44 protein-coding genes, 3 tRNA genes, 3 rRNA genes and 2 pseudogenes (1 of these 52 running past the window's edge) are annotated in these 57,671 nt (G+C 57.7%); 29 read left to right on the forward strand and 23 right to left on the reverse strand.

The annotated features are described in order from the left end of the window. A pseudogene (locus BLU07_RS17790) lies at window positions 1-214 on the forward strand (IS256 family transposase); the annotation flags it as partial. 453 nt (window positions 215-667) lie between these two features. Here the strand turns inward: BLU07_RS17790 and BLU07_RS00010 are convergent. The 5 genes from BLU07_RS00010 to dksA form a co-directional block, all read right to left on the reverse strand. Then, window positions 668-2,095 carry a sigma-54-dependent transcriptional regulator gene (locus BLU07_RS00010; protein ID WP_092382936.1) on the reverse strand — a complete coding sequence of 476 codons (1,428 nt, stop codon included), beginning with the start codon at window positions 2,093-2,095 and terminating at the stop codon, window positions 668-670. Window positions 2,096-2,118: 23 nt separating this feature from the next. Further along, on the reverse strand, window positions 2,119-5,067 hold the full coding sequence (locus BLU07_RS00015) for a sensor histidine kinase (RefSeq protein ID WP_092382938.1): 2,949 nt from the start codon (window positions 5,065-5,067) through the stop codon (window positions 2,119-2,121). Further along, entirely contained in the window at window positions 5,051-5,227 is a 177-nt protein-coding gene (locus BLU07_RS00020) for an Asp23/Gls24 family envelope stress response protein (RefSeq protein ID WP_092382940.1), read from the reverse strand. The genes BLU07_RS00015 and BLU07_RS00020 overlap by 17 nt, the downstream gene beginning before the upstream one ends. An 88-nt stretch (window positions 5,228-5,315) precedes the next feature. After that, window positions 5,316-6,218: a tRNA glutamyl-Q(34) synthetase GluQRS gene (gene gluQRS / locus BLU07_RS00025; RefSeq protein ID WP_092382942.1), complete on the reverse strand. Its 903-nt coding sequence runs from the start codon at window positions 6,216-6,218 to the stop codon at window positions 5,316-5,318. Window positions 6,219-6,290: 72 nt separating this feature from the next. Next, on the reverse strand, window positions 6,291-6,734 hold the full coding sequence (gene dksA, locus BLU07_RS00030) for an RNA polymerase-binding protein DksA (RefSeq protein WP_092382944.1): 444 nt from the start codon (window positions 6,732-6,734) through the stop codon (window positions 6,291-6,293). Window positions 6,735-6,934: 200 nt separating this feature from the next. On the opposite strand from dksA, the gene BLU07_RS00035 reads away from it, so the two are divergent. Both BLU07_RS00035 and sfsA read left to right on the forward strand, forming a co-directional pair. After that, window positions 6,935-8,107, forward strand: a complete 1,173-nt coding sequence (locus BLU07_RS00035; protein ID WP_092382946.1) for a pyridoxal phosphate-dependent aminotransferase — start codon at window positions 6,935-6,937, stop codon at window positions 8,105-8,107. Further along, on the forward strand, window positions 8,107-8,808 hold the full coding sequence (sfsA, locus tag BLU07_RS00040) for a DNA/RNA nuclease SfsA (protein ID WP_092389462.1): 702 nt from the start codon (window positions 8,107-8,109) through the stop codon (window positions 8,806-8,808). Before BLU07_RS00035 ends, sfsA begins: the two co-directional genes overlap by 1 nt. Here the strand turns inward: sfsA and BLU07_RS00045 are convergent, their stop codons facing one another. Further along, window positions 8,809-9,147, reverse strand: a complete 339-nt coding sequence (locus tag BLU07_RS00045; RefSeq protein WP_092382948.1) for a Rieske (2Fe-2S) protein — start codon at window positions 9,145-9,147, stop codon at window positions 8,809-8,811. A gap of 45 nt (window positions 9,148-9,192) precedes the next feature. Further along, window positions 9,193-11,397 (reverse strand): TonB-dependent hemoglobin/transferrin/lactoferrin family receptor, encoded by a 2,205-nt coding sequence (locus BLU07_RS00050; protein WP_231701660.1) that lies wholly within the window; start codon window positions 11,395-11,397, stop codon window positions 9,193-9,195. 108 nt (window positions 11,398-11,505) lie between these two features. Between BLU07_RS00050 and BLU07_RS00055 the strand changes: the two genes are divergently transcribed. The 8 genes from BLU07_RS00055 to BLU07_RS00090 are packed head-to-tail and all read left to right on the forward strand — an operon-like array spanning window position 11,506 to window position 17,936. Further along, a complete protein-coding gene (locus tag BLU07_RS00055; protein WP_092382953.1) occupies window positions 11,506-12,216 on the forward strand; it encodes an energy transducer TonB in 711 nt (236 codons plus the stop codon). Between the two features lie 46 nt (window positions 12,217-12,262). Continuing rightward, on the forward strand, window positions 12,263-13,324 hold the full coding sequence (locus tag BLU07_RS00060; RefSeq protein ID WP_092389464.1) for a hemin-degrading factor: 1,062 nt from the start codon (window positions 12,263-12,265) through the stop codon (window positions 13,322-13,324). After that, window positions 13,311-13,976 (forward strand): MotA/TolQ/ExbB proton channel family protein, encoded by a 666-nt coding sequence (locus tag BLU07_RS00065; protein WP_092382955.1) that lies wholly within the window; start codon window positions 13,311-13,313, stop codon window positions 13,974-13,976. The genes BLU07_RS00060 and BLU07_RS00065 overlap by 14 nt, the downstream gene beginning before the upstream one ends. Further along, entirely contained in the window at window positions 13,973-14,383 is a 411-nt protein-coding gene (locus BLU07_RS00070; RefSeq protein ID WP_092382957.1) for an ExbD/TolR family protein, read from the forward strand. The genes BLU07_RS00065 and BLU07_RS00070 overlap by 4 nt, the downstream gene beginning before the upstream one ends. Then, window positions 14,376-15,242 (forward strand): heme/hemin ABC transporter substrate-binding protein, encoded by an 867-nt coding sequence (locus tag BLU07_RS00075; protein WP_092382959.1) that lies wholly within the window; start codon window positions 14,376-14,378, stop codon window positions 15,240-15,242. Before BLU07_RS00070 ends, BLU07_RS00075 begins: the two co-directional genes overlap by 8 nt. Window positions 15,243-15,251: 9 nt before the next feature. Beyond that, on the forward strand, window positions 15,252-16,298 hold the full coding sequence (locus BLU07_RS00080; RefSeq protein ID WP_092382961.1) for a FecCD family ABC transporter permease: 1,047 nt from the start codon (window positions 15,252-15,254) through the stop codon (window positions 16,296-16,298). Next, window positions 16,298-17,059, forward strand: a complete 762-nt coding sequence (locus BLU07_RS00085) for a heme ABC transporter ATP-binding protein (protein ID WP_092382963.1) — start codon at window positions 16,298-16,300, stop codon at window positions 17,057-17,059. Before BLU07_RS00080 ends, BLU07_RS00085 begins: the two co-directional genes overlap by 1 nt. Before the next feature lie 22 nt (window positions 17,060-17,081). Next, the gene (locus BLU07_RS00090; RefSeq protein WP_092382965.1) at window positions 17,082-17,936 is read left to right on the forward strand and encodes a ChaN family lipoprotein; all 855 of its coding nucleotides are present in this window, start codon (window positions 17,082-17,084) and stop codon (window positions 17,934-17,936) included. Between the two features lie 236 nt (window positions 17,937-18,172). Here the strand turns inward: BLU07_RS00090 and BLU07_RS00095 are convergent, their stop codons facing one another. The 3 genes from BLU07_RS00095 to BLU07_RS00105 form a co-directional block, all read right to left on the reverse strand. Continuing rightward, window positions 18,173-18,967, reverse strand: a complete 795-nt coding sequence (locus BLU07_RS00095; RefSeq protein ID WP_092382967.1) for a Crp/Fnr family transcriptional regulator — start codon at window positions 18,965-18,967, stop codon at window positions 18,173-18,175. Between the two features lie 140 nt (window positions 18,968-19,107). Next, window positions 19,108-19,395 carry a TfoX/Sxy family protein gene (locus BLU07_RS00100; RefSeq protein WP_092382969.1) on the reverse strand — a complete coding sequence of 96 codons (288 nt, stop codon included), beginning with the start codon at window positions 19,393-19,395 and terminating at the stop codon, window positions 19,108-19,110. 141 nt (window positions 19,396-19,536) lie between these two features. After that, complete coding sequence (locus BLU07_RS00105; protein WP_092382971.1) at window positions 19,537-21,084, reverse strand: bifunctional aminoglycoside phosphotransferase/ATP-binding protein; 1,548 nt, start codon at window positions 21,082-21,084, stop codon at window positions 19,537-19,539. 134 nt (window positions 21,085-21,218) lie between these two features. On the opposite strand from BLU07_RS00105, the gene mrcB reads away from it, so the two are divergent. From mrcB to BLU07_RS00120, 3 genes are read left to right on the forward strand one after another with little or no spacing between them, the layout of a single operon-like run. Beyond that, window positions 21,219-23,549, forward strand: a complete 2,331-nt coding sequence (gene mrcB / locus BLU07_RS00110) for a penicillin-binding protein 1B (protein ID WP_092382973.1) — start codon at window positions 21,219-21,221, stop codon at window positions 23,547-23,549. A 38-nt stretch (window positions 23,550-23,587) separates the two neighbouring features. Further along, a complete protein-coding gene (locus tag BLU07_RS00115) occupies window positions 23,588-24,217 on the forward strand; it encodes a tetratricopeptide repeat protein (RefSeq protein WP_092382975.1) in 630 nt (209 codons plus the stop codon). A 1-nt stretch (window position 24,218) separates the two neighbouring features. Then, on the forward strand, window positions 24,219-24,548 hold the full coding sequence (locus BLU07_RS00120) for a YqcC family protein (protein ID WP_231701661.1): 330 nt from the start codon (window positions 24,219-24,221) through the stop codon (window positions 24,546-24,548). On the opposite strand, the gene BLU07_RS00125 is transcribed toward BLU07_RS00120, so the two are convergent. After that, the gene (locus BLU07_RS00125; RefSeq protein WP_157719023.1) at window positions 24,533-24,973 is read right to left on the reverse strand and encodes a DUF4124 domain-containing protein; all 441 of its coding nucleotides are present in this window, start codon (window positions 24,971-24,973) and stop codon (window positions 24,533-24,535) included. The genes BLU07_RS00120 and BLU07_RS00125 overlap by 16 nt on opposite strands. Window positions 24,974-25,375: 402 nt before the next feature. On the opposite strand from BLU07_RS00125, the gene BLU07_RS00130 reads away from it, so the two are divergent. The 9 genes from BLU07_RS00130 (at window position 25,376) to rrf (ending at window position 35,506) form a co-directional block, all read left to right on the forward strand. Continuing rightward, window positions 25,376-27,097 carry an acetolactate synthase 3 large subunit gene (locus tag BLU07_RS00130; RefSeq protein WP_092382981.1) on the forward strand — a complete coding sequence of 574 codons (1,722 nt, stop codon included), beginning with the start codon at window positions 25,376-25,378 and terminating at the stop codon, window positions 27,095-27,097. A 1-nt stretch (window position 27,098) separates the two neighbouring features. After that, a complete protein-coding gene (gene ilvN, locus BLU07_RS00135; RefSeq protein WP_092382983.1) occupies window positions 27,099-27,590 on the forward strand; it encodes an acetolactate synthase small subunit in 492 nt (163 codons plus the stop codon). A 22-nt stretch (window positions 27,591-27,612) separates the two neighbouring features. Next, entirely contained in the window at window positions 27,613-28,659 is a 1,047-nt protein-coding gene (gene ilvC / locus BLU07_RS00140; RefSeq protein WP_092382984.1) for a ketol-acid reductoisomerase, read from the forward strand. Window positions 28,660-28,774: 115 nt separating this feature from the next. Next, window positions 28,775-29,629 carry a CDP-diacylglycerol--serine O-phosphatidyltransferase gene (gene pssA, locus BLU07_RS00145; protein WP_092382986.1) on the forward strand — a complete coding sequence of 285 codons (855 nt, stop codon included), beginning with the start codon at window positions 28,775-28,777 and terminating at the stop codon, window positions 29,627-29,629. Window positions 29,630-30,229: 600 nt separating this feature from the next. Further along, window positions 30,230-31,766: ribosomal RNA gene (locus BLU07_RS00150) — 16S ribosomal RNA — on the forward strand. Window positions 31,767-31,896: 130 nt separating this feature from the next. Beyond that, window positions 31,897-31,973, forward strand: a tRNA-Ile gene (locus BLU07_RS00155). 24 nt (window positions 31,974-31,997) lie between these two features. Then, window positions 31,998-32,073: transfer RNA gene (locus BLU07_RS00160), tRNA-Ala, on the forward strand. Between the two features lie 295 nt (window positions 32,074-32,368). Beyond that, window positions 32,369-35,259 (forward strand): 23S ribosomal RNA (locus BLU07_RS00165). 131 nt (window positions 35,260-35,390) lie between these two features. Next, window positions 35,391-35,506, forward strand: a 5S ribosomal RNA gene (gene rrf / locus BLU07_RS00170). Together the 16S, 23S and 5S rRNA genes with 2 tRNA genes alongside form the textbook arrangement of a ribosomal RNA operon. Before the next feature lie 334 nt (window positions 35,507-35,840). Here the strand turns inward: rrf and BLU07_RS00175 are convergent. Then, complete coding sequence (locus BLU07_RS00175) at window positions 35,841-37,046, reverse strand: IS256 family transposase (protein WP_092382989.1); 1,206 nt, start codon at window positions 37,044-37,046, stop codon at window positions 35,841-35,843. 244 nt (window positions 37,047-37,290) lie between these two features. Here BLU07_RS00175 and BLU07_RS00180 point away from each other — a divergent pair, with 244 nt between their 5' ends. Together BLU07_RS00180 and BLU07_RS00185 are read left to right on the forward strand one after the other, a co-directional pair. Further along, window positions 37,291-38,445 (forward strand): efflux RND transporter periplasmic adaptor subunit, encoded by a 1,155-nt coding sequence (locus BLU07_RS00180; protein WP_197675037.1) that lies wholly within the window; start codon window positions 37,291-37,293, stop codon window positions 38,443-38,445. Continuing rightward, window positions 38,442-41,525, forward strand: coding sequence for an efflux RND transporter permease subunit (locus tag BLU07_RS00185; RefSeq protein ID WP_092382993.1), 3,084 nt, complete (start codon window positions 38,442-38,444; stop codon window positions 41,523-41,525). Before BLU07_RS00180 ends, BLU07_RS00185 begins: the two co-directional genes overlap by 4 nt. On the opposite strand, the gene pdxR is transcribed toward BLU07_RS00185, so the two are convergent. Then, window positions 41,513-42,943, reverse strand: coding sequence for a MocR-like pyridoxine biosynthesis transcription factor PdxR (pdxR, locus tag BLU07_RS00190; RefSeq protein WP_092382995.1), 1,431 nt, complete (start codon window positions 42,941-42,943; stop codon window positions 41,513-41,515). The genes BLU07_RS00185 and pdxR overlap by 13 nt on opposite strands. 39 nt (window positions 42,944-42,982) lie before the next feature. On the opposite strand from pdxR, the gene BLU07_RS00195 reads away from it, so the two are divergent. Further along, complete coding sequence (locus BLU07_RS00195; RefSeq protein WP_092382997.1) at window positions 42,983-43,642, forward strand: pyridoxamine 5'-phosphate oxidase family protein; 660 nt, start codon at window positions 42,983-42,985, stop codon at window positions 43,640-43,642. Window positions 43,643-43,661: 19 nt separating this feature from the next. Here BLU07_RS00195 and BLU07_RS00200 read toward each other — a convergent pair whose 3' ends face one another. From BLU07_RS00200 to rpsU, 9 genes and pseudogenes are all read right to left on the reverse strand, one after another. After that, window positions 43,662-44,879, reverse strand: coding sequence for a mechanosensitive ion channel domain-containing protein (locus BLU07_RS00200; RefSeq protein WP_197675038.1), 1,218 nt, complete (start codon window positions 44,877-44,879; stop codon window positions 43,662-43,664). Between the two features lie 288 nt (window positions 44,880-45,167). Beyond that, window positions 45,168-45,767 (reverse strand): DUF1287 domain-containing protein, encoded by a 600-nt coding sequence (locus BLU07_RS00205; protein WP_092383001.1) that lies wholly within the window; start codon window positions 45,765-45,767, stop codon window positions 45,168-45,170. Window positions 45,768-46,652: 885 nt separating this feature from the next. Then, window positions 46,653-47,090 carry a T6SS effector amidase Tae4 family protein gene (locus BLU07_RS18020; protein ID WP_092383003.1) on the reverse strand — a complete coding sequence of 146 codons (438 nt, stop codon included), beginning with the start codon at window positions 47,088-47,090 and terminating at the stop codon, window positions 46,653-46,655. Window positions 47,091-47,359: 269 nt separating this feature from the next. Beyond that, window positions 47,360-47,436 (reverse strand) — tRNA-Ile (locus tag BLU07_RS00215). 122 nt (window positions 47,437-47,558) lie between these two features. Continuing rightward, window positions 47,559-49,945 (reverse strand): annotated as a pseudogene (locus BLU07_RS00220) (penicillin acylase family protein). A 104-nt stretch (window positions 49,946-50,049) separates the two neighbouring features. Continuing rightward, window positions 50,050-50,817 (reverse strand): helix-turn-helix transcriptional regulator, encoded by a 768-nt coding sequence (locus BLU07_RS00225; RefSeq protein ID WP_092383005.1) that lies wholly within the window; start codon window positions 50,815-50,817, stop codon window positions 50,050-50,052. Between the two features lie 122 nt (window positions 50,818-50,939). Next, entirely contained in the window at window positions 50,940-52,796 is a 1,857-nt protein-coding gene (gene rpoD / locus BLU07_RS00230) for an RNA polymerase sigma factor RpoD (protein WP_092383007.1), read from the reverse strand. Window positions 52,797-52,884: 88 nt separating this feature from the next. Beyond that, window positions 52,885-54,744 carry a DNA primase gene (dnaG, locus tag BLU07_RS00235; RefSeq protein ID WP_092383009.1) on the reverse strand — a complete coding sequence of 620 codons (1,860 nt, stop codon included), beginning with the start codon at window positions 54,742-54,744 and terminating at the stop codon, window positions 52,885-52,887. Window positions 54,745-54,884: 140 nt separating this feature from the next. Further along, window positions 54,885-55,100, reverse strand: coding sequence for a 30S ribosomal protein S21 (gene rpsU / locus BLU07_RS00240; protein ID WP_080049340.1), 216 nt, complete (start codon window positions 55,098-55,100; stop codon window positions 54,885-54,887). 245 nt (window positions 55,101-55,345) lie between these two features. On the opposite strand from rpsU, the gene tsaD reads away from it, so the two are divergent. Continuing rightward, window positions 55,346-56,374, forward strand: coding sequence for a tRNA (adenosine(37)-N6)-threonylcarbamoyltransferase complex transferase subunit TsaD (gene tsaD, locus BLU07_RS00245; protein ID WP_092383011.1), 1,029 nt, complete (start codon window positions 55,346-55,348; stop codon window positions 56,372-56,374). Here tsaD and plsY read toward each other — a convergent pair. Continuing rightward, the gene (plsY, locus tag BLU07_RS00250; RefSeq protein WP_092383013.1) at window positions 56,371-56,955 is read right to left on the reverse strand and encodes a glycerol-3-phosphate 1-O-acyltransferase PlsY; all 585 of its coding nucleotides are present in this window, start codon (window positions 56,953-56,955) and stop codon (window positions 56,371-56,373) included. The genes tsaD and plsY overlap by 4 nt on opposite strands. 51 nt (window positions 56,956-57,006) lie before the next feature. Between plsY and folB the strand changes: the two genes are divergently transcribed. Together folB and folK are read left to right on the forward strand one after the other, a co-directional pair. Beyond that, on the forward strand, window positions 57,007-57,369 hold the full coding sequence (gene folB, locus BLU07_RS00255; protein ID WP_092383015.1) for a dihydroneopterin aldolase: 363 nt from the start codon (window positions 57,007-57,009) through the stop codon (window positions 57,367-57,369). After that, window positions 57,366-57,671: the 5' portion of a 2-amino-4-hydroxy-6-hydroxymethyldihydropteridine diphosphokinase gene (folK, locus tag BLU07_RS00260; protein ID WP_092383017.1), read on the forward strand. 255 nt of this gene lie beyond the right edge of the window; 306 of the gene's 561 nt are visible here — the first part of the coding sequence; the start codon lies at window positions 57,366-57,368; its stop codon lies off the right edge, out of view. Before folB ends, folK begins: the two co-directional genes overlap by 4 nt.

Here is a 57,671-nt window from a genome sequence, read left to right on the forward strand (position 1 = left end):
CACCAATGCGGTGGAGGCTGTGCATCGCCAGTTCCGCAAGCTGACCAAGACCAAGGGCGGCTTTGCCAGTGAGAACGCCTTACTGAAGCTGCTCTATGCCGGTATACTCAAGGCATCCGAGCGCTGGACCCACCCCGTTCAGAACTGGAACCTGACGCTGTCACAGATGGCCATCCACTTCCCCGAGCGCCTGGACGAATACATCAGTCTGTGACGCTGCTGTCGGTGACACAGAGTTTTGAACACCCTCTCTTGGCGCCGGATTGGTCAGTTGCTCAAGCAACTCTTGTTGTTCTCATTCCGGTCAAACATCCTGTCTGCGGAGGAAATACCATTCTCCAAAAAAATCAGTTTGCCTGGCTACGCACATCTTGTTGTTATTGTCTGTGGAGCAGATATTGTTTTTATTATGGTTTTTGATTTTTATTGTTGTTGTGCCAGATATAAAGCAGATGCCGTGCCAACTTTTACGTTTTCTTTTAAAACAATGGGTTAGGTGTTTTTGGAGGGGGAGGGGCAGCGAGTGGGCTGGGTAACGTTACCGATCAACCCGGTAAAGTGTTACCCGAAGGCGGTGGGCAGGTAACACATTCAGGGGTGGCAGGCGGGTAACAGGTAACAATCATGGATATGTGGGAGCACGTCGCGTTGTCTCTAAGCGGAATAGTCAGGACTGACTGGCCTTTTTCCGAGGAATGCCCAGCCGCTGGCGCCGTTCCCACAAACATTTCCGGCTGATGCCGAGCTTGTGTGCCAGCTCGGTTTCGGTCATGTGCTCCTGGTGTTCGAGCACGAAGTGCTGAAAGTAGTCTTCCAGCGACAGGTCCTCGGTGGGTTCCTGGCTGGGTGTCGGCTCATTGCGGCTCATGGTCTCCAGCGCGCTGGTAGCCTGTGAGGTACGTTCAAAATCCAGATCCAGTTCAATGCCCAGCAGGTCAGTGGAAATATCGCTGTCATCACAGAGTATGGCTGCGCGCTCGATAGCATTCTCCAGTTCCCGTACATTGCCAGGCCAGGTGTAGTGGCGGATCGCCTCGGCTGCTTCGGCAGTAAAATGCAAAGGTTCGCTGTGCATGTTGCGCGCTGCCCGGGCCAGGAGGGCCTGGGCAATCAGCATCACATCTTCACCACGTTCGCGGAGTGGGGGCAGACGCAGTTCGATAACATTCAGTCGATAGAACAGATCTTCACGGAACAGCCCCTGGCGGGCCATGGCTTTCAGGTTGCGGTGGGTGGCAGCCACCAGGCGCACGTCCACCTTGTTGGATTGCACAGACCCGACCCGGCGAATTTCGCCCTCCTGCAGGACGCGCAATAGTCGCGCCTGAGCTTCCAGTGGCAGCTCCCCGATTTCGTCCAGGAACAGGGTGCCGCCATGCGCGGCTTCCACCAGGCCGGTCCGTCCGGCTGTCGCGCCGGTAAATGCCCCTTTCTCATGGCCGAAGAGTTCCGACTCAATCAGGGTTTCCGGAATGGCTGCACAGTTGACCGAGATCATCGGTGCGCTGGCGCGCCGCGATTGTTCATGCAAGGCGCGCGCGACCAATTCCTTGCCAGTGCCGGATTCGCCCTGGATCAGGACGGTGGAGTCGGTCGGGGCCACCTTGCGAATACGCTTGAACAGCGTTTGCATCGGCGGGCAAGAGCCGATAATGCCCATGTCGTTGGCGCTGTCATCGGTTTTGCTCGCAGCGGCGGGTGCGGGGCTGACAGTATCGGGTTGACCTTGTCGGGCCAGGCGCTCGGCTCGCTGTTGCAGGATGCGCGCCACGGTATCAAGCATCTCTTCATGATCGAAGGGCTTGGCTATGTAGTCCACTGCGCCCAGCTTCATGGAATCCACTGCCGAACGCAGGCTGGCATAGCTGGTCATGATCAGTACCGGGGTGTTGCTGGCTTTGCGGATCAGTTCGGTACCGGGTTCGCCGGGCAGGCGCAAGTCACTGATGATCAGGTCAAAGTCATCCAGGTTGAAGGCTGCTTCGGCCTCATGCACGGCGCCCGCTTCGCTGACCTGATACTGGTTGCGTTCGAGCAGGCGGCGCAGGGCAGAGCGAATGATGACTTCATCTTCAACGACCAGAATGTGTGACATAGTTGACCTCTGTTGGGTGCCGGTCATGCCGGGGCACCGGGCATACTGGTGTAACGCGGCAGGGTAATAACGAATCGACTGCCGCGCCCGCTGGCTGGATCCGCCGGGCTCTCCACGGTGATCTGGCCATAGTGTTCTTCAATGATGGAGTAAACCAGGGCCAGGCCGAGACCGGTGCCACTACCCGGTTCCTTGGTGGTGAAGAAGGGCTCGAACAGGCGGTCGCGGATGCTCTTGTCGATACCGCTACCCTGGTCTTCCACCTTGAGTACAACCTGATGTTCGTTCTGCTCGCTGCTGATACGAATGTGGTCGCCATTCTGACTGGCATCACGGGCATTGCCCAGCAGGTTGATCAGTACCTGCACCAGGCGCTGGCTGTCACCAGCGGCCAGGTGCTCAGGATCACAGAGGTTATCATATTTGACCTCGGCGCCGCGTCGGTTGAGTGACAGCAGGTGAATCGCTTCGCTGGTGCTGGCCTGCAGGTTGACTGCTTCGTTGCTGCTGTGGTGACGGCTGCCGACATGGGCGAAGTTCACCAGTGATTGCACGATGCGGGTCACGCGCTTGGTCTGCTCGACAATCTGTTCGGCGCTTTCCAGTACTTCCGGTTGTTCGGATTCCTCGCGCAGGTTCTGCGCCAGACAGGCTATGCCGGTTATCGGGTTGCCGATTTCATGGGCAACGCCCGCTGCGAGTCGACCGATAGAGGCCAGGCGTTCCGAGTGCATCAATTCTTCTTCGAGCATCTGGTTTTCAGTCTGATCCTCGATCATCAAAACCAGTCCGCTGCTGCCCGCCTGGCCTGGTTCGTCAATGGCTGCTTTATGCAGGCTGAGCCAATGGGTCTGACTGTTGATCAACAGTTTCTGTTTATGCAGGTGAGCTGATTGATCTTCGACAAACTCCGTCAGCAAGTCATTCCAGGGCGGTGGCAGGTCGCCCAGGCGAGAGCCGATCACTTCATCGCCATCAATCCCGGTCAGCCGTTGCAGGGCCCTGTTCCACATGAGGATTTCATTGTCCTTGGCCAGCGAGCAGACGCCCATCGGCAGATCCTGCAGGGTTTGTCGGTGGTAGCGGCGCAGGGCATCGAGTTCTGCGGCAAGGCCGGTCAGGCGTGAGTGATAATCTTCCAGCCGGCTTTCGATGAAGTGGATGTCTTCGGTGACATAGCCGTGACGATCGAGTTTGAAGGGCAGAAAGGTTTCGATGATGTCCTGGGCAACAGCGGGGCCCATCAGGCCGGACAGGTTGGCTTCCAGACGATCACGCAGGCGGCGCAGGGCATATGGCCGGCGCTCGTTGAATGGCAGGCCCAGGTCGCGCAGGGCCTGTTCGACTTCCTTCTGCGCGGTCACATTGCCCAAGGGTTTGGCCAGTTGCTGGGCAAATTCCTGTGGTGAGTGCGCGAGCAGTTCCATGCGTTGCGGGCGGCTGACGTTATCCACTGAACAGGCTTCGGCGGCGCTGATTTCCTCGGCACTGCGCTGGGTAAATACCGAGACCAGTGCGAACACCAGAATGTTGACCGCCAGTGAAGCGATGGCTGCCAGATGCCAGGTATCCGGGTTGAAACGCATTTCCAGGCCGAACAGGTTGATCCCGGAGAGTTCGCTGATCAGCGGTAACAGCAGGGTCAAGGTCCAGACCAGCATACCGGCGCAAATGCCGCCGATGAAGCCGCGGCGGTTGGCTTGCGGCCAATACAGGACGGAGAGGGCGCCGGGCAGAAACTGAACCGTTGCGGTAAAGGCAGCCATGCCCAGATTGGTCAGCCCGTGTTCAGTACCGAGCAACTGATAGAAGCCGTAGCTGGCCATGATGATGGCGGCAATCAGGCTCCTTCGTGTCCATAGCAGCCAGCGATAAATATTGTTGTCGGCGCTCGGCTGGTAGATCGGTAGCACCAGATGATTGAGTGCCATGCCGGAAAGCGCCAGGGTGATCACAATGATCAGGCCGCTTGCAGCTGACAGGCCGCCGACAAAGGCCAGCAGGCTCAGCCAATCGGCACCTCCGGTCATCCCCAGACCCAGGGTGTAATACTCGGGATCCGTTGCCACGTTCAGGTGCAGGCCGGCCCAGAGAATGGGCGGGATGGCCAGGCTCATCAGCAGCAGAAACAGCGGTAGTCCCCAACTGGCGGTGCCGAGCGCGCGCTTGTTGAGGTTTTCGGTAAAGGCCATGTGGTACATGTGCGGCATGACAATGGCGGCGGCAAAAAATACCAGCAGCAGGGTACGCCAGGGACCTTCCTGCAGCGGAGAATGCAGGGTTTGCAGCGCTTCCTGGTTGTTGTTCAGCCAGTTCTCCAGGCCACTGGGTCCATCGAATACCACGAAAATCGCGTAGAGTCCGACCGCCCCGATGGCAATCAGCTTGACGATGGACTCGAAGGCGATGGCCACCACGAGACCTTCATGCTTTTCCCGATTGGAGATATGCCGGGCACCAAAAAGGATGGCGAACAGGGTGATCAGTACGCAGAAACCAAAGGCAACCTGCTGCTCATTGTTGCTGTGGGTAAGGATCTGCACCGTATCCGCGACGGCCTGAATCTGCAGGGCCAACAAGGGCAAGACGCCGATCAGCATGAACAGGGTGGTCAGGGTGCCGGCCAGCGTGCTGCGGAAGCGAAAGGCAAACAAGTCGGCCAGCGAGGATAGCTGGTAGGTACGGGTGATGCGCAAAATAGGTTGCAACAGCACCGGCGCGAGCAGGAAAGCACCGCTGATGCCCAGGTAGTAACTGAGAAAGCCATAGCCGTATTCATAGGCCAGTCCGACGGTACCGTAGAAGGCCCAGGCGCTGGCATAAACACCCAGAGACAGGGTGTAGACCAGCGGGTGGCGGAGCAGCGCCTGTGGCAGCAGCCCGCGCTCGGTTATCCAGGCCACCCCGAACAGGGTCAGCAGGTAGGCGATGCTGATCAGCAGCAGCTGACTGAGATCAAAGCTCGTCGGCATCTTTCGGACTCTGCAGCAACATGCCGGCAATCACCAGGATCAGCCACAATACATAGGGGCGATACCAGGCGTCATTGGGTTGAATCCACCAGTCCATGATGGCAGGAGAAAACAGGTAAATGCCGATCACCAGCAGCAGTACCAGGCGGTATATATACATGCGGTTCTCGTTTGACTGCGAACAGTTTCCACAGCAGGGTCATTGGGGTAAACGACGATGGTAAACAGGCCAGCCTCCGTTGCCAAGCTCAGCGACGGGTCGTGTACATTTCGTTGAACTGCGGGGCGGCCGGTAAGTGTTGTGGTTGCCAATTGGCAATGGCCCAGTCAAGCAGTTCACTGATCGGGGCTCGGGCCAACTCGGCGGGTGGTTGCTGAGCCAGTGTGTGCAAGGCACGAAATAGCGTGGCTGGTGCCTGGTCAGCTGCAATCGGAGTCGCCCCCAGGCGCTTGCTCAGCTTGTCACCATCGGCTTGCAGCAGCAGGGGAATGTGCAGGTAGCGCGGCACGGGCGCCTTCAGCAGGTGGTAAAGCCAGATTTGTCTGGGAGTCGAGTCAAGCAAATCGGCGCCGCGCACAATATCGGTAATACCCTGCGCAACATCATCGATGACAACGGCCAGTTGGTAGGCAATGATGCCGTCGCGTCGGCGCACGACAAAATCACCCGGGTCAGTGCTGAGGCGTACCTGCAGCGTTTGCTGCAGGCGGTCGGTTGCGCTGATCAGACGGTCGTCCACCCGGACGCGGATGGCGTGACCGGGGTCCGGGGCCAGCTGACGTTGCCGGCAGGTGCCCGGATACACGCCAGCAAAGGCCTTGAGGTCCTGACGCGAGCAGTCACAGAAGAAGGCCAGGTCGCGTTGAAGCCAATCGTCCAGCACGGCCTGATACTGCTCCAGGCGTTGAGATTGCCAGATAACGGTGTTGTCCCAGTGCAGGCCAAAGGCATCCAGAGTCTGCAATATATGCTGATCTGCGCCAGGCTGGTTGCGCGGGGTGTCGAGGTCTTCGATGCGCAGCAGCCATTGGCCGTTGTTCTGACGTGCGTCCAGATAACTGGCCAGCGCGGCCAACAGGGAGCCGAAATGCAGGTGACCACTGGGGGTCGGGGCGAAACGACCGATGTAGCCGTTGACGGATGCAGGCATGGGAGACCGGGGGAGAGGCAAACCGGGCAGGCCGTCTGGCAAGAGAGGGCTGCCCGGTAATGCCGGCAGCGATCAGCTGCCGGTCTGGCGTTCCTTGATTTCGGCCAGCGTCTTGCAATCGATGCACAGGGTCGCGGTTGGCCGGGCTTCGAGACGACGAATACCGATCTCGATGCCACAAGAGTCACAGAAACCGTAGTCCTCGTCCTCGATGCGTTGCAGCGTCTGGTCAATTTTCTTGATCAGTTTGCGCTCGCGATCACGGGTACGCAGCTCCAGGCTGAATTCTTCTTCCTGGCTGGCACGGTCCGCCGGATCGGGGAAGTTGGCGGCATCGTCTTTCATGTGGTGTACGGTGCGGTCAACTTCTTCCATCAATTCCCGCTTCCAGCCGTTGAGGATCTCGGTGAAATGCATGAGCTGACGCTCATTCATGTACTCCTCACCCTTGGCTTCCTTGTAGGGCACGAAACCACGGATCAACATGGAGTTTTTTTCTTTGGCATTGCTGGGCATGAGAACCCCTCACTATTCGCTAAAGTCCTGTGTCAGGCCGAATTTTCGGGCCTGAGAGCTGCTGCCATGGGCTGCAAGCGGGCAAAACTACCAGAACCTTTGCCCCGATGCTACTTTTTGCTGCCAGCCGGTCGAGTATCCTGACTGGATTCTGCAGTATAGCCCGGTATCATCGGGATTTTTGCCACGGGAGTCTTTGCATGAGTCAGTGGGCCCGGCGCATGACGGATATACAGCCGTTTCACGTGATGGCGGTTCTGGCACGGGCGCGTGCACTTGAGGCGGGTGGTGCAGACGTGATTCATATGGAAATCGGCGAGCCCGATTTTGCCACCCCCGCGCCGATAGTCGCGGCCGGGCAGCGCGCTCTGGCGGATGGCCTGACCGGCTATACCCCGGCTCTTGGGCTGCCGGCCTTGCGCGAAGCAGTGGCCGACCTCTATGCCCGCCGGCATGGCTTGCAGATTGACCCGTCGCGCATTGTGATTACGCCGGGTGGGTCAGCAGCCTTGCTGTTGATCAGTGCGCTGTTGATCAATCCGGGGGAGAAAGTGCTGATGGCCGATCCTGCTTATCCCTGCAATCGCCATTTTCTGCGCCTGGTCGAAGGTCACGCCGGGCTGATTCCAACCAGCGCCGCCAGTGCTTATCAGTTGACGCCGGAGCTGGTGCGCGCGCACTGGGACAGCGATTGCCGCGCCGTGATGGCTGCATCGCCGAGTAACCCGACCGGCACCTTGCTGTCGCGCGATGCATTGAAGCAATTGGCCGATACTACCCGGCGACTGGGTGGTCAACTGATTGTGGATGAGATCTATCATGGCCTGACCTATGCCGAGCCGGCCGCCTCGGTACTGGAAGTGGCCGACGATGCCTTCGTGCTCAATAGCTTTTCCAAGTATTTTGGCATGACCGGCTGGCGGCTGGGCTGGCTGGTGGCACCCGAAGCGGCGGTGCCGGAGCTGGAAAAGCTGGCGCAGAACTTGTACATCTGTGCGCCGAGCATGGCCCAGGTCGCCGGCCTGGCAGCGCTGCAGACAGAAACTCTGGCGATCTGCGAGCAGCGTCGCGAGGCCTTCCAGTTGCGCCGTGATCTGCTTTTGCCCGGCCTGCGTGACCTGGGCTTTGAGGTGCCGGTAACCCCTCAGGGTGCTTTCTACATCTATGCCAGCATCAATCGGCTGGGGGGTGACAGCCAAGCGCTCTGCCAGCACCTGATCGAGACACAGCATGTGGCGCTGACACCGGGACTGGATTTTGGTCAGCATCAGGCTGATCAGCATGTGCGATTTGCCTACACCACCAACCGCCAGCGTCTGGAACAGGCGCTGGAACGTTTGCGGCAGGGTTTGCGCAGTTGGTCAGCATGTTGATTCCTTTTGACCCGCCGTTACAGGCTGGCATCCTGCTGCGCCGTTACAAACGTTTCCTTGCCGATATCCGTCTCGAGGATGGCCGGGAAGTGACTCTGCATTGCCCTAATACCGGCTCCATGCGCAACTGCGGTGAGCCGGGCAGTCGGGTCTGGGTCAGCCTGCAGCACAAGCCGGGGCGTAAATTGCCAGGCACCTGGGAGTTGGTTGAAGTGTCACGGGGAGAGCTGGCCTGTATTCACAGTGCACGGGCCAACAAGGTGGTCGCTGCTGCTTTGCAGGCCGGGCTGATAACGCCTCTGGCCGCTTACCGGGAGCAACGTGCTGAAGTAAAGCTGCCTGGCGGTAGCAGCCGCTTTGATTTTCTGCTCAGCGATCCGGGGCAGTGCGTGGTCGAAGTGAAAAGCGTCACTCTGGCACTGGATGATGGCGTCGGTGCCTTTCCGGACGCAGTCAGCCTGCGTGGTCAGAAACATCTGCGGGAGCTCATGGATGTGGTCGCCGGTGGCCAACGCGCGTGCTTGCTGTTTTGTGTCATGCATAGCGGGATTGATCGGGTGCGCCCGGCTGATGAGATTGATCCGGTGTATGGGCAGTGCCTGCGTGACGCTGTAGCGGCCGGTGTCGAAGTGCTGGCCTGGTCGGTTCGTCCAGAGCCTGAAGGATTGCGCGTGAGGGGGCAGTTGCCGGTAGAGCTGTAATCAGTCCAGCCAGACCTGGCCATCGCGAATATTGCAGGCGACCTGTTGCAGATACTCGCCGCTGCAGGGCCCGGAGACACACTCACCGCTATCCGGCAAAAACAGTGCACCGTGGGTGGCGCACTGGATCAGCCGTCCGGAATTGTCGAGGAAACTATCCGGGGTCCATTCCAGAGGAATACCCCGATGTGGGCAGCGGTTTTCATAGACAAAAATCTGCTGCCCCTGACGGATGGCAAACAGTGATCGGCCCTGAAACAGGAAGCCCTTGCTGCCGGGATCACCGAGATCATCAAGGCGACAGAGGGCGATGGGTGGGGTGGGGGATTCAGCAGTCATCTGCTGATTATCCCCGCCCCCGAGCCCCTTTACCAGACGTCGAGCTCAGAACTCCCAGGCAAGGTTGACCGCAGCATGCCGCCCTGGTTGGCTGAATCGTGCCAGACCAGGGGTGCCTGCCGGCTGGCCACTGACATCGCTCCAGTGCCAGTATTGTCTGTCGGTCAGGTTGAATACGCCGGCATTGATGACCATGGAATCAGTCATTTGCCAGTAGCCGGTCAGGTCGAGGATTCCATACCCATGTGTCCTGAACGAGTCGCCTCCGGCCTGGCTGGCGTCAATGCGTGACTTGGCGGCTACTGCGGTAAGGATAAGCTCAGTACCATAACGACCGTTGGGCTGGTCATAACCGAGAGCAATCACTGCTTTCAGCGGGTCGATGCTGTTGAGTGGCTGGCCACTGGTATCGTCTTTGCCGCGGGCCCAGGCGAGACTGGCACGCGAACGACTACCCAAAGGCAGGCCAATATGATCGAGATAGAGTTCGCCACGTGCTTCGGCCCCGTAAATGGTGACCTTGTCCAGATTGATATTCTGAAACTCGCCGAACGGGAAGCCCGGCGCGCTTGAGGGCCGATTTTGCTGCTCGATAAAGTCATCGTAGCGATTATGGTATGCGGCCAGGCCAAAACTGCCCTGAGCGTATTCACCACGCAGTCCCAATTCATAGCTGTCACTGGTTTCGGCCTTCAGATCGGGGTTGGCAATAGAACGGTATCTTCCCGGATTCTCGAACTCTCCGAAAATGCTGACCGGCTGCGGTGCACGGAAACCGGCGGCATATTGTGCGTATAGCTGGTGGGCATCATCGAGTGCGAAAACGATGCCGAGTTTGGGCGACAACGCCGAATCCCGGTAAGTGGGTGGGTTCGGGTTGGTTGCAGCGCTGTTGAGATATTCCTGGGTAGCCTTGGGGTGCATCTCGTAGCGGTCATAGCGCAGCCCCGGGATTATCGTCCAGCGACCCAGGCTGATGGTGTCTTGTGCAAACAGCGCGTATTCCTTCACGGTCGGGTCAGGGAAATCGCTGGTGGGGGCTATCGGGGTGCTGATGCCCGTCGCCAGAATGGTTTCCTGCCCCTGACGCAGATCAGCGCTTTGCAGGCGTTTGATGTCGGCACCGTAAACCAGTCGATGGTTGCTTTTACCCCAGTCAAAATCACGCTCCAGCTGGATGTTGAAGGCCCAGAGCTTCTCTTCGTAGATCGAGTCGCGGCTGCGGTAGGTTGGCTGACCGCCAACTACCCGGTTCTGGAAGGTTTGCTGGCGGCTCTGGCTGTCCTGATGACTGAGCTGCCAGCTCAGGCGATCGGCAAACCCCCGGTCCAGTGTCAGGTTGTGCTGCAGGCTGATACGTTCGCGTTCAACCAGGTCCCGGGCGTCCGAACGGCGAATGGTGGCAGTGTCGCTGTAGTCACTGAGCACCCGAGTGTCAGTGTCATCATGGAATGTTTCCCAGGTCAGTTGCAGGCGGCCCCGCTCGCTGTAATCCCAACCCAGTTTGCTCAGCAGGTTGTCCGTGGTGAAGTTGATCGGGTTGGCTTTTTCCCGCTGGCTGCCGGTGCCACCATTTCCCCCGAAACTTGCGGTCTCGTCACCGCTGCGCCGACCCAGGTGCAACAGGGCATCCCACTGGCCATGGCGACCAGCCAGGGTGGCGCTGCGCAGCCAGCTGCGGTCAGCGCTGGCATAGCCTGTTTTCAGTCGACCGTAGCTGTCATCACCCGTACCCAGGTAATCGCCGGCATCTTTGGTCAGAAAGCTGACTGCTCCGCCAATGGCGTCGCTGCCATAGAGTGAAGATGCCGGCCCGCGAATGATCTCGACCCGCTTGACCGTATCCAGGTCGACATAGTTGCGCCGCGCGCTGAGAAAACCGCCGAAGTCAAAGGCATCCGGCACGCCGATACCGTCGACCTGAGTGAGTATCCGGTTGCCCCCGATACCCCGAATGCTGAAACCGGACAAACCAAAACGGCTGCCGGTGCCGCTGACCGAAACACCGGGCTCGAAACGCACCAGGTCCTGAATATTGTTGATGTTCTCACGGTCGATTTGCTGTTCATCGGTCACGCTGACGCTGCCGGCTACATCCCCGACACGCTCTTCCTGTCGAGTGGCGGTAACGGTCAGGGTGTCGAATTGGCGTGCAGCTCCTTTCGCCGGCAGTTCGGCCAGGGCAGGCAGAGAGAGCGGCAGCGCCAGCAGAGGCCATAGCCGGGATTGGTTGAAGACGATGCGCATCATGAGCTCCTTGCGTGATTTATGAGGTTCAGGGGTTGGCAAAGCGAGGAGATTGAATAATAATCTAAGTCTAAATGCAAATGATTATTGTTTGAGCTTAAAGGATGGCCCATGATGGGGCGAATATCTTCGGGATTGGGGTGCTGGTTGGGCCTCTCGCTGGCCATGCACCTGCTGTGGGTGCTGCAGCCATCGGCCGCGCCTGAGCCAGACGTCAGCGCAACAGACAGCGGCAAGCAGTTGTTCTTGGCCTTTGCTGCTCCGGCTGCGGTGACACCTGAAGCCTTGCCTCAGGCTCCGGCACAGGAAATACCTGTGCCGGAGGCGCCCGCAGCAACGCCCAGGCAGTCGCCACCTGCCAACTCGATGACAACCGCACAGAAGCTGACACCAGAACCTGCTGCAGCGCCTGCGCCAACGAGGCCAGAGACTGCTGCGACAGAGACTGCGCAGGCACCGCAGGTGAACCGCGATCAGCCTAAAGCAACCCGGGCGATGCCCTCGCCAACGGTCGCTGCCATTGAGGCGACGCTTGTTGAGCCAGTGATAACCCGGTCGCCGAGTTATGCGCAACCACCCAGTCATCCGGCCTATCCACCTTTGGCCCGTCGCAGAGGTTGGGAAGGTGAGGTCTGGCTGGAAATAGCGGTATCCGCCAATGGCGAGAGTGACGAACCTGTCCTGCTGCGTTCATCCGGGTATCAGCTTCTGGATCAGTCGGCGTTGGCGGTAGCTCGCCAATGGCGATTTGTTCCGGAGCAACGCAATGGTCGACCGGTGCCGACCCGGGTGCAGGTTCCGGTGCACTTTGCATTGCGCTAGCCATACGGCTGGCGCGCCAATCAAGGGGAATGACATGGAAATGATGATGCAGGATACGGGCTCGCTGTTCGCGGGTCAGGACTTACTGGATGCCTGGCAGCGGCTGCGTGAGCGCCAGCCCAGGCTACGCATACGTGACGCAGCTGCACGCCTGAATGTCAGCGAAGCTGAGTTGCTGTTCGCCTCGCAGGGCGAGCGGGTGGTGCGTTTGCAGCCAAACTGGCGGTTAATGTTTGAAACCTTGCCGGCCATGGGGGAGGTCATGGCGTTGACGCGCAATGAACATTGCGTGCATGAACGGCATGGCTGCTATGACAACATCAGCTTCAGCCGTAATGGCCAGATAGGTCTGGTGGTCAACGGAGCGATAGACTTGCGACTGTTCATGCAGGGCTGGAGCAGCCTGTTTGCGGTCAGCGAGCCGCTGACTGAAGGCAAGTGGCGACGCAGTTTGCAGGTTTTTGATCGGCAGGGTAAAGCAATCCACAAGATCTTTCTGACGGACGCTTCCGATGTGTTTGTCTGGGCCCGGTTGTGTGAACAGCTCAAGGATGAAGGCTTGCCGGCACTGACGATCGAGCCGGAACCCGAGGGGGCGGTTGAGTATATGGACGCGCAGATCGACCAGGCGGCCTTGCAGGCTGACTGGGCGGCACTCAAGGATACTCACCATTTCTTCGCCATGCTTGGTCGTCATCACGTCACTCGCACCCAGGCATTACGCCTGGCTGGGCGCCGCTGGGCCGAACCGCTGGCCACCAGTGCCCTGGTGGATACCCTGCAAGGGTGCGCAGGGAGTGGCCTGGAAATCATGGTTTTCGTCGGCAACCGTGGCTGCATTCAGATTCATACCGGCGCCATTGAACGCGTAGTGCGTACTGGTGACTGGTTCAATGTGCTCGACCCGGCGTTCAATCTGCATCTGCGCGATGGAGCCATTGCCGGGTTGTGGCGCGTTCGCAAGCCGACGGCAGACGGCATTGTAACTTCGCTGGAAGCTTATGATCAGGACGGCGAGTTGATTGTGCAGCTGTTTGGGGCGCGCAAGCCGGGTATGGCGGAGCTGATCGATTGGCGGACGCTGGTAGAAAGCCATGCTGCCGCTTGAACTGCCGGACTGGTTTCTCGCCCAGGGAGCCATCGCCTGGCCGCTGCTCGCCTGCTCGGTGCTGACTATTGCTCTCTTGCTTGAGCGCAGCCTGATCCTGCTTGGCCTGCCCCGTCTGCGAGAACAGGATTGTCGCCGCGCCGCGTATCAATGCCAGCCAATGGCTGATGTACCGAACAACGGCAGTCATGCCGGCTGGCGTCATGCGGTCCGCCTGTTGCAGGCCCACGCGCAGTTGAGCAGAGCGCAGCGTGAAGAACTGCTGGGTGTCTGGTTGGCCCACCTGCAGCAACAATTGCAAAGGCGCTTGCGTCTGCTGCAGCTGATCGGGGTGTTGAGTCCGATGCTGGGCTTGCTGGGCACGGTGCTGGGTATGCTGGCCATGTTTCAGACCATTGCCGCTGATGGTGGTCCGGTAACCCCCGGGGTGCTGGCTGACGGTTTGTTCCAGGCGCTTTACAGCACTGCCTGGGGGCTCATGATTGCCTTGCCGGCGCTTGGGGGTGGCCAGGCGCTGGGGCTTTGGTGCGGCAGTTATGTCGAGCGTATGCAGCAACTGCTCAATCGCTGCCTGCTGGCGATGGATGGTTTGCAACCGGACCTGGTGACAGGGGCGGCCTCGCCCCCGGACGGGTGGGTAGCCTCGACATGATTCAGTTGCCTGAGCGGGCACCCGCCAGCAGCTTGTTGGCGGACCTGACACCATTGCTGGATGTGATTTTCATTGTGTTGGTGTTCTTCTTGCTCACCGCCCAGACCCCGCTGTTGCAGGTGCCGTTGCAGCTGCCTTCCAGCGAGGATAGCGCCTCCGCCGCGCCAGACAATACGATCCCCCGTGAGCAGTTAATGCTCTATGCCGACGGCCGCTGGCAACTGGGTGAACGCGAGTTTGCCCATTGGCGGCAACTGCGCAGCGCTGCGCCATTCAGTTCTGCGACGGCTCTTGATATTGCCGTCGAACAGGGCGCTCAGGCAGATGATCTGTTGCGTTTGTTGGCCTGGCTGAGTGCCAGGGAAATTACCGATACCCGATTGCTGATGGAGTTTGCTGATGATTAAGCCTTTGCTTGTCGCCTGTTGCTGTCTGTTGCCTGCCAGCGGGCTTCTGGCCGATAGTTCACCGCGCCTTATAAGTGCAGGCGCCAGTCTGACTGCTGTATTGCAACAATTGGAACTGGCCGATTATCTGGTGGGGGTAGACAGTACCAGTGAACCGTTATTTGCTGCCGAGGCACCAGCGGTTGTTGGTTACCAGCGACAACTGGGTAGCGAGGGTGTGTTATCACTACGCCCTCAGGTGTTGATTGGTACCGAGGAGATGGGGCCTCCAGCAGTACTGACTCAGCTGCGCCAGGCGGGTGTGGAAATTATGTTATTGTCCGCCGAGCCAAGCATGGAGGCACTGTATGACAATATTACCCGACTGGCAGAGCGCTTCGATCGGGTACCTCAGGGACAACAGTTGCGTGCTGACTTGCAGCAGCAATTGGCTGCGTTGCCGCCACGCCCGGAGACGCCGCCACAAGCGTTGTTTCTGTTAAGCCATAGCGCGGGCAGCTTGTTGGTGGCGGGGAGGCATACTGCCGGTGGCAGCCTGCTGGAATTGGGAGGAATGCATAATCCCATGGCCAGCCGCTTCAGCCAGTACCGTGCGCTATCTGCCGAGGCTTTTATTGGTATGGCTCCGCACTGGCTGGTGACCACAACGCAAAGTATCGAGTTTGCCGGTGGGTCGCAGCGCTTGTTGGCATTGCATCCAGCCTTGGCGGCGACGCCGGCTGGACGTCGGCAGCAGGTAATGGGTGTGGATGGCAAGCTGATGGTCGGTGGTTTCAGTCCGGCCATTACTGATACCTTGGGACAACTTCGCCTGGCGGCGCTGGATGGTGAGTCCCCATCGATGACTCACGCGGATTAAGGATGCATGATGGTTCTTGCCTATCGGCTATGGCCGATCATTATGGGGCTGCTCGGGCTCTTGCTGATGCTGGCCATTGTGCTGTCGCTGGCGCTGGGTGCCGTAGCCATTCACCCACTGGATACTTTGCGTGCTCTCGCCAGTCTGCTGGGGCTGGGTGATGTGGCGGCGGACACCCGACTGATCATTGAGCATATTCGCCTGCCACGCACGTTGATGGGTGTGCTGGTTGGCGCGACCCTGGCACTGACCGGAGCGGTCATGCAAGGGCTGTTTCGTAATCCGCTGGCCGACCCCGGGTTGATCGGGGTTTCCAGTGGTGCTGCTCTGGGTGCGGCGTTGGTGATCGTACTGGGCGGCTGGCTGTTCAGCGGCCTGCCGTCTGGCTGGCAACCCTATACCACAGTGCTGGGCGCATTCATTGGTGGTGTGGCGACGACCTTGCTGGTTTATCGGCTGGGACGGAACGCGCAGGGCACTTCAGTGGCCAGCATGCTGCTGGCGGGTATCGCTATTGCTGCGATCAGCGGTGCCTTTATCGGTTTGCTCAGCTACATTGCCGATGATGCCATGCTGCGGACCCTGACTTTCTGGAACATGGGCAGCCTGGGCGGTGCTACCTATGAGCGTCTGGGTATGCTGGCTTTATGTTGCGGTCTGGTCTGGTGGCGCCTGCCGCGTCAGGCGCGGGCCCTGAATGCCTTGCTGCTGGGCGAGTCGGAAGCGCGTCATCTGGGTATCAATGTCGAAAGGGTTAAGCGTGAACTGGTGCTGTTGACGGCTTTGGGTGTGGGCGCCTGCGTCGCAGCTACCGGGCTGATCGGGTTTATTGGTCTGGTCGTGCCGCACCTGGTACGCCTGATGTTGGGTGCTGACCATCGTCGAGTGATTCCGGCGGCGATGTTGTTGGGCGGAGCTCTGTTGCTGCTAGCCGATGTGGTTGCCCGCTTGGTGATTGCTCCGGCGGAGTTGCCCATCGGTATTCTCACCGCCTTGCTGGGGGCGCCCTTCTTCCTGTTGTTGTTGATGAACGCCCAGCGGCGAGGAGGCCTGTAATGTTGCGTGCCGATAATCTGGCCTGCGCTCGCGGTGGTTGCACCATTTTGCGGGATATTGATTTTACCCTGGAAGCGGGTGAGGTCGTGGCGGTACTGGGTAACAATGGTGCGGGCAAAAGCACCCTGTTGGCGACTCTGACCGGTGAGCTGAGTTCTGGTGCGGGTCAGGTCTGGCTGGGTGACCGGCCTTTGGCGTCCTGGGCTGATAACGAGCGCGCGCGTCTACTGGCTGTGTTGCCGCAGCATTCAACCCTGGCCTTTCCCTTCGTCAGTGAAGAGGTCGTTGCCATGGGCCGGCTGCCACATGGCAGTGGCTGGCAGCGTGACCACGAGATAATTGACGAGGCCATGCAGGCAGCGGATATCAGTCATCTGCGTGGTCGCAACTACCTGACGCTGTCGGGTGGTGAGCGCCAGCGGGTTCATCTGGCGCGAGTACTGGCGCAGGTCTGGCAGCAGCCGGGCGCCTGTCTGCTGCTGGACGAACCGACCGCCTCACTGGATCTGGCCCACCAACAACTGACCCTGGGACAGGCGCGTGCCTTTGCTGCCAGGGGCGGCTCGGTGCTGGTGATTCTGCATGACCTCAATCTGGCTGCCCGTTATGCTGATCGCATACTCTTGCTGCACCGTGGGACAATGGCAGCACTGGGTGAGCCCTGGTCGGTGTTGCAGGCTGAACGCATTGCCGAGGTGTTCGGTGTTCGGGTACAGGTCGAACCCCATCCGCAGCAGGATTGCCCGCTGATCATTAGCTGATGACTTGGCTTCTGGAGGTTGTATGCGCGTTATTGGGGGTTGGCTGCTATTGCTTTTCACCGTGTCCTGTCAGGCCGAATTTACTTCGTGGCAGAGCCCTCGCGGCCTTGATGCGGCGCATCTTGGGCAAGCCCTGAATACCCGCAGCGGCGAGTGGGTCAGCGCCACGACACTGGTTGCCGCGCTGGCCGATCAGCCGCATATCCTGCTGGGTGAGAAACACGACAACCCCGACCATCAGGCACTCCAGCTATGGCTGTTGCAGGCCTTGCAGCGTGAACGCGCACAAGCCAGCCTGGTGCTGGAAATGCTGCGCAGTGAACAACAGCCGCAGTTGGATCAATGGCAAGGGCAATCCCTGCCCGGGGAGAGTTTGCCGAACAAACTGGGCTGGCAGGGCTGGGACTGGGCGGCCTACGGTGAGCTGGTGCGTTGGGGGCTGACCTATCCAGAGCAGTTGCTGGCCAGCAACCTGAGTCGCAATGAGATGCATGCGGTTTACCAGGAACCGAAGCCGCTGGATGAGCAGCGTTATAACCCTGCAGCCCGAGAACAGCTGGCTCAGATCATGCAGCGCTCACACTGTGACAAGCTGCCGGCAGAGCGGATGCCAGCTATGCTTGCCATTCAGCAAGCACGCGACCAGCGTATGGCTGTTGTGCTGAGTACTGCCGAATCCCCCGGTTTGTTGGTTGCCGGGGTCTTTCATGTGCGCAAGGATATTGGTGTGCCGTTGCATTGGCCGGACGACATGGCGAAGCCGGTGGTCGTCATGCAGGTTGAAGTGGGTAGTGACTTGCCGGGTGCCGAACAAGCGGATTGGGTGTGGTTGACGCCAGCGCAGCCGGAACAGGATTATTGCGCCCAATTGCGTTGAGCTGCTGCAATGCATGGTGCGCGAGGGGGGATGGATTCCTCAGGCAAAAAAGAGCCCGCTGCAAGCAGCGGGCTTAATCCGTGATTAGCCTGATGAGGAGATAACGACTGTCGATGACAGGGCGTTATCAGAAAATACTGAAGGAGACGCTTCAGGTATTTCCAGACCGACTTGCGTCGGCCTTGTATGTAATAATAATCATTCTCATTTTTATGTCAAGCATTCGGCCGGTTTTTTTAACTTGCCTTCTGCTTCAGTTGCGTCAGCTCCTTGTTCATCAGGTCGATACGTCGGGCCATGCTCTCGATCAGACTATGTGCAATCCGGGGATTGCTCTGCATCAGTGCAAGAAACTGTTCTTTCGGAATCATCATTACTGTGGTGGGGGCGCTGGCAATGACCGTGGCTGAGCGTTTCTCGCGGGTGAATAGCGCCATGGCACCGAAAATCTCGTCTTTCTGTACGTCGCCCACCTTGATATTTTCAACAAAAGCTTCAGCGTGCCCTTCGGTGATGATGAATACATGATCGGCTTCGTCACCCTGCCGAATCAGTTCGGCACCGGCATCAAAGTGCTGGAAGCCGGTAACCGGACGCACTTCAACCGGCTTGTTGCGCGCCAGTGCATCCGACATCAGTGCCGCCTGGCCGAGGATGTACTGAGTAAAGAGCTCCTGGCGTTGGCTATTGGTGTGAATATGTTTGAACAGGCTGTCGCGCTCGTAGGGTACCAACACCAATGGCTCTTCGCTGAGGTAGGTGCAAGGAGCGGCATTGAGACCCTGGCGCAAGCCGATGAGATCGCCTTCTTGCAGGTAGAACAAGGGTTTGCCGTCAATCAGCGCATGCAGCAGGCCGCTTTTCAACAGGTACAGGTGACGCTGACCGATATGCTGATAGAGGTCATCAACGGGTCCCAGCTCTACCTCATCGCCACAAGGCTCCAGCCCGTCAAGCAGGCGTTCCGGGATGGACTGCAGGGTATTGATAAGTTTTTCCGCGTAGGCGGGTTGGTCACCGATCAGGTACATGGGGCGAATTCCTTTTGTTCGATCCGGGGCAATCAGCAGGGCACAGGTATGACGGCAGCCGCAGTTGTTTCTCTCAACATATAGTGCGCGAGGGAAACTGGCAACAGAAGCGCACGTCCAACCGTCGTGACCTTTGGCCTTCAGCGTTGGATTCGCTGTGGCTGGCCGCTCTCAGCCAGCTCCAGCTGCTGTAACAGGCGCGACTTGTAGTCGGCATCCAGATCGTTCCAGTGCACATTCTGCAGGGCACCGGCTATCGCAAACAGCAGCGCTCGCGAGGCGCGAAAACCCCGATTGCGAACGTGCAGATACGCACCTACCGGTCCGAGCTGGCGCAGTTGGTCAGCATTATGGATGCCGCTGGCGTGGAGCCATTGGGCGGACGTCTTGCCCAGGTTGCGCAGGGTCAGCAATTCATCCTGGTTCATTGCCACCCCGCAGTGCGCAGGGGGACAAACAGCGCGACTGGCTGCCAAAAAAATAGTGTATGCATGATCTCGGGCTTTTTGTTATTGGTCCCGACTTCAGTGTAGACGCCGCCTGCGCAAAGGTACAGACGACGTGACGGGTTACAGCCGCTGGCGAATGGCGGACACGCTCCGGGCGATGGCATCTGGTTCATCGGTAGCCACCCGCAGACAATGCCGTTGTTCATCACTGGTCAGCGGCTCAAGTGTATCGAGCTGGTGGCGAACGACATCAATAGTGGCGTCCGATGGTTCGGTTGCGGAGCTTTGACGCTGCTGCAGCCAGCGTTCAATGGTCTCCAGAGGTGCTTCGCAGTGCAGGATCAGACAGGCTGCCCCTTGATCTTCTATTGCTTGGCAGATCAGCTCGCGCTGAAGGTGCTTGAGGTGCGTGGCATCGACAACAAGTGGGTAGCCGGCAGCCAGTATATGTTCGGCCAGGCTGGCCAGGCGCTGATAGGTTTGCTGATTGCGTTCGGCGCTGTACAGGCCGGAATCAATAGTGCCGCCGCCAGCACTGCCGAACAGGCGCTTGCGCTCTATGTCAGAGCGCAGGCGAATGGCGCCCAGTTGCTCGACCAGGGCCAGTGACAGGGTGCTTTTGCCGCTGCCGGATACGCCGTGAGTGAGCAAGCCGATGCGCTGAGGGATCTGGGTGTAGCCCTCGGCCAGGGCTGCATAGCTGTGGTAGCGCTGCAGTACCTGCTGGCGCTCGCTTGCACTGACATTCTCCTGCGTCAGCCGCAGCAGGGCAACCTTGGCACGCACCATGGCACGGAACGCTTTGTAGTAGTTGAGGACTTCCAGTCCGGCGTAATCGCCAGTGTGTTCCAGGTATCCATTGACGAAACGGTTGGCCAGAGCATCAAGTCCGCGGTCTTCCAGATCCATTGCCATGAACGCAACGTCGCTCATGACATCGATCCAGCGGAAAGCTTCATTGAACTCAATGCAGTCAAACAGGGTCACTTGTCCGTTGACCAGAGTGACATTGTCCAGGTAAATGTCGCCGTGGCATTCGCGAATAAAGCCTTCCGCCTTGCGCTGGGCCAGTTGTGCCTGCAGGCGAGCATGGGTGGCATGAGCCCATTGTTCGAGTTGCTCCAGCTGTGCGAGGTCATCCGGATCATCAATCAGGCTGCGGATGTGTGTGAAATTTTCCGCTACCGGTAGATGCACGGTATCCGGTTCACCCCAGGCCGCGTCGGGGCTGGCTCGATCGATGCGCTGATGGAAGTCGGCGAGGCGGGCAGCCAGTTCGTCGATGTGGTCGGTAGTGAGTTGCCCTGCGGTTTGCAGGTTGCCGAGCAGGTCCTGTTGACGGAATTGACGGGTTTTGACCATGTATTCGATGATCTCGCCGTCGCCAGTCAGATTGGGATTCTCGGGTGTGCCATACACCGGAACCAGGTCGAGGTATAGCTCGGGGGCAAGTCGACGATTCAGGCGCAGCTCTTCGGCGCAGAAATGGGCCCTCTGGTCCAGGCTGGAATAGTCGAGAAAGCCGAAATTGACTGGCTTCTTGATTTTGTAGACGTAGTCGCCGGTCAGCAACACCCAGGAGATATGGGTTTCCATCAGGGTGAAGTCGGTTACCGGGTGGTCATACAGAGCAGAATTTTGCAAGGCGTTCAGCAGCGTGGTGCTCACAGGATGTCCTTGGTCGAGATGTCAGAGAAAACAGGTTGCAGGTCGCGCCAAGCGCAAACCAAGTCGGTAAGATACAGAGTAACAGATTCGTGGCGGCGGGCAGTGTGCAGCCTTGGGCAAATCAAGAGCATGATATGGCAAAAAAACGCAGGAAAAATAGTAAGCAGCCTCGGCGCTGGCTACGCTGGACGGCCTTGTTGGTACTCAAGCTCGGGCTTGTCGGGCTGGTTTTGTTTGTCGGCCTGGTGGTCTATCTGGATGCCGTCGTGCAGGAGAAGTTTTCCGGCAAGCGCTGGGCTGTGCCGGCGCAGGTCTTTGCTCGCCCGTTGGAGTTGTACGTCGGACAGGGTTTGAACCGGGATGAGTTTGTCGATGAGTTGACCGCTTTGGGCTACCGAAGCCTGTCGGCTGCACGTCAGCCGGGCCAGTTTGCCGCCAGCGCTCAGCGTGTGGATTTGCATACGCGTGGTTTCCGGTTTTTTGAGGGAGTGGAGCCGGCTCGGCCGTTGAGTGTCCACTTTCACGGTAACCAGGTCAGTGCCTTGAGTGGCCCGGGTGATCCGGTCATGGCCCGCCTGGAGCCTCTGGTGATCGGTGGCATTTACCCCGCCCATAATGAAGATCGCATTCTGGTTCGCCTCGACCAGGCACCACCTTATCTGGTTGATGCCTTGCTCGCGGTGGAAGACCGGGAGTATTTCCAGCATTTCGGTATCTCTTTCAAGGGTATTGCCCGGGCCTTTTACGTCAATGTCAGGGCCGGTGGTCTGGTACAGGGTGGCAGTACCCTGACTCAACAATTGGTGAAGAATTTCTTTCTGACCAATGACCGCAACCTGGTGCGCAAGGGTAACGAGGCCATCATGGCAGTGTTGCTCGAGCGGCATTACTCGAAAGAAGACATCCTGGAGGCCTACCTCAACGAGGTATTCCTTGGCCAGGACGGCCGCCGAGCCGTGCATGGCTTTGGGCTTGCCAGCCAGTACTACTTTGCCCAGCCGCTGCACGAGCTGGAGTTGCATCAGGTAGCCTTGCTGGTGGCGATGGTCAAAGGGCCATCCATGTATAACCCGCGGCGGCATCCACAGCGCGCCCAGGCCCGGCGTGATCTGGTGATCAGCATGCTGGCAGAGCAGCAGGTGATTAGTGCGGAGCAAGCCCGGCGTGCCCTGGCCAGGCCGCTGGATGTTGCCCAGCGCGGACGGTTGGCGGATTCCAGTTATCCTGCCTTTATGGATCTGGTGCGCCGCCAGCTGCGTGAAGACTATCGCGATGAGGACCTGAGCAGTGAAGGTCTGCGCATCTTTACCAGCTTTGATCCGCTGATTCAGAACAAGGCGGAAAACGCGGTGAAAACTACCCTGGAACGCCTGAACCTGTCTCAGGAGGATGCCGCTCTGGAGTCGGCAATGGTGGTGACTGCGGCGCAGACAGGCGAGATCATGGCGCTGGTGGGTGGCAGCAATCCGCGTTTTTCCGGGTTCAATCGGGCGTTGGATGCATCACGACCGGTGGGCTCTCTGATCAAGCCGGCCATTTACCTGACGGCTCTCGAGCGGGCTGATCGCTATTCCCTGATCAGCCCGGTGGAAGACTCGCCGATCACTCTGGACGCCGAACCCGGGCGCACCTGGTCCCCCCAGAACTACGGCCGGGAAAGTCACGGCGTGGTGCCTTTGCATGCAGCCTTGAGCAGTTCCTATAACCAGGCTGCGGTGCGGCTTGGTGTTGAGCTGGGGGTGCCCGAGGTGCTGCGTACCGTCGAGCGTCTGGGCGTGGAACACCGTTGGCAGCCCTTCCCTTCCATGTTGCTGGGCTCGGGAAGCCTGACGCCGGTGCAAGTGGCAGATATGTATCAGACCATGGCCAATGGCGGGTACAATACCCCGCTTCGCGGGATACGCAATGTGTTGACCGCTGAGGGCGATCCGCTGCGACGTTATCCCTATGAGGTTCAGCAGCGCTTTGATCAGGCCAGTATCTATTTGCTGCAAGAGGCCCTGAGCAGGGTGATGACTGAAGGCACCGGGCGTTCAGCCTATAATTATTTGCCGGCCAATCTGCGAGTGGCGGGCAAAACCGGAACCACCAATGACTTGCGCGACAGCTGGTTCGCCGGTTTCTCCGATGATCTGGTAGCGGTGTCCTGGATTGGCCGGGATGACAATGCAGCGACCCGGCTCACCGGTGCGACTGGCGCCTTGCAGGTGTGGAGCCAGTTCATGCGTGATGCCCGGCCACGCAGCCTGTCTCGTGTGCCACCGTCCAGTGTGCGAATGGCCTGGGTTGATCCGGTAACCGGGCAGGGTAGCGATGAGAGCTGCCCGGGAGCTGAACGGGTTGCCTTCCGTGCTGGTTATGAACCGCTGCCGGGCCCGGGATGTCAGCCGACGCTGCCGGAGCAGCAGTCCGGCTCAGAGGATGGTGGCAGTGTATTGGACCGTATTCGCAGCTGGTGGCAGTAACCGGCGGTGACAATCAACCAGGGGATGAGGATAGATCGATGAGCAAACGACTGGGCTGGATGATTGCAGCAGCTTTGCTGGTAACAGGCTGCGCCGGAACCGGAGGAGCAATTCCGGTAGTGGACTCGGGACGCACAGTGTCCAATGACGACCGGCCCGGCATGACGCCGGCTGTACCTGCACCATCTACCGAGCGCGAGCCGGTAGTGGTCCTGGTGCCTGACGGTTCTGGTGGGTCGCGTCCGGTTGAGTCATGGCCGGTTGACTCTGCTGACTCGGCTCCATCACCCGGCCAGCCGGCAACGTCAACTCCCGATGACTCGACATTGCGGGCGGATGAGCAACTGGATGGCCCCGTATTGGCTCTGCTGACGTCTGCGCGGAAGCAGGAAGGGCAGGGCGATCTGAATGCCGCTTCTGCAAGCCTTGAGCGAGCCATGCGCATTGCCCCGCGGGAGCCTCAGGTACTGCATCGGCTGGCTCAAGTGCGCTTGGCCCAGGGTGATGCCGTTCAGGCGGAGCAGTTGGCCCAGCGTGGCCTGGGTTACGCTGACGGCCGGCCGGCATTGAAAGCCAGCCTGTGGCAACTGATTGCCGAAGCACGTGAGGCGCAGGGTGATCGCTCGGGAGCCGAACAAGCCCGTGAGCGGGCTCGCGTGGTGCTCTGAAGTGAGTCCCCGGCGGCGAATGGTGCGCCAGCATCTGGAGCAGCTTGAACAGGTTTTGCGACAACTGGGTTTGTGGTCGCAGCAGCCGCCGGAGCCAGACTATCTGGCCAGTCAGACCCCGTTCTGTGCCGACACGCTGGCTTTTGAAGAGTGGCTGCAGTGGGTTTTCATACCGAGAGTGAACAGTATTCTCGACCGGGGTGAGCCATTGCCGGATCGCTGTGCGCTGCGGCCGATGGGTGAGCAGGCCTTGATGCGCCTTGGCCGGAGGCGGGTCGACCTGCTGGTGTTGCTAGGGCAGATCGACCACCAGGTTCAGTCGGCGCAGTAGGTTTCCAGGTTGTTGCGGGTTTCCGCGATCATTTCCTGGCGAACATCCTCGCCCATGACTTCCAGTTCGCCCTCATCATTGGTGAAGCGCAGGCGCGGGTTGTCCAGCAATGTCTGCAGGCGCTGCTCCAGTTCGCGGCACTCTTCCTCTTTTTTTGCCTTGCGCTCGTCCGCGGCTCTGCGGTCTTCGGCGGACTGCTCGCGCTGGCGCTGACGCTCGTCCGCATCCGGCCGCACTTCGGGTTGCCGCAGCTGTCCGCCAGGCGGGGGGGCCGTGCGTTGCTGTACGCGCTCATAAGCCCGGTCGGTGGGTGGGTTCTGGCCGAACTGAGCCACGCCGTCATCATTAACCCAGCGGTACATTTCAGTGGCCAGGGCGCCGGCGCTGAACAGGCACAGGGTGGCAGCTATAAGCAGGGTGCGCATAGGTTGTCCTTTCCTCATATTGGGCAGCAGTTGTCCAACTATAGCGAAAAGCACGGCAATGCGCATATAGACACATGCTTTTGTCTCACTTGACTTGACTTGTGCGCCTTGAGTGTAAACAATTCGTGGTTCACACAAGCATTGCCATCCAGGAGTTAACCGCTCCGGCTGTCATGCTGATTGCTCAATCCAGGAGGCGCCACCCGCTTGCTCCTGGCCTGGCACCCGCACGCGCTACCTCGCGCAGGGTGAGGCGGTTCCAGCACCACATGGTCGACCGCCTCCAATGCATGTAGTCAAGCTGATGCACCGGCAACTACCGTCGCTGGCTGCGCTGCCGAGCAGTAAACAGGTATCCTGCCGTCCGCCTTTGGTTGACGGCACGCTAGAGGTGATTCAAACGTGGAGCTTTTATCCGGCGCTGAGATGGTCGTCCGCTCATTGCGTGACGAGGGTGTTAAACATATTTACGGGTACCCGGGTGGTGCCTTGCTGCACATCTATGACGCAATTTTCCGTCAGGATGATGTCGAGCATATTCTGGTACGCCACGAGCAAGCTGCTGCCCACATGGCAGATGGTTATGCGCGGGCGACCGGCAAGGCCGGTGTGGTGCTGGTTACCTCCGGTCCGGGGGCGACCAATACCATAACGGGTATTGCTACTGCCTATATGGATTCGATTCCCATGGTCATTATTTCCGGTCAGGTAGCGAGTACCTCGGTAGGTACTGATGCCTTTCAGGAAACTGATATGGTGGGCGTATCGCGGCCGATCGTGAAGCACAGCTTCATGATCAAGGATCCGCGCGAAATCCCCGAGATCATCAAAAAGGCTTTCTATATCGCGCAGACGGGTCGTCCGGGTCCGGTCGTGGTTGATATCCCCAAGGATATGACCAATCCGGCCGACAAGTTTGAGTACAGCTACCCGAAAAAGGTCAAGCTGCGCTCCTACAATCCGGCGATTCGTGGCCACTCCGGCCAGATCCGCAAGGCCATGGAGATGCTGGCAGAAGCCAAGCGTCCGATCATCTACGCCGGTGGCGGGGTGATACTGGGTGGCGGCTCCAAGCAGTTGACCGAGTTGGCCAAGGAGCTTGGTGTGCCGGTGACCAACACCCTGATGGGGCTGGGTTGCTTCCCGGGTACCGATCGCCAGTTCGTCGGTATGCTGGGTATGCACGGCAGCTACACCGCCAACATCAGCATGCATCATGCAGACGTCATCATGGCGGTCGGTGCACGCTTCGACGATCGGGTAGTCAATGGTGCGGCCAAGTTCTGTCCGAACGCTCGCTTTATCCACGTTGATATCGATCCGGCCTCCATCTCCAAGACCATTCGTGCCGATGTGCCGATCGTGGGTCCGGTTGATGGCGTACTGGCGGAAATGGTCAGCATTGTCAAAGAGAGCGACCTGCGTCCCGGCAAGGAGGCGCTGACCAGCTGGTGGAAGCAGATTGACGAGTGGCGCGGTGAATCACTGTTCCCCTATAACAAGGGCGACGGCACTATCATCAAGCCGCAGGCGGTCATCGAAGCTCTGTTCGAGGTGACCAAGGGTGATGCCTACGTGACGTCGGATGTTGGCCAGCATCAGATGTTTGCTGCCCAGTATTACCCTTTCGACAAGCCCAATCGCTGGATCAACTCCGGTGGTCTCGGCACCATGGGGTTCGGCTTCCCTGCGGCAATGGGCGTGAAGATGAATTTCCCGGACGCGGATGTCGCCTGCGTAACCGGTGAGGGCAGCATCCAGATGAACATCCAGGAGATGTCCACCTGCCTGCAGTATGACCTGCCGGTGAAGATCATCAACCTGAACAACCAGGCATTGGGCATGGTTCGTCAGTGGCAGGACATGCAGTACAACAGCCGTTACTCGCATTCCTACATGGACTCGCTGCCTGACTTCGTCAAGCTGGCCGAGGCCTATGGGCATGTCGGTATGCGCGTTGAAAAGCTGGCCGATCTCAAGGGTGCGATGGAAGAAGCCTTTGCCCTGCGTGACCGCCTGGTATTCATGGATATCTGCGTGGATACCTCCGAGCACGTTTATCCGATGCAGATCAAGGATGGCGCAATGCGTGACATGTGGCTGAGCAAGACGGAGCGTACCTGAGATGAGACACATTATTTCCGTACTGCTGGAAAACGAGCCCGGTGCCTTGTCCCGTGTCGTGGGTCTGTTTGCCCAGCGCAACTACAATATTGAAACCCTGACTGTGGCACCGACAGACGACCCGACCTTGTCTCGTCTGACCCTGACAACGGTGGGCCACGACGAAGTGATTGAGCAGATCACCAAGAATCTGAACAAGCTGATCGAGGTGGTCAAGCTGGTCAATCTGTCGGAAGGCAGTCACATTGAGCGTGAACTGATGCTGGTCAAGGTCAAGGCGACTGGCGCTCAGCGTGCCGAGGTCAAGCGCACCACGGATATTTTCCGTGGCCAGATTGTCGATGTCACCAGCAGTGTGTATACCGTGCAGCTGACCGGAACCAGCGACAAGCTGGACAGCTTTATTGAGGCCATTGGTACTACATCGGTGATGGAGGTCGCTCGGACTGGCGTCTCCGGTATATCCCGTGGCGAGAAAGTACTCAGCATTTAACCATTTAACGCCGCCGAGCCGAATGGCTCGGCACAGGAAACAGGGGAACTTCATGCAAGTCTATTACGATAAAGATTGTGATCTGAGCATCATCCAGGGCAAGAAAGTAGCTATCATCGGTTATGGTTCGCAGGGCCACGCCCACGCCTGCAACCTGAAAGATTCCGGTGTTGATGTCACCGTTGGTCTGCGGACCGGTTCTGCCTCGGTCGCCAAGGCCGAAGCGCATGGTCTCAAGGTGACTGATGTGGCGAGTGCCGTTGCCGCTGCGGATGTGGTCATGATCCTCACCCCTGACGAGTTCCAGGCCCAGCTTTATCGTGACGAAATCGAGCCGAACCTGAAGCAGGGTGCAACCATGGCATTTGCCCACGGTTTTGCTATCCACTACAACCAGATCGTGCCGCGCAAGGATCTGGACGTGATCATGATCGCACCCAAGGCGCCAGGCCATACCGTGCGTACCGAGTTCACCAAGGGTGGCGGTATCCCTGATCTGATTGCTGTATTCCAGGATGCATCCGGCAATGCCAAGAATGTGGCCCTGTCGTACGCTTCCGGTGTTGGTGGCGGCCGTACCGGTATTATCGAAACCACCTTCAAGGACGAAACTGAGACCGACCTGTTCGGTGAGCAGGCGGTTCTTTGCGGTGGCGCGGTCGAGCTGGTCAAGGCCGGCTTCGAGACGCTGACCGAAGCAGGCTATGCGCCGGAAATGGCGTACTTCGAGTGCCTGCACGAGCTCAAGTTGATCGTTGACCTGATGTACGAAGGCGGCATCGCCAACATGAACTACTCGATTTCCAATAATGCCGAGTATGGTGAGTACGTAACCGGTCCGGAAGTCATCAACGACGAATCCCGTGCTGCCATGCGCAACGCACTGAAGCGCATTCAGTCTGGCGAGTACGCCAAGATGTTCATCGCTGAAGGCGCACACAACTACCCGTCGATGACAGCGGCGCGTCGCATCAACGCGGCCCATCCGATCGAGCAGGTTGGTGAGAAGCTGCGTGGCATGATGCCGTGGATTTCTGCCAACAAGATCGTCGACAAGAGCAAGAACTAAGGCTTGTCGGAATGATGAAAAACGCGGCTACGGCCGCGTTTTTTGTGTGTGGCATTTGCTGCACAAGGTTAATTCGCGCAAACTGATCAGTCTATTTTGCTTGCAAGGTAACCCCATGAGTGATGAAAACAAGCCGTCCAATAATACTGATGATCAGCTTGATGAAGGGCTCAGCCTGTTTCCGATTGATGAGCATGTTGAAGAAATAGCCGGTCCGGATGGCAAGAAAGTGCGGCACAAAGGCATTTATCTGTTGCCCAACCTGTTCACTACCGCTGCCTTGTTCTCGGGTTTTTATGCCATCGTCAGCGCAATGGATGGCAACTTCGCCAATGCAGCCATCGCCATCTTCGTCGCCATGGTGCTGGATGGGCTCGATGGTCGTGTAGCGCGCCTGACCAATACCCAGAGTGCCTTTGGTGCCGAGTTCGACTCGTTGTCTGACATGGTTGCTTTTGGTGTGGCGCCGGCGCTGGTGGTATTCAGCTGGGCGCTGAATGATCTTGGCAAGGTCGGCTGGGTATTTGCCTTTGTCTTCGTTGCTGCGGCAGCCCTGCGTCTGGCGCGCTTCAATACGCATATAGGCAGTGATGACAAGCGCTTCTTCACCGGGTTGGCCAGTCCGGCTGCGGCAGGCCTGGTGGCCGGCATGGTGTGGGCACTGACCGATTTCGGGGTTGATGGTGGCGAAATTGCACTCTTGGTCGGGGTGTTAACGGCGCTGGGTGGCCTGCTGATGGTCAGCAACGTGCGTTATTACAGCTTCAAGGATTTTGATTTGCGCGGTCGGGTGCCATTCTTCGTAATTCTGTTGGTGGTGCTCGTATTTGCCGTGGTATCAACCGATCCGTCGCGTATTCTCTGGATGATCTTTATTGTCTATGCGTTGTCTGGCCCGGTTCAGGCCCTGTGGCGCTGGCGCCAGCGGCGGCAGGCGAAGAAGTCTGGCGCTGATACATCGCCGGAATGATCTGATTGAGGGCGGCAGCCGATCAATTAAAGCTTGACGGCAAACCTGAGCGGCCTATAATGCGCGTCTTGCTGAGCGGGGCTGTTTTGTAAAAGCTCTTTTTTATCAACAGGTTATCTCTTCTTTCGGGTTGCAATAACAGTTGACAGCAAGGTGCGGCGCAGTAGAATACGCCGCTCGTAACCACCTCTGCGGAGGTTGCCGGAGTGCTTCTGGTTGAAGCGTCTCCAGGCAGTAAAAAAGGTTGCAAAGAGGTGTTGACGAGCAGGGTTTCTGCTGTAGAATACGCCTCCCTGACACGCACAAGGCCTTGGCCTGGCGGGTCGGACAAGCCGGATTTGAAGTTCAGTTGCTCGCAACGAAATGTTCAAAAAAAGCTTGACGAATTAGAGGCTTAGCGTAGAATGCGCGGCCTGGTCCAGCGGAAACGCAGACCGAATCGCTCTTTAAAAAATTGGAATCAAGTAATTCGTGTGGGTGCTTGCTCAGGGTCTTGATGATCGACAGATTATCAGCCAAGCAAGTTACTCTGTGAATTCATGAGTTTATTTGTAAAGGCTGAGCCAAGTTTAGGATTTTTTCAAAATCCGAATTGATTTAAAACTGAAGAGTTTGATCATGGCTCAGATTGAACGCTGGCGGCAGGCCTAACACATGCAAGTCGAGCGATTGAAGGGAGCTTGCTCCCTGATTTAGCGGCGGACGGGTGAGTAATGCCTAGGAATCTGCCTGGTAGTGGGGGACAACTCGGGGAAACCCGAGCTAATACCGCATACGTCCTACGGGAGAAAGTGGGGGATCTTCGGACCTCACGCTATCAGATGAGCCTAGGTCGGATTAGCTTGTTGGTGAGGTAACGGCTCACCAAGGCAGCGATCCGTAACTGGTCTGAGAGGATGATCAGTCACACTGGAACTGAGACACGGTCCAGACTCCTACGGGAGGCAGCAGTGGGGAATATTGGACAATGGGGGCAACCCTGATCCAGCCATGCCGCGTGTGTGAAGAAGGTCTTCGGATTGTAAAGCACTTTAAGTTGGGAGGAAGGGTTGTACGTTAATAGCGTGCAATTTTGACGTTACCAACAGAATAAGCACCGGCTAACTCTGTGCCAGCAGCCGCGGTAATACAGAGGGTGCAAGCGTTAATCGGAATTACTGGGCGTAAAGCGCGCGTAGGCGGTCAAGTAAGATGGGTGTGAAATCCCCGGGCTCAACCTGGGAACTGCATCCATAACTGCTTGACTAGAGTACAGTAGAGGGTGGTGGAATTTCCTGTGTAGCGGTGAAATGCGTAGATATAGGAAGGAACACCAGTGGCGAAGGCGACCACCTGGACTGATACTGACGCTGAGGTGCGAAAGCGTGGGGAGCAAACAGGATTAGATACCCTGGTAGTCCACGCCGTAAACGATGTCAACTAGCCGTTGGGGACCTTGAGTCTTTAGTGGCGCAGCTAACGCACTAAGTTGACCGCCTGGGGAGTACGGCCGCAAGGTTAAAACTCAAATGAATTGACGGGGGCCCGCACAAGCGGTGGAGCATGTGGTTTAATTCGAAGCAACGCGAAGAACCTTACCTGGCCTTGACATGCTGAGAACTTTCCAGAGATGGATTGGTGCCTTCGGGAACTCAGACACAGGTGCTGCATGGCTGTCGTCAGCTCGTGTCGTGAGATGTTGGGTTAAGTCCCGTAACGAGCGCAACCCTTGTCCTTAGTTACCAGCACGTTATGGTGGGCACTCTAAGGAGACTGCCGGTGACAAACCGGAGGAAGGTGGGGATGACGTCAAGTCATCATGGCCCTTACGGCCAGGGCTACACACGTGCTACAATGGGCGGTACAGAGGGTTGCCAAGCCGCGAGGTGGAGCTAATCTCTCAAAACCGTTCGTAGTCCGGATTGGAGTCTGCAACTCGACTCCATGAAGTCGGAATCGCTAGTAATCGCGAATCAGAATGTCGCGGTGAATACGTTCCCGGGCCTTGTACACACCGCCCGTCACACCATGGGAGTGGGTTGCTCCAGAAGTAGCTAGTCTAACTTTCGAGAGGACGGTTACCACGGAGTGATTCATGACTGGGGTGAAGTCGTAACAAGGTAGCCGTAGGGGAACCTGCGGCTGGATCACCTCCTTAATCGAAAGATCACAAACGCTGTTCAAGCACTCACACGAATTACTTGATTCCCTGGTTTTGGCGATTGGCATGTGGCTCTGTGAGCTGCAACAAGCCCAGATGATTGGGTGGTGAAAAGCCCGAGGCAATTGGGTCTGTAGCTCAGTTGGTTAGAGCGCACCCCTGATAAGGGTGAGGTCGGCAGTTCGAATCTGCCCAGACCCACCAATTGTCGAGGTGTGAAGGTCTGAAGGGGCCATAGCTCAGCTGGGAGAGCGCCTGCCTTGCACGCAGGAGGTCAGCGGTTCGATCCCGCTTGGCTCCACCATCGCCGCACAAAAACCGGATATGACACAGAGTACAGACAGGAATGATCCTGGGAGCTTGCTCCATTAGAATCGATCATTGCTGTCTGGTCTTTGCGCCAGACGTTCTTTAACAATTAGGGTTTGTGATAGAAGTACAGCGTATACAGTGTTTCACTGCATTGTATACAGCTAAGGTAACTTGTGATCTCAAGCAAGTTCCGGATTGTCGTGAATCATGTCAAATACCTATGACAGCGAATGATCGGCTTACCCACGGGTTTACCTGGCGGGTGTGCAGATTGTTTGGGGTTATATGGTCAAGTGAATAAGCGCATACGGTGGATGCCTTGGCAGTCAGAGGCGATGAAAGACGTGGTAGCCTGCGAAAAGCTTCGGGGAGGTGGCAAACAACCTTTGATCCGGAGATGTCTGAATGGGGAAACCCACCCAACACAAGTTGGGTATCACACACTGAATACATAGGTGTGTGAGGCGAACCCGGGGAACTGAAACATCTAAGTACCCGGAGGAAAAGAAATCAACCGAGATTCCCCAAGTAGCGGCGAGCGAACGGGGACTAGCCCTTAAGCAGTTTTGAGTTTAGTGAAAGGTTCTGGAAAGTTCCGCCATAGTGGGTGATAGCCCCGTACACGAAAAGCTCTTAGCTGTGAAATCGAGTAGGTCGGCGCACGTGAAACGTTGACTGAACATGGGGGGACCATCCTCCAAGGCTAAATACTCCTGACTGACCGATAGTGAACCAGTACCGTGAGGGAAAGGCGAAAAGAACCCCTGTGAGGGGAGTGAAATAGAACCTGAAACCGTATGCGTACAAGCAGTGGGAGCGGACTTGTTCCGTGACTGCGTACCTTTTGTATAATGGGTCAGCGACTTATATTTTGTGGCAAGCTTAACCGTATAGGGGAGGCGTAGGGAAACCGAGTCTTAATAGGGCGTTTAGTCGCAAGGTATAGACCCGAAACCGGGCGATCTATCCATGGGCAGGTTGAAGGTGCCGTAACAGGCACTGGAGGACCGAACCGACTACCGTTGAAAAGTTAGCGGATGACTTGTGGATAGGAGTGAAAGGCTAATCAAGCTCGGAGATAGCTGGTTCTCCTCGAAAGCTATTTAGGTAGCGCCTCGTGTATCACCACTGGGGGTAGAGCACTGTTTCGGCTAGGGGGTCATCCCGACTTACCAAACCGATGCAAACTCCGAATACCAGTGAGTGTCAGCACGGGAGACACACGGCGGGTGCTAACGTCCGTCGTGAAAAGGGAAACAACCCAGACCGTCAGCTAAGGTCCCAAAGTTATGGTTAAGTGGGAAACGATGTGGGAAGGCTTAGACAGCTAGGAGGTTGGCTTAGAAGCAGCCATCCTTTAAAGAAAGCGTAATAGCTCACTAGTCGAGTCGGCCTGCGCGGAAGATGTAACGGGGCTCAAACCATACACCGAAGCTACGGGTTCATCTTAGGATGAGCGGTAGAGGAGCGTTCTGTAAGCCTGTGAAGGTCAATTGAGAAGTTGGCTGGAGGTATCAGAAGTGCGAATGCTGACATGAGTAACGACAATGGGAGTGAAAAACTCCCACGCCGGAAGACCAAGGGTTCCTGCGCAACGTTAATCGACGCAGGGTGAGTCGACCCCTAAGGCGAGGCCGAAAGGCGTAGTCGATGGGAAACGGGTTAATATTCCCGTACTTCTAGTTACTGCGATGGGGGGACGGAGAAGGCTAGGCCAGCAAGGCGTTGGTTGTCCTTGTTTAAGGCGGTAGGCTGAGATCTTAGGAAAATCCGGGATCTTAAGGCCGAGAACCGATGACGAGCTTTCTTTTATGAAGGCGAAGTGGTTGATGCCAAGCTTCCAGGAAAAGCCTCTAAGCTTCAGGTAACTAGAAATCGTACCCCAAACCGACACAGGTGGTCAGGTAGAGAATACCAAGGCGCTTGAGAGAACTCGGGTGAAGGAACTAGGCAAAATGGCACCGTAACTTCGGGAGAAGGTGCGCTGGTGAGGGTGAAGTATTTACTACGTAAGCCCATGCCAGTCGAAGATACCAGGCCGCTGCAACTGTTTATTAAAAACACAGCACTCTGCAAACACGAAAGTGGACGTATAGGGTGTGACGCCTGCCCGGTGCCGGAAGGTTAATTGATGGGGTTAGCTTCGGCGAAGCTCTTGATCGAAGCCCCGGTAAACGGCGGCCGTAACTATAACGGTCCTAAGGTAGCGAAATTCCTTGTCGGGTAAGTTCCGACCTGCACGAATGGCGTAATGATGGCGGCGCTGTCTCCACCCGAGACTCAGTGAAATTGAAATCGCTGTGAAGATGCAGTGTATCCGCGGCTAGACGGAAAGACCCCGTGAACCTTTACTATAGCTTTGCACTGGACTTTGAATTTGTTTGTGTAGGATAGGTGGGAGGCTTTGAAGCGTGGACGCTAGTTCGCGTGGAGCCAACCTTGAAATACCACCCTGGCAACTTTGAGGTTCTAACTCTGGTCCGTTATCCGGATCGAGGACAGTGTATGGTGGGTAGTTTGACTGGGGCGGTCTCCTCCCAAAGAGTAACGGAGGAGTACGAAGGTGCGCTCAGCACGGTCGGAAATCGTGCGTAGAGTATAAAGGCAAAAGCGCGCTTGACTGCGAGACCAACACGTCGAGCAGGTACGAAAGTAGGTCTTAGTGATCCGGTGGTTCTGTATGGAAGGGCCATCGCTCAACGGATAAAAGGTACTCCGGGGATAACAGGCTGATACCGCCCAAGAGTTCATATCGACGGCGGTGTTTGGCACCTCGATGTCGGCTCATCACATCCTGGGGCTGAAGCCGGTCCCAAGGGTATGGCTGTTCGCCATTTAAAGTGGTACGCGAGCTGGGTTTAGAACGTCGTGAGACAGTTCGGTCCCTATCTGCCGTGGACGTTTGAGATTTGAGAGGGGCTGCTCCTAGTACGAGAGGACCGGAGTGGACGAACCTCTGGTGTTCCGGTTGTCACGCCAGTGGCATTGCCGGGTAGCTACGTTCGGAAGAGATAACCGCTGAAAGCATCTAAGCGGGAAACTTGCCTTGAGATGAGATCTCACCGGGAGCTTGACTCCCCTAAAGGGCCGTCGAAGACTACGACGTTGATAGGCTGGGTGTGTAAGCGTTGTGAGGCGTTGAGCTAACCAGTACTAATTGCCCGTGTGGCTTGACCATATAACACCCAAGCAATCTGGTGTGTATGGACAGATGAACGACAAGACGGACTTGTGGGATCACCGTTACCAGACAACTATCACAACCCTATTGGCCCTGGCGTGGTAATCCACGACAGTGCAAAAGAATTGCTTGACGACCATAGAGCGTTGGAACCACCTGATCCCATTCCGAACTCAGCAGTGAAACGACGTATCGCCGATGGTAGTGTGGGGTTTCCCCATGTGAGAGTAGGTCATCGTCAAGCGCCAAATAAAGAAACCTCGCCATTTGGCGGGGTTTTTTTATTTCTGTTTCATGGATAATCCTTCTGTTACTACCACCGTCCATGTGACAAATTCGCCGGGAGCGAATTTGGACAGCCGCAGGCTGCCCGCAGGGCGCGTGCCTGGATGGCACGCGTCAATGTAGGTCATCGTCAAGCGCCTATACTGAAACGCCCCGCTCTGGAAACAGTGCGGGGCTTTTCTTTGTGCGCAGGAAAGCGGCTAACGGAAAGCCTCCAGCCCCAGCCTCCAGCGAAACCCACCAGCAGAAAACAGTCCGAGGGTGTTCAAAACTCTGTGTCACCGACAGCAGCGTCACAGGCTGATGTATTCGTCCAGGCGCTCGGGGAAGTGGATGGCCATCTGTGACAGCGTCAGGTTCCAGTTCTGAACGGGGTGGGTCCAGCGCTCGGATGCCTTAAGTATACCGGCATAGAGCAGCTTCAGTAAGGCGTTCTCACTGGCAAAGCCGCCCTTGGTCTTGGTCAGCTTGCGGAACTGGCGATGCACAGCCTCCACCGCATTGGTGGTGTAAATCGCAGTGCGGACGTAATCGGGATACTTGAAGTAGGCCGATAGGGTCGGCCATTTGCCCCGCCAAGACTTGATCACCATTGGATATTTCTCGCCCCATTTGGCTTCCAGTTCATCGAGTGCGATTTCTGCGGCGTTCAGCGTTGCAGCCTTGTAGACGGGCTTCAGATCAGCCATGAAGGCTTTCTGGTTTTTCGATGCGACATACTTCAGCGAGTTGCGTATCTGGTGAATCACGCAATGCTGGATTTCCGTTTTCGGGTAAATGCTCTCGATGGCTTCCGGGAAGCCTTTCAGGCCATCTACACAGGCGATCAGGATGTCCTTAACGCCACGATTGTAGAGGTCTGTCAGCACGGAGAGCCAGTGATGGGCGCCTTCCTGGTCGGACAGATACAGGCCAAGCAGCTCCTTCTTTCCCTCGATGTTCAGGGCGAGAATGGTGTAGATGGCCTTGCTGACGTAACGCCCGTTTTCCTTGATTTTGTAGTGAATGGCGTCAAGCCAGACAATTGGATAGATGACTTCAAGATCACGCTCTCGCCATGCCTGTAGCTCTGGCAGAAGTTTGTCGGTGACAGCATTGATGGTGCCGTTGGACAGCTCAATATCATATAACTCAGCAATGTGAGCGCGGATGTCCTGGTAGCTGTTGCCGAGCGCAAACAGGGCCAGGATTTTGCGCTCCAGCTCATCGGTCAGGTGCGTCTGGTGTTTCTTGATAAGCTGGGGCTCGAAGGTGCCGCTGCGGTCACGGGGCGTCTTCAATTCGAAGCTGCCGACGGGGCCTTTCATGGTCTTGCCGGTCGTGCCATTCTTGCGGTTCGGCGTGGCTTCTTTGGCAAGATGATTGTCCAACTCAGCCTGCATGGCGGCTTCGGTGAGTTGCTTGATCAACGGCGTGAGAATGCCGTCTTTACCGGTCAAATCCTGGCCGTCACGCAGGGCTTGCAGGGCGGCGTCAATGTCGAATGTGGGTTTGCTCATGGTTCACCTCTCTGATGAGTAGATTAAAGAGGTGACACAGAATTATGAACACTACCAACAGTCCCCTACACCTGCCCACCCCCGATACCTCCAGCCGGAAATCCTTGATTGCCACTTGTCAGCATGTTGCAGTAGGTTACATGACCGCACCGGCGGTTAATGTCAGATATAATCAGCGCTGTCGATGGAAGCATACATTGCCTTGTCGCATGCTTTGTTTGCACGTCTCTTACAAGGATCCGCCGTGACCGACTCCCGCAAGCCCAGTTTCCTCCGCCAGATCACTCCGATACGTCTCGCGATCATTATGGCGATTGTATTGGCTCTATGGTTGCTGCTGGGCGAGAAGCGCAGTGCGCAAGAAAAGGCACCGGTAGCAGAGGAGCAAACCGAGCAGACGTTGTCCCGGGTTGAAACCCGCTGGTTCCAGGCTGAGTCACTGCCAAGAGAGCAGGTTCTGCAGGGTCAGTTGCAGCCGTGGCAGAGTGTGCGGGTAATGGCTCAGGTTTCCGGGCGTGTGGAAAAGTTGACCCGCCAGCAGGGTGACCGCGTCAGCGATGGAGACGTATTGCTGGAACTGTCAGATGAGGGGCGTAGCCAGTCACTGGCGCAGGCCAGGGCCATTTTGCGTTTGCGACAAAAAGAGCTGGATAGTGCGCGCCAACTCAGAGCATCCAGTTTTGCCACCGAGACCGAGGTGATCCGCCTGGAAGGTGAGGTGGCCCGTGCCCAGGCTGACCTCAGCGCGGCAGAACTTGCCGTGAAATACAATCTGCCGGTAGCACCCTTCTCAGGTGTGATTGATAGGCACTATGTCGAGGTAGGTGAATTCGTCCAGTCAGGCACCGAGCTTATGTCCTTGGTCAACGTGGAGCGTTTAAAAGCCACCGCGCAGATACCGCAACAGGATGTCGGCAGAGTCGAGGTTGGGCAGAAGGTCAAGCTGAACTTGCTCGACGGTCGGGAGCTGGATGGCGAAGTGCGCTTTATCAGCCTCGCCGCTAATCCTGAAACGCGCAGCTTCTACGTCGAAGTAGAGGCCAGCAATCCCGAGCTTTGGCGTATTGCGGGGGGCAGCGTAACCCTGCGTATCCAGTTGGCGTCGGTTATGGCCCATCAGTTTTCTCCTGCGCTCCTCAGGCTTGGAGCGGATGGCGAACTGGGTGTTCATGCTGTTGATGCCGATGGCCAAGTGGTCAATTATCCGGTGCAGGTGGTGTCCATGACCAATGAGGGGGCAACGGTTGAGGGCTTGCCGGAGAAGGTGCAGCTGATTACCCAGGGTGCGGGTTTTGTTACCCCGGGACAGGATGTGGAACCGGTAGTGGTGGAAAACCAGGATACGGGTTTGGAAACTGACCGTACTGGGCCATTGCCAGGTGCGGGGGCCATGGAATGAGTCAGATAATTCACGCCGCGATAGGTCGCAGTCGTGCGGTTATCACTCTGTTGGTTTTCCTGTTTGTCGGTGGCCTGGTCGCCTATAACGCTATCCCCAAGGAGGCCAATCCTGATGTAGCCATACCCATGATGTATGTCTCCATGACGTTGGACGGCATCAGCCCGGAGGATGCCGAACGCCTGCTGGTGCGACCGATGGAGCACGAGCTGCGTTCTTTGGAAGGCATCAAAAAGATGACGGCGGTTGCCAGTGAGGGACACGCTTCGGTAATGCTGGAATTTGACGCCGGCTTTAATGCTGACAAGGCCCTGACTGACGTACGCGAAAAGGTTGATGCGGCCCGCAGCAAGTTACCCAGTGAGGCAGACGAACCCACGGTCAATGAAATCAATGTGGCACTGTTTCCAGTGCTGTCGGTGGGGTTGGCCGGACCGGTATCGCAGAGTCAGCTGGTCTACATCGCTCGCCAATTACAGGAAAACATTGAAGCCATTCCGGAGGTGTTGGAGGTAGAGATAGGTGGTGATCGGGAAGACCTGCTGGAAATCGTTGTTGACCCGCAGGCACTTGAATCCTACGGGTTGGACTACATGGAGCTGTTCAATCTGGTATCCAACAACAATCGCCTGGTAGCTGCAGGCAGTCTGGATACCGGTGAAGGTCGTATGTCAGTCAAGGTACCGGGGGTGATCGAAGATATCGATGACATGCTCAACATGCCGGTTAAAGTGGATGGTGACAGCGTGGTCACCTTTGCCGATATTGCCACCCTGAGCCCGGGTTTCAAGGACCCACTCGGCTTTGCCCGGATCAACGGGCAACCTGCCATGGTTCTGGAAGTGAAAAAGCGCGCCGGGGCCAATATCATCTCGACCATCGAGCAGGCTCGCACAGTAGTAGACCAGGCCCGTGAATACTTCCCTGAAGGGATGGAAGTGCACTACATCATGGATGCTTCCACGGAAGTGGAAACCATGCTCTCGGACTTGCTGAACAACGTCCTGACCGCCGTGGTGCTGGTACTGATTCTGATAGTCGCGACCATGGGACTGCGCTCGGCGCTGCTGGTCGGCATCACCATTCCCGGCGCCTTTCTCGTTGCTATCCTGGTGCTCTATCTGATCGGCTTCACGATGAACATCATCGTGCTCTTCTCCCTGATTCTGGTGGCCGGGATGCTGGTTGACGGCGCCATCGTGGTGAGTGAACTGGCCGACCGAAACGCCAGTGAGGGGCAGCCCCCGGCGCAGGCCTGGGGCAATGCTGCGTCGCGTATGGCCTGGCCGATTATCGCCTCGACCGCCACCACTATCGCCGTGTTTGGTCCGTTGTTGTTCTGGCCTGGCATGGTCGGGCAATTCATGCGTTATCTGCCTGCCACCGTCATCATTGCGTTGCTGGCCTCTCTGTTGATGGCACTGATATTCCTGCCGGTACTGGGCTCGTTGAAACGTCACAGGCCCGCAGCGAGCGGGGAGGGTGCGAGTGGAACAGGCAAGGCTTATGGCTCGCTCCTGGCCAGGCTGCTGCGCCGTCCAGGGATTACCCTTACCGGCATGCTGCTATCCATTGCGCTTATCTTTGTCGCTTATGCAAGCTTCAACCACGGGGTGGAGTTCTTTCCCGAAGTGGAGCCGGAATCCGCTCAGGTACTGGTTCGCGCGCGGGGCGATCTGTCTATCCATGAGCGCGACGCACTGTTGCAACAGGTAGAACAGCGCTTGCTGGGTCTCCCGGAAGTAAAGGCGTTGTATGCCCGCTCGCTGGTGACGGCCAGCAGCGAGTTGCCCCCGGATGTTGTGGGCACCTTGCAGTTCCAGTTTGTCGACTGGCACGAACGTCGGCGTGCAGCCACTATTCTGGATGAAATGCGTGACCTGACCGCCGATGTGCCCGGGATTATTCTGGAGTTTCGCCGCCAGGAAGATGGGCCTGCAGCAGGTAAACCAATTGAGTTGCAGGTCAGTGGAGCGGACCAGGACAGCATCGATGTGGCCGTGGATCGGTTGATAGCAGAGATGGACAGTATGGGGGGCTTTGTCGATATCGAAGATGATCGCAGCTTGCCGGGGATCGAATGGCGGGTAAAGGTTGATCGAGCTGCCGCCGCCCGCTTTGGTGCCGATGTACTCATGGTAGGTAATGCCGTCCAGATGGTCACCAATGGCTTGCTGTTGGCACAGTATCGGCCAGAGTATGCCCGGGATGAAGTGGATATCAGGGTACGTTTCCCGCAAAGCTGGCGTTCGATCGAGGAAATGACCCGGCTAACGGTGCAGACGCCTCGAGGTCAGGTACCGATCAGCAACTTTGTCACCGTGTATCCGGCACCCAAAACCAGCGTGATCAATCGTATTGATGGCAACCGTGCGATCACCATCAAGTCTGACCTGGCCGAGGGCATGCAAGTGGGTGAGCGACTCAATGCCCTGCTCAACAGCGGTGTGGATCTCCCCGAAGGCGTAATCGTTGATACTGCAGGCGAGGGCGCTGACCAGCAGGAAGCGGCCAACTTCCTCGGAACGGCCTTTGTGGTCGCCATCTTTCTGATGCTGCTGATTCTGCTGGTGCAATTCAACAGCTGGTACCAGGCCCTGCTGGTCATGTCGGCTATCGTATTCTCCACCGCTGGCGTGCTCATGGGGCTGCTGCTCAACAGTCAGCCTTTTGGCATCGTCATGGTCGGCATGGGCATCATCGGGCTGGCAGGCATTGTGGTGAACAACAACATCGTACTGATCGATACCTACAACCAGATCCGTGCTGAAGGCGTCTCGGCCCTGGACGCTGCGCACCAGACCGGTTGCCTCAGGCTGCGCCCGGTGTTGCTCACCTCCATTACTACGGTACTGGGTCTGATGCCGATGGTATTGGCGGTCAACGTCAATCTGCTTGAGCCCAGCCTGGGTTTCGGTGCACCCTCGACCCAATGGTGGACCCAGCTGTCCAGTGCCATCGCTGGCGGGCTGACCTTCGCCACCATCCTCACGCTGTTTATTACGCCGTGCCTGTTGGTGCTCGGGGACAACATCCGGGAGAGGTTTGTGGCTCGGCGGGCAAGCCCTCAGGAGGCCTGAGTAAGCCACTGCTTCAGCAGGCTCACACAGGTCTCGATCTCGCGCTCACTGGCACTGGCAAACCCCATGACCAGGCCGGTTTTGCCAGCACCGCCAAGGAAGTGGGCACTCAGCGGCGTGCTGCCAAAGCCCCGGTTTCTCAGCCAGCGGCTCAGTGCCAGATCATCGAATGGGCCCTCCAGTACCAGGTGCATGCCGGCACTTTCCGCAATCGGCGTGACCAGTCCGGCAAGCTCCTTGGTAACGCGCCGCTGAAAGTGCAGCCACTTGCTGCGGTATAGCTGGCGCATTCGGCGTACATGCCGGGCGAACTGGCCGCTTTCCATGAACTCGGCGATGGTTGCCTGGCTAAGCAAGGGACTTTCACCGCCGTTGATCTGCTTGGCCAGCACGAAATGATCCACCAACGGCTCTGGAACAACCAGGTAGCCCACGCGCAGGGCGGGTAGCAGCGTCTTGCTGAAGCTGCCGACATAGAGTACCGGTGTGTTGTCGAACATGCCCTGAATCGCGGCGAACGGCTTGTTGTAGAAATGAAACTCGCTGTCGTAATCGTCTTCGATGATCCAGGTCTGGTTACGCTGAGCCCAGCGCAGCAGGGCCATGCGTTGCGCAATATCGAGGATGCCACCCATGGGGTATTGGTGGGTAGGTGTGCAATACAGCAGCCTGGCAGGCCCCAGCGCGGCCAGCGCATCCACACCCAGTACCTGTTGCTTCAGTGGTACCGGGGTCAGCGGATTGCCAAGCGCGGCGAGCGCATAGCGGGCGCCGCGGTAGCCGGGGTCTTCGCTGAAGACGTGATCATCCGGTTGCAACAGCACATCGCCTATCAGCGACAGCGCCTGCTGGGCACCGTTGGTGATGATCACCTGATGCTCCTGACAACGCACGCCGCGGGCAGAGCGCAGATACTCGGCAATGGCCCGGCGCAAGGGCTGATAGCCTTGGGTGCTGTCGTAACCGCGCAGATGCCGACGACTTTCCTGATGGTGCAGGATGCGATTCCAGCTGCGAACCGGGAAGGCATCCAGATCAGGCAGGCCCGGCTGAAAGGGCAGGTTGGCATCCTCGGCTCTGTTGATCTTGCTGACAGGCAGCGCAGGGATTGGAGGTAACGCCTCGCCGAGACTGGAAGCTCTGGCAGAGCGCTTTGTTTCGCGCAGCAGGTCGGCGTTGATGTCCGCATGCACGAACACGCCTTTGCCGGCCTGGCTCTGCAAGAAGCCCTCTGCTTTCAGCTGGTCATATACTGCGTTGACCGTGTTGCGGCTGACGCCCAGATCAGCGGCAAGTTGGCGGCTGGATGGCAGGCGTTTGCCCGGCAGATAACGGCGCTGGATGACGCGCTGCGCAATCTGCTGGTAGAGCTGTTGCTGGAGCGGGCTGGAGCTATCCAGCTGAATATCATCGATCACGCTACTGGTCCTGTAAAAATTCACAAACTGGATCTTTTGATGGTATCAGATATTGCCTTTAATGGAGCCAGGATCATTAGCGCTTTAAAGGAGGTTCCCGTGACACTGACAGACGATTTTCCTACTTCTTCAGCCCCGTTGAGCTGCTGCCCACGCAGTCGGATCAAACGCGCCGCCAAGCGCGCAAGCTACGACCGTGCACCAGCCTATGCGCTGATTGACCGCTTGAAGACGGCTCATGTGGCCTTTGTCGAAGAGGGCGAGCCGCGGATCATTCCCATCACCGCCTGGCGAATGGGCGACGACCTGTATCTGCATACACTCAATGGTGGCAGGTTGGCTCAGCGGCTGGAGTCGGGCATACAGCTATGCCTGTCTTTTGCGGTAACCGAGGAGTGGGTCATGAGCAAGTCTGCCTACAACCACAGCGCCAACTACCAATCGCTGGTGCTCTTTGGCAAAGCCGAGAGGGTAGAGGATGAAGCCGAGTTTGATGCGGCATTCAGAAGCGTCATCAACGAATTGGAGCCGGGCCGCTGGGAGCAGGTACGCGCACCCAACGCCAAGGAGCGTAAAGTCACGGCCCTGTTTCGTATTCCCATAAAGGAGGGGGCGTTCAAAAGCCGAACCGGCGGTCCCAACGAGGAACCTGAGGATCTCGACCTGCCGGTTTGGCACGGAAATTTGAAAGTCCAGTGATCCAGTCGAAACGGACCGGTCACTCTACCGGTCGCTTTGCATCGAGCAAGTCCGTCTCGTTTTCAATGGCTCGCTCCTCGTTGACCATCCCGTCTATGTGGGTGTCAGGGCTGACATCCATTACCTCTTCCGCATGCAGTCTGCTGGTCGAGGATGGGCCAGGCTGTTTCTTCGACCCCTCTGAAGGCTCTGTCCCCGGTGGCAACTCAGTCGCTGCGTCAACCAGCGACTGCCGGGTTGACGGTGAATCAAACCGAAGCCGGTAGATAGGCTCCGGCATCGAGAACCCCTGTTCATCCAGGGTGTTGGTTACCGTTTGAATCGCCAGGCTGCGGGCGCCGCCAAAATCCGTTTCGTGCTGATTGATCCAACCGGTAAAGTTGAGGACAGTGTTCGAATCTCCAACCGAAGCAATGATTGCTCTGGCGCGAGGCTCTTTGAGTACAAAGGGTAAAGACTGCATTGCATCCACCCCCACGCTCATCGCGCGGACGGCGTTATCAGCGGAAGCAACACCGAGCTCAAACTTGAAACGACGTTGTGGATTTCTCGTGTAGTTGAGGATGACCCCCTTGAAGACCATGGCGTTGGGGATTCGCAGCTGGTTGCCATCCAGAGTCATCAACACCGTGGCCCGGGAGGTAAGACGCACAACCTTGCCTTCGAACTCGTTGATGACAACGTGATCGTTGGCTCGGAAGGGCTGCCGCAGGCTGAGCATGATGCTGGAAATGTAGTTCTCCATGGTATCGCGGACGGCAAAACCTATCGCCAGGCCAACGACACCCGCACCCCCCAATATCGTTGCCATCAAGGCTGTTGCGCCCAGCAGGTTGAGGGTAACCACCAATCCAACCAGTATCGCCACTATCCTTACTGCTTGCGCCGCAAGCTCTGCGACAAAGGGATTGGGTGTCAGTCGCAGCCACAGCCTTGACCAGCGAGCCAGGCTGTAACCGAGGTAGACGACAACAATGAATATCAGCAATGCCAGTCCAACCAGCGGTAACGCACGCAGCCATTGGTTCAGGTCTGATTGGATCTTGGCCAGCATCGGCGACAGATTACCCTGCACATCAAGCCGGCGCTCAATGCCGTCGTCCACGGTAACGACCCCGGGGAATTGCGAGGCCAGGCTCAGAGCGCGTTCAGCCTGGACATTGTTGGATACCGACCCCGAAAGCAGTACCACGCCCTCCCTGACCTCGACCTCGACGCCGGCCAGTGGCTCAAGCATCTGATAAACGCCAGCTATGCGCGCCTGAATGCGCTGGTCCTCTGAACTGTTTTCAGACGTGGTATCAATGTAGGCAGATATCTCGCTTTCCGGCAGCTGAGCTTGGGCTGCAGGGAGGCAAAGGATCGCCAGTAGAGTCGCTAGCGTTATACTCCACCGCACCCTCGGAGTCGCGAAAGGTGAACTGCCCTTGGATACCGTCATGAAAAACTCTCTGTGCGAGCTGTGTTTGTGCTTGTACGCATGTATTTCTCTTGTTGAGCCCAAACAGGCTATAGGGCCATAAAGTCAGTTCGTCTCAGGCACAAACTGATAGTGACCGGTAATCGGATAGGTAAACAGCACATCCTCCAGCTTCGGACCGGCACCTATGTTGTGTACTATCAGTGGTCGCCCGGAACCCGCAGCTATCTGATCGGTGACAATGCCGATATGCGGCAAATTGCCCGGTAACATCCATGTCACCATGGCGCCGGGTTTATAGTCTGGCGCCTCAGTGGACATCGGCAGCTCTATACCATGGCGTCGAAAAAAGGTCTGCAAATTGGGTACCCGCCTATGATCGATATTGCTGTCGGGGCGGTTCAGTCCCCAGATACGCTGGGAAGGGTAGCTACTGAAGTTGACGCTCATGTCTTCATGCACCAACTGCTGCAGATCGACACCCAGCTTACGGTAGGAACGTATGATGACGTCTGTGCATACGCCAATATTGGCCGGTACGTCGCCCCCAGGATAGTCGATACGCAGGTAAGACCCATCGTAGCGTACGGTGTGCTCCGTCCGTTCCAGCGCTGCCAGCACCAGCCGTTGCTCAAAGGCAGATGAATCAGCAAATGCTGGCGAAGAAAGAACGCAGCCCAATATGATCAGCAACAAACTACGCATAAAATCCCCAATCCGTTTAGCTGCAACGATGGTTCTGCCAGATTTCGACTTTCACTTTGATCTACGCACTCAAGGCCATTTGCTTCTGACTCTCATAGACAAGATAACCACCGCAACGTTTTTCTCCCAGGAAATACTCTAGTCAACGTGGTTGTTTTCAGCATCCATTGATCTGAATTGGCCATTCCGTGTTAAAGACAGTAACAGGTGTGCCGATATCTCAAGCAATGCAATTTGTTTTGATCAAGCAATATGACCCTCATTCCTACCCGTATTGTAGTGGTCTAATACCGGATACCAACGTAGGTGGTAAAAACGCCACCATAAGCGAGGTGTCAGATGACCACTACACTTCAAGACACGCACCTAAAGGATGGCCATAGATTGCGCCAGAAAGCCAATATATGATTGCTGCCGTTGGCTAGGGAGATGGGCCAGGAATATGGGGTCCTGGTTACGCTGCGTATGATTACTGGAAATGGGTAGAAAAAATTTCAAAGTCCTTTAACTCTCTGGCTTGATAGCATGAGCCTGATTTTTGCACCACGTCTGTCGTTTTAACTACACCACCCCTTTGAACTGAGAAAGCAGTATGTTCCGAAATGCAACCCTCAGAGGAATCGTGATTGAGCTCCACAAAAAAAATGTAGGCGCCGTTAATAAAGTGTGTATGTACAATGGAGGTGTTGGCGTGGGTCACGAAACGACAGCTTTCGCCACCATTGCTTGATAAAGGAAGTCTTGTTCGAGGCTGCCCGGAAACAGCCAAGCTGCAATCCTCGTCGAGTGAGACCGAGGTGCCGAAAGCTTCAAACGTACTTATAACGGGAGCTTGAGCAAAGATGCTGGAGCAAATAGACAGACTTAGTGCCGCTAGCTTTAGTTTCAAAAACGTAGCTCCCAAAGCCAAATTGTTTGCGCATTCCAATAACTGGACCCAACAGCGCGCTCTTTGTCCCAAAGATCAATATGCCCCTGTCCGGAAAAGCCAGGGATGTTCATGAAACAAATGACACCCTGCTTTCCTTTGGCATTCGAGGGGACGGTATTGTTACTAGTCCCGTCCCAGCCATAAGATCTTGGCCCCAGCACAATAGGCTGTGCCAATATAGAGGCTAGATCTTGTGCGCCACGGATGTACGAGTGGGGACACTTATTTCTGCTGGACTGCTGGAAAACGGTTAAAAAATATGAGTTGGTCTTAACCAGTGCCTCGCTCATTCGAATAGCGCAGGTATTAGGGAAGTGCATAGAGCACTGGTGGATGTCGGTTGGGTCGGTTGTATAGTTCGACTTCAAACTAGTGAACTGGGGCTTTATCATTGGCTTCCTTGCTTTTTAATTATTGCTCCGTGCTCCGGAGCAAAAACTACCGCGGCCCCGGTGATTCGTCAACTGACAAAATAGCTTCTTCGACGTTTCAGGTGGATTTGGTCTGAACAAGCAGGCGTTACGCCGGGTTGCGAATCAAGTAGATCATTGAAATTAGCCCCATGCCTGTATCCGCGTGCAGGTGATCTGGCGCTTGAACGAACAGAATCAGTGATTCTGGGCTGGAATAGTCCGATGAGGTCCGGCATGACCGAAGGGAATGGTGGGCCCAGTAGGACTTGAACCTACGACCAAGCGATTATGAGTCGCCTGCTCTGACCAACTGAGCTATGGGCCCGTACTCTTGCAGCAGAGGCGGATTATACGGACTGGTGAACGTGCTGGCTAGGCTGCTTTGGGGTTTGGATTCCCTTCGAATCCTGTCAGCGGTTGGCTGCACAGAATCCGAAGGGGCAGGCGTTACTCTTCGATGGTGATGCTGGATTCCAGTTCGGCCTCAATCTGTTCACGGGTGAAGGGTACCCGGTGCCATTGCTTGGCTGAATAGGCTTGCGTGTAGTCCGAGTAGTATGGGCTGCTCGGGTCTGTGGATTGAGCGTGTGAGACCAGCGTATAGGCCCTGACCGGTTCGTCTTCAGGGAAGTCCACGACGTGCATGTAGCTGTTGCGCAGCACGGTGAAGTAGCCTTCCCAGCCCTCGCCGCCGTACTGCGGGATCTGTTCGCCGGGCTTGAGGAAGAACTGTACGTCGGCAACTCGGGCGTTGAGCGGCACACCACTGGCTACCAGTTCGTCGACGGTTGTCGAGAAAGCACTGCGCAAGCTGTTTCGGACACCTGCACTGCTGTTCAAGCCGTCCGGAGTGTTGATCGGATCATTGGCATCGAACGGTGTTGCGTACAGGTCAAGATCCCGGATATTCAACCAGAGTGCACTCCAGATATGCGCGCCTCTGGCTTCCAGGTTTCCTGTGTTGTCCCAGCTCGAGAGTACCTGGCAGGCCTGTTGCTCGCTGGCCGGTGCATTGCTGTCACAAACCGCGGCCAGTACCGCCGTTTTGAGCCGCTCGGCGCTGTAGACGCGACTGTTGAGGGAGATGTCGCGAATATTCTCGCTACTCGCCAGGTGGCCGTTGAGCCCATCGGCGCCGGCCAGGCGTTCCCGTGCCAGCGTGTGCCCCATACGGGTACGCAGGCTCTGGGCGTAATCCTCGCGGCCGATGATGCCGGCGAAACCGGTCAGTGGCTGCTCGGGGTTGCTCAACCAGTAGCTGTCGTTCATGTTGGCTACATAGTCTCTGCTGAACAGGCTGGGCAGATTGCCCGGACCGAAGGCGCCAGGTTGTGCCGAGTCTGGGTCGGTGCGCCAGTTGCACTCGGAACGGCTACCATCCAGCAGCGGCAGCCCGGGCACCATTTGCAACACGGCGGCGCCAAGACCAGGTACCAGGCAATCCGGCAGCATGCTGTCGGGTACATTGGGTACGGTGGTGATGTCGGAATAGAGCGCGCGCTGGTCGTTGCGGCCGACCGCTGTGGTGTTGACCCAGGGTATGCCAACATAGTCTCGGGCAAGATCGTAGAACTCGGTCAGTGACTCGGCATGATTCCAGGCCAGGAAGTTCTGGAAGGCACGGGTGTTTTCGAGGTTGACGTCGCGCAGTGTGAAGGCGCTCTGATTACTCCAGCCCGGGAGACCAAGGCCGCTCAGGTTGATCATCGGGCCATAGCTGGAGCGATAAAGCGTGCGGGTCACGGGGGCCAGGGAACCATCGCTCTGCTTGACCTGCACGGTGATTTCGCTGGCTGTCATTGCGTGCTCTTCACCATCGATCAGGTAGCGGGTAGGGTCCCCTTCAACCAAGGGCAGCTGGAAAAGGGTAAAGCGTCGGGCGGTTGAGACGGTATGCGCCCAGGCAATGTCGTCGTTGAAGCCCATCAACACCATGGGGGAGCCGATGATGGTTGCGCCGGAGATATCCAGCTTCCCGGGGATGGTCATCTGTAGCTGATAGAAGCGGTCTACCCCGAGTAGATACCAATGCGGGTTAGCCAGCAACAGGCGCCGCCAGATTCGGTGGCGTCGCCACCAAAGGCAAAACTATTGCTGCCGATACCCTGCTTGCGTCCCAACAGGAAACGCTCCGGGTTCAGATCAAGCGGGGTATTTTGGTGGTCAGTTTTGCGGAGGGAGCTGGCACCGATAGCGGGTGGCTGGGCACCGCTGATCTCTTCCACCCAGTTGGCGCTGCTGGCAGCCAGATTCAAGGCGATTAGCCGTTGCAGCACGTCGTCTTCGCTGATTGAGACCAGCCAGTCCTCATTGCGGCAACCGGCATGTCGGCCGGCGTGCTCACCGTCTTTGATCTCTTGTACATAGCGGCTGTAGCCGGCCGCAAAACCCTGAGTCAGCTCCAGTAGCTCCGGCTCTTGATCGTCCTTGAAGCGTGCTAACTGCTGATCATCCACCAGAAAGCGGAAAAAGAAGTCAGCTTCCAGGTTGGGGGGTGAGCCGAAGGTGCCCATGGCTGCCGCCGGCTGGTCCGGGCCAAAGTGGCGCGAACGCTCGCCGCGAAAGGTCACGAAGGCATCTGCGAGAACGCATAGGTTGTCCTCGGCGACGGCATAACCGTGGCCGTAACCGGCACCGCCGTAGGTCTCGGCGGTAATGTGCGGGACGCCATAGGTAGTGCGTTCGATGGTGGCGTTGTAGCTGACCTCGGGCGAAGTGGGTGGGGCGTCATTGCTGCTTCCACCGCCACCGCTGCTTAAGCAGCCGCCTAGCAGCACGGCGGTGGTCAAAAGACCGAATTGGGTGAGTGCGCGGTATCGCAAAGCGTTTTGCATTGTCGTTTCCTCTTGTTTTTATAAGACCTCAGGGGTCTACTCGAGGAGACTAAATAAAAATGATTATCAATAATTGAATACAGCAGCTATTTGCGCTTTTGCCGTCAGAGCATGTCGATCTTCATCGCCTTTGCTACAAAGGATGGTGTCAGACCAAAAAACTGCTTGTAGGTGCGAGTCAGGTGCGCCGAGTCGGAAAAGCCGACATCGTAGGCGATGGCGGACAGTGGTTCACCTCGGGCGATGAGTTCGACGGCGCGGCGCATCCTTGCCCAGAGGATGTAGCTCTTGATCGGGATACCCAGCTTGTCGGAAAACAGGTGGGACAGACGGTCAGGTGACAGGCCGACTTCGGCAGCAATGTCTGCGACGGTGCTGGTGAGGGGGAGTTCTTTCTTGATTTTCTGCGCCACATGCAATGCGCGCATATCCATGGGCACCTTGACGGGCTGGTAACCGCTGATGGCCAGGGGGAGTTCGGTAGTGAGGCGAAACAGGGCCGCCTTGTCCAGGGTGCCAGAGCCGATTCGGAGCATGTCCTGCGGGTTAATGGCGCCCGGTTTGAGGATCACCGCTCGCACTGCCTGATTTCCCAGAAAAGCGGTCAGTGCGTGGTGCTCGTAACTCTGCGGATCAAAGTTGAGCGACAACAGGGCTGTTTCACTGGCATCGAGCGATCGCGGGGTATGGCGCGCGACCAGTGCGGCCTGATAACGCTGGCTCTGGCCGTTGGGGTTGCCGAGCACAAAGCCGGCATCGTTCAAGGCAACGAGCAAGGTTACGGTGTGGCGCTGGGTGACATCGGAGGCCATGCCGGAAGTGATATACAGAAACCGATCATCCCAGACATAAAGGTGGTTTTGGTAAGACATCCCTGCGGCTCCTGAGTCGACTGCTGCGCGCCAATGCAACGCGCCGGACAATTGGAACTGTAACAGAAAACTACACGAAAACGCCCGGCATATAGCCGGGCGTCGGGTCGTGCCGGGATCGCTTACTCGTCGAGGAAGCTGCGCAGGTGATCGCTGCGCGTCGGGTGACGCAGTTTGCGCAACGCCTTGGCTTCGATCTGACGAATACGCTCGCGGGTGACGTCGAACTGCTTGCCGACTTCCTCCAGCGTGTGGTCGGTATTCATGTCGATACCGAAGCGCATGCGCAGTACCTTGGCTTCCCGTGCGGTGAGGCCGGAGAGTACGTCGCGGGTAGCTTCCTTGAGGTTTTCCACGGTCGCCATGTCGATCGGCGAATCCATGGTGGCATCCTCGATGAAGTCGCCCAGGTGCGAGTCTTCGTCATCACCGATCGGCGTTTCCATCGAGATCGGTTCTTTGGCGATCTTGAGTACCTTGCGGATCTTGTCTTCCGGCATCTCCATACGCTCACCGAGCTCTTCCGGCGTCGGTTCGCGACCCATTTCCTGCAGCATCTGGCGGGAAATACGGTTGAGCTTGTTGATCGTTTCGATCATGTGCACCGGAATCCGGATGGTGCGTGCCTGGTCGGCAATCGAACGGGTGATCGCCTGGCGAATCCACCAGGTGGCATAAGTCGAGAACTTGTAGCCACGGCGGTATTCGAACTTGTCGACCGCTTTCATCAGACCGATGTTGCCTTCCTGAATCAGGTCGAGGAACTGCAAGCCACGGTTGGTGTACTTCTTGGCAATGGAGATCACCAGACGCAGGTTGGCCTCGACCATTTCCTTCTTGGCGCGCCGCGCACGGGCTTCACCGATCGACATGCGTCGGTTGATGTCCTTGACGTCGGAGATGGCCAGTGCGGTTTCTTCTTCCAGCGCGGACAGCTTGTTCTGCGCCTTCTGGATATCAGGCTTGAGCGCTTCCAGCGCTTCGGCGTAACGCGGTTTTTTCGCCAGCAGCTCATCCACCCATTTCTGGTTGGTTTCGTTGCCGGGGAAGCCGCGCAGAAAATCGGTACGCGGCATACGGGCGTCACGCACACACAGCTGCATGATGGCGCGTTCCTGGGCGCGAATCTGATCCTGAGCACCACGCACACGACGCACCAGGGCTTCGTATTGCTTGGGCACCAGCTTGATCGGCATGAACAGCAGGGCCAGCTCGTCCAGCTCGGCGGTCGCCTGTTTGCTGCCGCGCCCATGCTTTTTCAGTGCTTTCTTGGCTTTTTCCAGCTGATCGGCAACGGCAGTAAAACGCTGGCGCGCGAGTTCCGGATCCGGACCGCCATCACCTTCGTCGTCGCTGTCGTCATCGTCATTGTCGTCATCGTCGTCTTTGTCATCCGCCTTGGCCTTGTCGGCTTTCGGACCCTGGGCCGGCGGTTCGTTGCCACCCGTCGCGGACAGACCATCGTCATCGGGGTCGATGTATCCGCTGAAGATTTCGGACAGACGACCGCCTTCTTCTGTTACCCGGTAGTAGTTGGCAAGAATGCCATCCACGGTGCCGGGGAACATGGCGATAGCCGACATGACTTCGCGAATGCCTTCCTCGATGCGTTTGGCGATTTCGATCTCGCCTTCGCGGGTCAGCAGTTCAACGGTGCCCATTTCACGCATATACATGCGTACGGGATCAGTGGTTCGACCGATATCGCTCTCTACCGCAGCGAGTGCGGCGGCGGCTTCTTCGGCGGCGGCTTCATCAGCGTCATTGTCTGCCAGCAACAGCGCATCGGCATCTGGTGCGGCTTCAAAAACCGTGATGCCCATGTCGTTGATCATGCGAATGATGTCTTCAACCTGCTCTGGATCGGAAATATCTTCCGGCAGGTGGTCGTTGACTTCCGCATAGGTCAGATAGCCCTGCTCGCGACCGCGCGCGATGAGCTCTTTGAGACGGGATTGCTGTTGCGCTTTTCCGGACATAACAACCCTTGTGGATGCCTTGGTGTGCAAAAAAGTAAGCTGCGGATTATACCCTGATTTCAGGGCTCCGCGCCAGTTGGATAGCCTTTCATTGGTCGGCTACGGGTGTTTTGCGGCTACTCAGCAGTGTTCTGAGTTGCTGCTTTTCCTCGGCGTTGAGCGGTGTTTCCGCTGCCTTGGCCAGTAGCTGTTCGATATGCCGTTCTTCTTGCCTGGCCATCAGTATAGCTATGGTGTCGAAAAACTGCTGTTCAAGGTTGTCGCTGGAACTGTTCAGCAGCCATTCCTGTTCGGCCAGCTCGCTGAGCTGGTCACCCAGGGTGGTGCCATGCCAGCGCGCCAACAATTGAATGGTGGTTTGCTGCGGGTTCTGTTGCAGGCTGCGAATCAGGGCGACCAGCAGCTGGCCTTCATCGCTGACTTCGTCAGCCAGACGCTCGATCTGGTCAACCGTGGCAGCCAGGTGCGGGTGGTGCAGCAGGGTGCGCGTGGCCTTGATCATCGGGCTCTCGACCTGATGGGGCATGTCGCGCTTGCGCGCCTTGCTGCGGCGCGGTTGCTCCGGCCAGTGTTCGGCGTCGGATTCGTCGGCCCGGTCAGGGTAGTCATGGTTCGGTGGTGGCTCGTCATCTGCACGCGGTGCGGGTGGCGGCGGCAGGCTGTCGAGATCCATGCCGGTGCGTCGCTCCAGTTCCTGGCGCAGCAGGCGCTTGAGCAGCTTGCCGGGGATCTGTTCGATCAGCGGCAACGCCAGGCTGGCAAGATGGGCCTTGCCTTCCAGGCTGTCACTATTGACCTCTTCACCGAGGTGACGCAGCAGATAGTCACTCAGCGGCAGGGCCTGCTGCTCCAGGCGGGCGCGGAAAGCGTCGGCGCCCTCACTGCGCACCAGGCTGTCAGGATCTTCGCCGTCAGGCAGGAACATAAAGCGTACCTGGCGACCATCGGTCATTACCGGCAGGGCATTTTCCAGGGCACGCCAGGCGGCCTTGCGGCCGGCGTTGTCGCCGTCAAAACAGAACACGACCAGGCTGACCACGCGGAAAAGCCGCTTCAGGTGTTCTTCGGTGGTTGCTGTGCCCAGGGTCGCCACCGCATGGGTAATACCTTGCTGGGCCAGGGCGATAACATCCATATAGCCTTCTACGACCAGAATCTGATCGAGTTGGCGGTTGGCCTGGCGTGCTTCGAACAAGCCGTAGAGCTCGCGACCTTTGTGAAATACCGGGGTTTCCGGCGAGTTCAGATACTTGGGTTTGTCGTCGCCCAGCACCCGACCGCCAAAGCCGACCACGCGGCCACGGCTGTCACGAATCGGAAAGGTAATGCGGTCACGCAGGCGGTCGTAACGGCGACCATTGTCTTCGTTCTCGATGACCAGCCCGGCATCGATCAACTGTTTGACTTCGTGTTTTTCGCGCACCAGGTGGGTCATCAGGTTATCCCAGCCGGGTGGCGCAAAGCCGATGCCGAAGCGTTTGGCGATCTGGCCGCTGAGGCCGCGGCCTTTCAGATAATCCACCGCTCGTTCGCGTTGCGCGTGGTGGCGCAGCTGCTGGCGATAGTAGCCATCGGCAACCTCCAGCAGCGCGTACAGCGGACTGTCCTTGCGCACGCTGGGTGTGTTGCGTGAGCCGCGACTGGCCTCTTCCCGCGGTACCTCGACACCGACCTGGCGGGCCAGGGTCTCGACTGCTTCGGGGAACTCCAGGCGATCGTGATCCATCAAAAAGCCGATCGCGTTACCGCCAGCACCGCAGCCAAAACAGTAATAGAACTGCTTGTCCGGGCTGACGCTGAACGAGGGCGACTTTTCGTTATGGAAGGGGCAGAGCGCGGAGTAGTTCTTGCCGGCTTTCTTCAGCTTGATGCGATCACCGACCACTTCGACGATATCGGTGCGGGCCAGCAGGTCGTCAATGAAGCCCTGGGGAATCAATCCGGCCATGGCACGCCTCGCTAAGTGGTCGGGAACGCAAAAATCCAGCCGGTTTCCATGATCTGGAAGGCTGGACCTGTGCGCTGGATACCGGCAGGCCGTTCATGGGGCCGACTCGCCTGGAGCCTGGCCGAACGGCTAGACAGAACTCAGTACAGACGCTCGCGGCGACGCTGTTCGCGCTGCAGCTTTTTGGCGTGACGCTTGACGGCTGCAGCAGCCTTGCGCTTACGCTCGGTAGTGGGCTTTTCGTAGAACTCACGGCGACGGACTTCGGCCAGTACGCCGGCCTTTTCGCAGGAGCGCTTGAAGCGGCGCAGGGCCACGTCGAAGGGTTCGTTTTCTTTAACTTTGACGGCAGGCATTATGTACCTTTCTCAAAACTGTTCGTAAGTCATGCCGCTGAAACAAGTCGGCGACACATTGCATTTCAAGGGGAGCGGATATTAACGCCTAAAAACGGCGATTGCAAAGCCTGTTTGGCTTTTATTTATCGACCGTCAATCCACAGGGCCTCGAGTGAGCGGCAAATGCCGCGTCGAGACTGGTTTGCAAGGGCGTTGGGCATTATGATGCCCGGCACAGCAATTATCCACTGGTTGGCTCCATTATGCGTGTTCTGGGTATTGAAACTTCCTGCGATGAAACCGGTATCGCGCTCTATGACAGTGAGCGCGGCTTGCTGGCCGATGCGCTGTTCAGTCAGATCGATTTACACCGGATTTATGGCGGTGTGGTGCCGGAGCTGGCCTCGCGGGATCACGTCAAGCGGTTGGTGCCGCTGGTACGCGACGTCTTTGCCAAGGCGGATCTGCCCATGGGCGCGGTTGATGGCCTGGCCTATACCGCCGGCCCCGGACTGGTCGGTGCCTTGCTGGTTGGTGGTGCTTTTGCTCGCGCCACTGCACATGCCTGGCAGGTGCCGGCGCTGGGCGTGCACCATATGGAAGGCCACCTGCTGGCGCCGATGCTGGAAGCGCGGCCTCCCGCCTTTCCCTTCGTGGCCTTGCTGGTTTCCGGTGGGCATACCCAACTGGTGCAGGTAAATGGTATCGGTCAGTACCAGTTGCTTGGTGAGTCGCTGGATGATGCGGCCGGAGAAGCCTTTGATAAAACAGCCAAATTGATGGGCCTGCCTTATCCGGGCGGGCCGGAGATTGCCAGGCTGGCACAGCAGGGCCAGGCTGGGCGTTTTGTCTTTCCGCGGCCGATGACCGATCGACCAGGGCTGGACTTCAGCTTCAGTGGCCTGAAAACCGCGGTATTGAATGCATGGCATGAATGCCAGCGCCAAGGGGATACCAGTCAGCAGACCCAGGCGGATATTGCCCGGGCCTTCGAGCAGGCAGTGGTCGAGACCCTGGTGATCAAGTGTCGCCGTGCGCTGAAGGCAACCGGGATGAAAACCCTGGTGATGGCCGGTGGGGTCAGCGCCAATCAGCATCTGCGTCAGGCCCTGGAAAAAATGACGGCCGGGCTGCGTGCCGAGGTGTTCTATGCGCGGCCGGTGTTCTGTACCGATAATGGCGCCATGATTGCCTACGCGGGTTGCCAGCGGCTGCTGGCCGGACAGCACGATGAAGGGGGGCTGATTACACGTGCCCGCTGGCCGCTGGATCAGTTGCCGGCACTGGCCTAACGGCGAAAGCGGGGCTCGTTACCGGTCAGCAGGCGCCCAAGATTGAGGCGGTGGCGGAGCAGAATCAAGGCGACCAGCAGGCTGATGGGCGGCAGCAGCACGGGATACAGCCAGAGTGTCAGGGGCAACAGCGCCAGGCAGGTGAACATCGAGGCCAGCGAGGCCATGCGTTGCCAGGCAAAGATCACAGCCCAGAGCAGGGCACACAGCAAACCCAGTGGCCAGGCCAGAACCAACAGGGCACCGGCTGCAGTGGCGACACCCTTGCCACCCCGAAACTGGTGGAACAACGGCAGCATATGGCCAACAATGACCGCGAGGGCAAGCCAGCCTTGCTGCAGGCTGGACAAGCCCAGCCAGGTGCCAAGCGCAACGGCCAAGGCACCCTTGCCGGCATCGCCCAGCAGGGTACCGATGGCCAAGGGACGCCCGCCGAGCCGCAGCATGTTGCTGGCGCCGGGGTTGCCGGAGCCAAATTGGCGGGGGTCAGGCAGCTTGCCCCAGCGGCTGAGCACCACGGCAAAAGAGACCGAGCCGAGCAGGTAGGCAAGCAGCAGCAGGATCAACCAGGTTGCGGACATGGCGCAGCCTCAATAGTCAAAATGACAGTGTAATGGACAAGCGAGGCGCATGTGGATCAGGTTTTTATCAAGGGCTTGCAGCTGGACGCGGTGATTGGCGTCTATGACTGGGAGCGCACCATTCGCCAGCCACTGGTGCTGGATCTGGATATGGCCTGGGATATTCGTGCCGCTGCCGAACATGATGACCTCACTGCCACTCTGGATTACGCCGTGGTCACCGAGCGGGTACAGACGCTGGTGCAAGACAGCAGCTTTCAGTTGGTGGAAACCCTGGCAGAAACTGTCGCGGCGCTGCTGCAGAAAGAATTCGGCATCCGCTGGTTGCGCTTGCGGGTAACCAAGCCAACCGCGATTCCGACGGCCAGCGGCGGGGTTGGTGTACTGATAGAGCGGGGTGAGCGGCCGGCATGACCCGGGTGTTGTTGGGCGTAGGCAGCAATCTTCAGCGCGAAACCCACATTTGTCGTGGCCTGGATGCGCTGCAGGCCTTGCTGGGTGAGCTGCAGGTTTCGCCGTTGTTTGAGAGTGAAGCCATCGGGGTCGACGGCCGCCCGTTTTACAATCTGGTGGTAGCGGCGGATACGCACCTGGCGCTGGATGATTTGCTTGCTGCACTCAAGGCGATTGAAAGTGTCTGTGGCCGTCGGCAGACCTCGGACCCGGGGCAGATTACTCTGGATATCGATGTGCTCTGTTACGGCGAGTTAAGCGGC

This window comes from Halopseudomonas salegens (assembly GCF_900105655.1).
GTDB classification, from domain to species: domain Bacteria; phylum Pseudomonadota; class Gammaproteobacteria; order Pseudomonadales; family Pseudomonadaceae; genus Halopseudomonas; species Halopseudomonas salegens.

Excerpts from the sequence above, each read along its gene's own strand:
- BLU07_RS00010 (WP_092382936.1), bottom strand. The coding sequence starts at position 2,095 with ATGTCACACATTCTGGTCGTTGAAGATGAAGTCATCATTCGCTCTGCC.
- BLU07_RS00015 (WP_092382938.1), bottom strand. The coding sequence starts at position 5,067 with ATGCCGACGAGCTTTGATCTCAGTCAGCTGCTGCTGATCAGCATCGCC.
- BLU07_RS00020 (WP_092382940.1), bottom strand. The coding sequence starts at position 5,227 with ATGTATATATACCGCCTGGTACTGCTGCTGGTGATCGGCATTTACCTG.
- gluQRS (WP_092382942.1), bottom strand. The coding sequence starts at position 6,218 with ATGCCTGCATCCGTCAACGGCTACATCGGTCGTTTCGCCCCGACCCCC.
- dksA (WP_092382944.1), bottom strand. The coding sequence starts at position 6,734 with ATGCCCAGCAATGCCAAAGAAAAAAACTCCATGTTGATCCGTGGTTTC.
- BLU07_RS00035 (WP_092382946.1), top strand. The coding sequence starts at position 6,935 with ATGAGTCAGTGGGCCCGGCGCATGACGGATATACAGCCGTTTCACGTG.
- BLU07_RS00045 (WP_092382948.1), bottom strand. The coding sequence starts at position 9,147 with ATGACTGCTGAATCCCCCACCCCACCCATCGCCCTCTGTCGCCTTGAT.
- BLU07_RS00050 (WP_231701660.1), bottom strand. The coding sequence starts at position 11,397 with ATGATGCGCATCGTCTTCAACCAATCCCGGCTATGGCCTCTGCTGGCG.
- BLU07_RS00055 (WP_092382953.1), top strand. The coding sequence starts at position 11,506 with ATGATGGGGCGAATATCTTCGGGATTGGGGTGCTGGTTGGGCCTCTCG.
- BLU07_RS00060 (WP_092389464.1), top strand. The coding sequence starts at position 12,263 with ATGCAGGATACGGGCTCGCTGTTCGCGGGTCAGGACTTACTGGATGCC.
- BLU07_RS00065 (WP_092382955.1), top strand. The coding sequence starts at position 13,311 with ATGCTGCCGCTTGAACTGCCGGACTGGTTTCTCGCCCAGGGAGCCATC.
- BLU07_RS00070 (WP_092382957.1), top strand. The coding sequence starts at position 13,973 with ATGATTCAGTTGCCTGAGCGGGCACCCGCCAGCAGCTTGTTGGCGGAC.
- BLU07_RS00075 (WP_092382959.1), top strand. The coding sequence starts at position 14,376 with ATGATTAAGCCTTTGCTTGTCGCCTGTTGCTGTCTGTTGCCTGCCAGC.
- BLU07_RS00080 (WP_092382961.1), top strand. The coding sequence starts at position 15,252 with ATGGTTCTTGCCTATCGGCTATGGCCGATCATTATGGGGCTGCTCGGG.
- BLU07_RS00085 (WP_092382963.1), top strand. The coding sequence starts at position 16,298 with ATGTTGCGTGCCGATAATCTGGCCTGCGCTCGCGGTGGTTGCACCATT.
- BLU07_RS00090 (WP_092382965.1), top strand. The coding sequence starts at position 17,082 with ATGCGCGTTATTGGGGGTTGGCTGCTATTGCTTTTCACCGTGTCCTGT.
- BLU07_RS00095 (WP_092382967.1), bottom strand. The coding sequence starts at position 18,967 with ATGTACCTGATCGGTGACCAACCCGCCTACGCGGAAAAACTTATCAAT.
- BLU07_RS00100 (WP_092382969.1), bottom strand. The coding sequence starts at position 19,395 with ATGAACCAGGATGAATTGCTGACCCTGCGCAACCTGGGCAAGACGTCC.
- mrcB (WP_092382973.1), top strand. The coding sequence starts at position 21,219 with ATGGCAAAAAAACGCAGGAAAAATAGTAAGCAGCCTCGGCGCTGGCTA.
- BLU07_RS00115 (WP_092382975.1), top strand. The coding sequence starts at position 23,588 with ATGAGCAAACGACTGGGCTGGATGATTGCAGCAGCTTTGCTGGTAACA.
- BLU07_RS00125 (WP_157719023.1), bottom strand. The coding sequence starts at position 24,973 with ATGCGCACCCTGCTTATAGCTGCCACCCTGTGCCTGTTCAGCGCCGGC.
- ilvN (WP_092382983.1), top strand. The coding sequence starts at position 27,099 with ATGAGACACATTATTTCCGTACTGCTGGAAAACGAGCCCGGTGCCTTG.
- ilvC (WP_092382984.1), top strand. The coding sequence starts at position 27,613 with ATGGCTCGGCACAGGAAACAGGGGAACTTCATGCAAGTCTATTACGAT.
- pssA (WP_092382986.1), top strand. The coding sequence starts at position 28,775 with ATGAGTGATGAAAACAAGCCGTCCAATAATACTGATGATCAGCTTGAT.
- BLU07_RS00175 (WP_092382989.1), bottom strand. The coding sequence starts at position 37,046 with ATGAGCAAACCCACATTCGACATTGACGCCGCCCTGCAAGCCCTGCGT.
- BLU07_RS00185 (WP_092382993.1), top strand. The coding sequence starts at position 38,442 with ATGAGTCAGATAATTCACGCCGCGATAGGTCGCAGTCGTGCGGTTATC.
- BLU07_RS00195 (WP_092382997.1), top strand. The coding sequence starts at position 42,983 with ATGGTATCAGATATTGCCTTTAATGGAGCCAGGATCATTAGCGCTTTA.
- BLU07_RS00200 (WP_197675038.1), bottom strand. The coding sequence starts at position 44,879 with ATGCTTGAGCCACTGGCCGGCGTCGAGGTCGAGGTCAGGGAGGGCGTG.
- BLU07_RS00205 (WP_092383001.1), bottom strand. The coding sequence starts at position 45,767 with ATGCGTAGTTTGTTGCTGATCATATTGGGCTGCGTTCTTTCTTCGCCA.
- BLU07_RS18020 (WP_092383003.1), bottom strand. The coding sequence starts at position 47,090 with ATGATAAAGCCCCAGTTCACTAGTTTGAAGTCGAACTATACAACCGAC.
- BLU07_RS00225 (WP_092383005.1), bottom strand. The coding sequence starts at position 50,817 with ATGTCTTACCAAAACCACCTTTATGTCTGGGATGATCGGTTTCTGTAT.
- rpoD (WP_092383007.1), bottom strand. The coding sequence starts at position 52,796 with ATGTCCGGAAAAGCGCAACAGCAATCCCGTCTCAAAGAGCTCATCGCG.
- dnaG (WP_092383009.1), bottom strand. The coding sequence starts at position 54,744 with ATGGCCGGATTGATTCCCCAGGGCTTCATTGACGACCTGCTGGCCCGC.
- rpsU (WP_080049340.1), bottom strand. The coding sequence starts at position 55,100 with ATGCCTGCCGTCAAAGTTAAAGAAAACGAACCCTTCGACGTGGCCCTG.
- tsaD (WP_092383011.1), top strand. The coding sequence starts at position 55,346 with ATGCGTGTTCTGGGTATTGAAACTTCCTGCGATGAAACCGGTATCGCG.
- plsY (WP_092383013.1), bottom strand. The coding sequence starts at position 56,955 with ATGTCCGCAACCTGGTTGATCCTGCTGCTGCTTGCCTACCTGCTCGGC.